General features: G+C 66.4%; 54 protein-coding genes (2 of these 54 cut by a window edge). 22 read left to right on the top strand and 32 right to left on the bottom strand.

Annotation, left to right across the window (positions count from 1 at the left end; genetic code table 11):
• Both LC490_RS23210 and LC490_RS23205 read left to right on the top strand, forming a co-directional pair.
• Nucleotides 1-159, top strand: partial view of an Lrp/AsnC family transcriptional regulator gene (locus tag LC490_RS23210; protein ID WP_223621767.1) — the end only. The gene continues 318 nt to the left of window position 1, outside the view; only the last 159 of its 477 coding nucleotides appear in the window; the start codon falls outside the window, past its left edge; it ends in the stop codon at nt 157-159.
• Between the two features lie 126 nt (nt 160-285).
• A complete protein-coding gene (locus tag LC490_RS23205) occupies nt 286-1,335 on the top strand; it encodes a pyridoxal-phosphate dependent enzyme (protein WP_223621766.1) in 1,050 nt (349 codons plus the stop codon).
• 20 nt (nt 1,336-1,355) lie between these two features.
• Here LC490_RS23205 and LC490_RS23200 read toward each other — a convergent pair whose 3' ends face one another.
• A complete protein-coding gene (locus LC490_RS23200) occupies nt 1,356-2,246 on the bottom strand; it encodes a LysR substrate-binding domain-containing protein (RefSeq protein WP_031372004.1) in 891 nt (296 codons plus the stop codon).
• A gap of 120 nt (nt 2,247-2,366) precedes the next feature.
• Between LC490_RS23200 and LC490_RS23195 the strand changes: the two genes are divergently transcribed.
• Nucleotides 2,367-3,071, top strand: a complete 705-nt coding sequence (locus LC490_RS23195) for a glutathione S-transferase family protein (RefSeq protein ID WP_223621765.1) — start codon at nt 2,367-2,369, stop codon at nt 3,069-3,071.
• A 373-nt stretch (nt 3,072-3,444) separates the two neighbouring features.
• Here the strand turns inward: LC490_RS23195 and LC490_RS23190 are convergent, their stop codons facing one another.
• Entirely contained in the window at nt 3,445-4,593 is a 1,149-nt protein-coding gene (locus tag LC490_RS23190) for an acyl-CoA desaturase (RefSeq protein ID WP_031372006.1), read from the bottom strand.
• A 7-nt stretch (nt 4,594-4,600) separates the two neighbouring features.
• Nucleotides 4,601-5,707 carry a ferredoxin reductase gene (locus tag LC490_RS23185; RefSeq protein WP_031372007.1) on the bottom strand — a complete coding sequence of 369 codons (1,107 nt, stop codon included), beginning with the start codon at nt 5,705-5,707 and terminating at the stop codon, nt 4,601-4,603.
• Nucleotides 5,708-5,828: 121 nt separating this feature from the next.
• Between LC490_RS23185 and fabR the strand changes: the two genes are divergently transcribed.
• Entirely contained in the window at nt 5,829-6,473 is a 645-nt protein-coding gene (gene fabR, locus LC490_RS23180) for an HTH-type transcriptional repressor FabR (RefSeq protein WP_223621789.1), read from the top strand.
• Nucleotides 6,474-6,577: 104 nt separating this feature from the next.
• On the opposite strand, the gene LC490_RS23175 is transcribed toward fabR, so the two are convergent.
• Entirely contained in the window at nt 6,578-7,063 is a 486-nt protein-coding gene (locus LC490_RS23175; RefSeq protein WP_031372009.1) for a hypothetical protein, read from the bottom strand.
• A gap of 258 nt (nt 7,064-7,321) precedes the next feature.
• Between LC490_RS23175 and LC490_RS23170 the strand changes: the two genes are divergently transcribed.
• Genes LC490_RS23170 through LC490_RS23160 form a run of 3 tightly spaced genes read left to right on the top strand, consistent with a single transcriptional unit; the run spans nt 7,322 to nt 8,837 of the window.
• Nucleotides 7,322-8,011 (top strand): glutathione S-transferase family protein, encoded by a 690-nt coding sequence (locus tag LC490_RS23170; RefSeq protein ID WP_223621764.1) that lies wholly within the window; start codon nt 7,322-7,324, stop codon nt 8,009-8,011.
• Nucleotides 8,008-8,367, top strand: a complete 360-nt coding sequence (locus tag LC490_RS23165) for a metalloregulator ArsR/SmtB family transcription factor (RefSeq protein WP_223621763.1) — start codon at nt 8,008-8,010, stop codon at nt 8,365-8,367. The genes LC490_RS23170 and LC490_RS23165 overlap by 4 nt, the downstream gene beginning before the upstream one ends.
• Complete coding sequence (locus LC490_RS23160) at nt 8,364-8,837, top strand: SRPBCC family protein (RefSeq protein ID WP_223621762.1); 474 nt, start codon at nt 8,364-8,366, stop codon at nt 8,835-8,837. Before LC490_RS23165 ends, LC490_RS23160 begins: the two co-directional genes overlap by 4 nt.
• Nucleotides 8,838-8,841: 4 nt before the next feature.
• Here LC490_RS23160 and LC490_RS23155 read toward each other — a convergent pair whose 3' ends face one another.
• Complete coding sequence (locus LC490_RS23155; protein WP_223621761.1) at nt 8,842-9,828, bottom strand: cyclase family protein; 987 nt, start codon at nt 9,826-9,828, stop codon at nt 8,842-8,844.
• A gap of 160 nt (nt 9,829-9,988) precedes the next feature.
• Nucleotides 9,989-10,894: a LysR family transcriptional regulator gene (locus LC490_RS23150; protein ID WP_343223039.1), complete on the bottom strand. Its 906-nt coding sequence runs from the start codon at nt 10,892-10,894 to the stop codon at nt 9,989-9,991.
• Between LC490_RS23150 and LC490_RS23145 the strand changes: the two genes are divergently transcribed.
• Nucleotides 10,875-11,162 carry a hypothetical protein gene (locus LC490_RS23145; RefSeq protein ID WP_223621759.1) on the top strand — a complete coding sequence of 96 codons (288 nt, stop codon included), beginning with the start codon at nt 10,875-10,877 and terminating at the stop codon, nt 11,160-11,162. The genes LC490_RS23150 and LC490_RS23145 overlap by 20 nt on opposite strands.
• On the opposite strand, the gene LC490_RS23140 is transcribed toward LC490_RS23145, so the two are convergent.
• Entirely contained in the window at nt 11,135-12,247 is a 1,113-nt protein-coding gene (locus tag LC490_RS23140; protein ID WP_223621758.1) for a RelA/SpoT domain-containing protein, read from the bottom strand. The two genes, LC490_RS23145 and LC490_RS23140, sit on opposite strands and share 28 nt — an antisense overlap.
• 382 nt (nt 12,248-12,629) lie before the next feature.
• Here LC490_RS23140 and LC490_RS23135 point away from each other — a divergent pair, with 382 nt between their 5' ends.
• On the top strand, nt 12,630-13,436 hold the full coding sequence (locus LC490_RS23135) for a hypothetical protein (protein ID WP_223621757.1): 807 nt from the start codon (nt 12,630-12,632) through the stop codon (nt 13,434-13,436).
• Nucleotides 13,437-13,691: 255 nt separating this feature from the next.
• On the opposite strand, the gene LC490_RS23130 is transcribed toward LC490_RS23135, so the two are convergent.
• From LC490_RS23130 to LC490_RS23105, 6 genes are all read right to left on the bottom strand, one after another.
• Complete coding sequence (locus LC490_RS23130; protein WP_031372015.1) at nt 13,692-14,690, bottom strand: hypothetical protein; 999 nt, start codon at nt 14,688-14,690, stop codon at nt 13,692-13,694.
• 341 nt (nt 14,691-15,031) lie between these two features.
• The gene (locus LC490_RS23125) at nt 15,032-16,567 is read right to left on the bottom strand and encodes an XVIPCD domain-containing protein (RefSeq protein ID WP_223621756.1); all 1,536 of its coding nucleotides are present in this window, start codon (nt 16,565-16,567) and stop codon (nt 15,032-15,034) included.
• Entirely contained in the window at nt 16,557-17,177 is a 621-nt protein-coding gene (locus LC490_RS23120; protein ID WP_223621755.1) for a lysozyme inhibitor LprI family protein, read from the bottom strand. Before LC490_RS23120 ends, LC490_RS23125 begins: the two co-directional genes overlap by 11 nt.
• 226 nt (nt 17,178-17,403) lie before the next feature.
• On the bottom strand, nt 17,404-17,844 hold the full coding sequence (locus LC490_RS23115; RefSeq protein ID WP_152566220.1) for a hypothetical protein: 441 nt from the start codon (nt 17,842-17,844) through the stop codon (nt 17,404-17,406).
• Nucleotides 17,845-17,898: 54 nt separating this feature from the next.
• Nucleotides 17,899-19,596 carry a M28 family metallopeptidase gene (locus LC490_RS23110; RefSeq protein WP_223621754.1) on the bottom strand — a complete coding sequence of 566 codons (1,698 nt, stop codon included), beginning with the start codon at nt 19,594-19,596 and terminating at the stop codon, nt 17,899-17,901.
• A 374-nt stretch (nt 19,597-19,970) separates the two neighbouring features.
• Nucleotides 19,971-20,813 carry a LysR family transcriptional regulator gene (locus tag LC490_RS23105; protein WP_223621753.1) on the bottom strand — a complete coding sequence of 281 codons (843 nt, stop codon included), beginning with the start codon at nt 20,811-20,813 and terminating at the stop codon, nt 19,971-19,973.
• A 334-nt stretch (nt 20,814-21,147) separates the two neighbouring features.
• Here LC490_RS23105 and LC490_RS23100 point away from each other — a divergent pair, with 334 nt between their 5' ends.
• Nucleotides 21,148-22,707, top strand: coding sequence for an MFS transporter (locus LC490_RS23100; protein ID WP_031372021.1), 1,560 nt, complete (start codon nt 21,148-21,150; stop codon nt 22,705-22,707).
• 22 nt (nt 22,708-22,729) lie between these two features.
• On the opposite strand, the gene LC490_RS23095 is transcribed toward LC490_RS23100, so the two are convergent.
• Complete coding sequence (locus tag LC490_RS23095) at nt 22,730-23,647, bottom strand: hypothetical protein (RefSeq protein ID WP_223621752.1); 918 nt, start codon at nt 23,645-23,647, stop codon at nt 22,730-22,732.
• Nucleotides 23,648-24,018: 371 nt separating this feature from the next.
• Between LC490_RS23095 and bla the strand changes: the two genes are divergently transcribed.
• Nucleotides 24,019-24,915, top strand: coding sequence for a class A beta-lactamase (gene bla / locus LC490_RS23090; RefSeq protein WP_223621751.1), 897 nt, complete (start codon nt 24,019-24,021; stop codon nt 24,913-24,915).
• A gap of 73 nt (nt 24,916-24,988) precedes the next feature.
• Here bla and LC490_RS23085 read toward each other — a convergent pair whose 3' ends face one another.
• The 5 genes from LC490_RS23085 to LC490_RS23065 form a co-directional block, all read right to left on the bottom strand.
• Entirely contained in the window at nt 24,989-25,855 is an 867-nt protein-coding gene (locus LC490_RS23085) for an alpha/beta hydrolase (protein WP_223621750.1), read from the bottom strand.
• Nucleotides 25,856-25,857: 2 nt separating this feature from the next.
• Nucleotides 25,858-26,013 (bottom strand): hypothetical protein, encoded by a 156-nt coding sequence (locus LC490_RS23080; protein ID WP_162835523.1) that lies wholly within the window; start codon nt 26,011-26,013, stop codon nt 25,858-25,860.
• Nucleotides 26,014-26,121: 108 nt separating this feature from the next.
• Entirely contained in the window at nt 26,122-26,952 is an 831-nt protein-coding gene (locus tag LC490_RS23075; RefSeq protein ID WP_223621749.1) for an AraC family transcriptional regulator, read from the bottom strand.
• Between the two features lie 105 nt (nt 26,953-27,057).
• The gene (locus LC490_RS23070) at nt 27,058-28,200 is read right to left on the bottom strand and encodes a M23 family metallopeptidase (RefSeq protein WP_223621748.1); all 1,143 of its coding nucleotides are present in this window, start codon (nt 28,198-28,200) and stop codon (nt 27,058-27,060) included.
• A gap of 670 nt (nt 28,201-28,870) precedes the next feature.
• Nucleotides 28,871-30,028, bottom strand: coding sequence for a hypothetical protein (locus LC490_RS23065; RefSeq protein WP_223621747.1), 1,158 nt, complete (start codon nt 30,026-30,028; stop codon nt 28,871-28,873).
• Between the two features lie 389 nt (nt 30,029-30,417).
• Here LC490_RS23065 and LC490_RS23060 point away from each other — a divergent pair, with 389 nt between their 5' ends.
• Together LC490_RS23060 and glsA are read left to right on the top strand one after the other, a co-directional pair.
• A complete protein-coding gene (locus tag LC490_RS23060) occupies nt 30,418-32,412 on the top strand; it encodes a sulfatase-like hydrolase/transferase (protein WP_223621746.1) in 1,995 nt (664 codons plus the stop codon).
• Between the two features lie 370 nt (nt 32,413-32,782).
• The gene (gene glsA / locus LC490_RS23055; RefSeq protein WP_223621745.1) at nt 32,783-33,838 is read left to right on the top strand and encodes a glutaminase A; all 1,056 of its coding nucleotides are present in this window, start codon (nt 32,783-32,785) and stop codon (nt 33,836-33,838) included.
• Nucleotides 33,839-33,994: 156 nt separating this feature from the next.
• Here the strand turns inward: glsA and LC490_RS23050 are convergent, their stop codons facing one another.
• Entirely contained in the window at nt 33,995-34,588 is a 594-nt protein-coding gene (locus LC490_RS23050) for a hypothetical protein (RefSeq protein ID WP_223621744.1), read from the bottom strand.
• A gap of 347 nt (nt 34,589-34,935) precedes the next feature.
• Between LC490_RS23050 and LC490_RS23045 the strand changes: the two genes are divergently transcribed.
• Nucleotides 34,936-35,439 carry a hypothetical protein gene (locus LC490_RS23045; RefSeq protein ID WP_031372031.1) on the top strand — a complete coding sequence of 168 codons (504 nt, stop codon included), beginning with the start codon at nt 34,936-34,938 and terminating at the stop codon, nt 35,437-35,439.
• A 193-nt stretch (nt 35,440-35,632) separates the two neighbouring features.
• Here the strand turns inward: LC490_RS23045 and LC490_RS23040 are convergent, their stop codons facing one another.
• The 4 genes from LC490_RS23040 to LC490_RS23025 form a co-directional block, all read right to left on the bottom strand.
• Nucleotides 35,633-36,445, bottom strand: a complete 813-nt coding sequence (locus LC490_RS23040; protein ID WP_223621743.1) for a hypothetical protein — start codon at nt 36,443-36,445, stop codon at nt 35,633-35,635.
• 255 nt (nt 36,446-36,700) lie between these two features.
• Nucleotides 36,701-37,513: a hypothetical protein gene (locus tag LC490_RS23035; RefSeq protein ID WP_031372033.1), complete on the bottom strand. Its 813-nt coding sequence runs from the start codon at nt 37,511-37,513 to the stop codon at nt 36,701-36,703.
• Between the two features lie 239 nt (nt 37,514-37,752).
• Entirely contained in the window at nt 37,753-38,376 is a 624-nt protein-coding gene (locus tag LC490_RS23030) for a hypothetical protein (protein WP_223621742.1), read from the bottom strand.
• Nucleotides 38,377-38,420: 44 nt separating this feature from the next.
• The gene (locus LC490_RS23025; RefSeq protein WP_031372035.1) at nt 38,421-39,209 is read right to left on the bottom strand and encodes a thioredoxin family protein; all 789 of its coding nucleotides are present in this window, start codon (nt 39,207-39,209) and stop codon (nt 38,421-38,423) included.
• Between the two features lie 43 nt (nt 39,210-39,252).
• Between LC490_RS23025 and LC490_RS23020 the strand changes: the two genes are divergently transcribed.
• Nucleotides 39,253-39,399, top strand: coding sequence for a hypothetical protein (locus LC490_RS23020; protein ID WP_223621741.1), 147 nt, complete (start codon nt 39,253-39,255; stop codon nt 39,397-39,399).
• Between the two features lie 95 nt (nt 39,400-39,494).
• Here the strand turns inward: LC490_RS23020 and LC490_RS23015 are convergent, their stop codons facing one another.
• From LC490_RS23015 to LC490_RS22980, 8 genes are all read right to left on the bottom strand, one after another.
• Nucleotides 39,495-40,175: a PQQ-binding-like beta-propeller repeat protein gene (locus LC490_RS23015; protein ID WP_051884953.1), complete on the bottom strand. Its 681-nt coding sequence runs from the start codon at nt 40,173-40,175 to the stop codon at nt 39,495-39,497.
• Nucleotides 40,176-40,221: 46 nt separating this feature from the next.
• Nucleotides 40,222-41,442, bottom strand: a complete 1,221-nt coding sequence (locus LC490_RS23010) for a helix-turn-helix domain-containing protein (protein ID WP_223621740.1) — start codon at nt 41,440-41,442, stop codon at nt 40,222-40,224.
• 151 nt (nt 41,443-41,593) lie between these two features.
• On the bottom strand, nt 41,594-41,782 hold the full coding sequence (locus tag LC490_RS23005; protein WP_223621739.1) for a hypothetical protein: 189 nt from the start codon (nt 41,780-41,782) through the stop codon (nt 41,594-41,596).
• 6 nt (nt 41,783-41,788) lie between these two features.
• On the bottom strand, nt 41,789-42,700 hold the full coding sequence (locus tag LC490_RS23000) for a hypothetical protein (protein WP_223621738.1): 912 nt from the start codon (nt 42,698-42,700) through the stop codon (nt 41,789-41,791).
• 511 nt (nt 42,701-43,211) lie between these two features.
• On the bottom strand, nt 43,212-44,471 hold the full coding sequence (locus tag LC490_RS22995; protein ID WP_223621737.1) for a delta-60 repeat domain-containing protein: 1,260 nt from the start codon (nt 44,469-44,471) through the stop codon (nt 43,212-43,214).
• A gap of 588 nt (nt 44,472-45,059) precedes the next feature.
• Nucleotides 45,060-45,851, bottom strand: coding sequence for an NrdJb (locus LC490_RS22990; RefSeq protein ID WP_223621736.1), 792 nt, complete (start codon nt 45,849-45,851; stop codon nt 45,060-45,062).
• Between the two features lie 155 nt (nt 45,852-46,006).
• Nucleotides 46,007-46,558 (bottom strand): hypothetical protein, encoded by a 552-nt coding sequence (locus LC490_RS22985; RefSeq protein WP_223621735.1) that lies wholly within the window; start codon nt 46,556-46,558, stop codon nt 46,007-46,009.
• Nucleotides 46,559-46,828: 270 nt separating this feature from the next.
• On the bottom strand, nt 46,829-48,982 hold the full coding sequence (locus LC490_RS22980; RefSeq protein ID WP_223621734.1) for an adenosylcobalamin-dependent ribonucleoside-diphosphate reductase: 2,154 nt from the start codon (nt 48,980-48,982) through the stop codon (nt 46,829-46,831).
• Nucleotides 48,983-49,817: 835 nt separating this feature from the next.
• Between LC490_RS22980 and LC490_RS22975 the strand changes: the two genes are divergently transcribed.
• From LC490_RS22975 to LC490_RS22945, 7 genes are all read left to right on the top strand, one after another.
• Nucleotides 49,818-51,254 carry a Do family serine endopeptidase gene (locus tag LC490_RS22975; protein ID WP_031372043.1) on the top strand — a complete coding sequence of 479 codons (1,437 nt, stop codon included), beginning with the start codon at nt 49,818-49,820 and terminating at the stop codon, nt 51,252-51,254.
• 165 nt (nt 51,255-51,419) lie between these two features.
• Entirely contained in the window at nt 51,420-51,782 is a 363-nt protein-coding gene (locus tag LC490_RS22970) for a hypothetical protein (RefSeq protein WP_031372044.1), read from the top strand.
• 2 nt (nt 51,783-51,784) lie between these two features.
• Nucleotides 51,785-52,330, top strand: coding sequence for a phage holin family protein (locus LC490_RS22965; RefSeq protein ID WP_223621733.1), 546 nt, complete (start codon nt 51,785-51,787; stop codon nt 52,328-52,330).
• Nucleotides 52,327-52,785 carry a hypothetical protein gene (locus LC490_RS22960; RefSeq protein WP_051884957.1) on the top strand — a complete coding sequence of 153 codons (459 nt, stop codon included), beginning with the start codon at nt 52,327-52,329 and terminating at the stop codon, nt 52,783-52,785. The genes LC490_RS22965 and LC490_RS22960 overlap by 4 nt, the downstream gene beginning before the upstream one ends.
• A gap of 134 nt (nt 52,786-52,919) precedes the next feature.
• Nucleotides 52,920-53,945, top strand: coding sequence for an AI-2E family transporter (locus LC490_RS22955; RefSeq protein WP_223621788.1), 1,026 nt, complete (start codon nt 52,920-52,922; stop codon nt 53,943-53,945).
• Between the two features lie 191 nt (nt 53,946-54,136).
• Nucleotides 54,137-54,853: an HAD-IA family hydrolase gene (locus tag LC490_RS22950; protein ID WP_223621732.1), complete on the top strand. Its 717-nt coding sequence runs from the start codon at nt 54,137-54,139 to the stop codon at nt 54,851-54,853.
• Nucleotides 54,850-56,189: the 5' portion of a leucyl aminopeptidase family protein gene (locus LC490_RS22945; RefSeq protein ID WP_223621731.1), read on the top strand. Its footprint extends 46 nt past the window's final position; 1,340 of the gene's 1,386 nt are visible here — the first part of the coding sequence; its start codon is at nt 54,850-54,852; the stop codon falls past the right edge of the window. The genes LC490_RS22950 and LC490_RS22945 overlap by 4 nt, the downstream gene beginning before the upstream one ends.

The following is a 56,189-nucleotide window of genomic DNA, read 5'->3' as shown; positions in this document are numbered from 1 at the left end:
GTGCTGGTGGTGACCGCACCCGACACCGAAAGCTACGACGCACTGATGATCCGCATGGTCGGCGAGAACCCCAACATCAAGCGTTTCACCACCAATGTCGCCTTGAGCCTGGTCAAGCGCGGCCTGACGATTCCGGTCGCGCTCGACGACAAGGAATGAAGGCGCGCCCCGGCTGAGCGCCGGCGCGCCCGTTTTCGCCGCGCACCGATGCGCATGCGCGGTTTAGCCGCAAACATCGCCCCGATTCGCGGCGCACCCTCGCGCGGCCGCCGCCACACTGGCGCCATGACCACCCCCTGGATGATCGACCCGGCGCAACTGTGGCCGGACTACCGCCCGACCCGCTTGCTGGAACTGCCGGCGCTCGCGCGCCGCTGCGGCGTCGCCCATGTTTTCGCCAAGGCCGAGAACGAACGCCCGCTCGGCAACTTCAAGTCGCTCGGCGGCATGACCGCCGGCCTGCGCGCGCTCGCCCGCGCCACCGGCGCCGAATCGCTGGATGTCTTGCAACGGCACTGCCGGCAGGGCCCCGCGCCGATGAAATTGATATGCGCGAGCGACGGCAATCATGGCCTCGCCGTCGCCGCGGCCGCGCAACGCGTCGGCGCCCGCGCCAGGATCTATCTGCCCATCGCAGTGGACGAACGCCGCGCCGCGCGCATCGAAGCGCTCGGCGGCGACGTCGTCCGCGTAGACGGCAGCTATGACGATGCCGTGCTCGTCGCGGCAACCGCAGCCGGGCGTGGCGAAGGCGTGTTGATCGCCGACACCAGTGGCGATGCCGACGACACCGTCGTCGCCGATGTCATGCACGGTTACGGCCTGCTGACGCGCGAGCTCGCCGGGCAGTGGCCCGACCACGCCGGCGGGCCGCCGAGCCACGCCTTCGTCCAGGCCGGCGTCGGCGGCTTGGCCGCGGCGATGGCCGACGGCCTGCGCTCGCAGTTGTGCGCGCCGGCCCGCATCGTGGTCGTCGAACCCGGCTCGGCCGCGTGCGTGACGCGTGCATTGGAAGCCGGCGAGCCGGTGACTGTCGATGGCGATCTGCACACCTCCGCCGAGATGCTGTCGTGCGGGCTCGCCTCCGCGCCGGCATTGGCGGTGTTGCTGCGTCACGGTGCACGCGGTTTGAGCGTCGACGAATCGATGTTGCGCGATGCCATCGCTGCCCTGCGCGAGGCCGGCGGCCCGGACAGCACCGCATCCGGTGCCGCGGGACTCGCCGGCCTGTTGCGCGCCTCGGCCGATCCCACGCTGCGCGCGGCGCATGCGCTCGATGGCGACAGCCGGGTGTTGTTGGTGATCAGCGAAGGCGACGCCGCGCTTCGCGACTGACGCCGGCGATACCGGATCGATCAAACTTTCAGGCAATCGATCAGGAACTCGACCGTCGCCCGCACCCCGGGCAGTTGCCCGCGCCGGTGCGGCATCACCAAGGTCGTGGCGACGCGCCCGGCAATCCACTCCGGCAGCACCCGCACCAGCCGACCGCTGTCGAGCTCGGCACGGCACATCCGCTCCGGCAAACAGGTGATGCCGAGCCCGGCCACCGCCGCGGTCGACAGCACCCGGCTCTCGTTCGCGGTCATCCGCGCGATCGGCGCGACCTGGACACTGTCGCCGTCGTCATTCGACAGATTCCACATCGTGGCCGACGACTGCCCGGTCAACAGCGCATCGTGGGCAACCAATTCCTGCGGCGTCGCAGGCCAACCGCACTCGGCCAGATACGACGGCGCGGCGACCAACACGATCGATTCGACCAGGGCCTGGCGCTGGATCAGGCCCGAGTCCGGCAAGGGCGCGAAGTGGCTGCGCACGGCGATGTCGTAACCCTCTTGCACCAGGTCGACGAAACGATCGGTGACGTCGAGCTGCACGTGCAGGCGCGGATAGGCGCGCGCAAGCGCGGGCAAATGCGGCGCCAGATAGTCCTGCGCGGTCGGCACGCCGGCGGTGATGCGCACCTTGCCGCTGGGCTCGGCGACGCGGCTGCGCACGACTTCTTGCGCCGCTTCGGTCTCGATCAAGGCCGCATGCGCATGCTCGTGAAACGCGCGGCCGGTTTCGGTGAGGGTGAAGCTGCGCGAAGTGCGATGGATCAGGCGCACGCCGAGTTCGTCTTCGAGCGCGGCGACGCGCTTGCTGACCGTCGACTTGGGCACGCCGAGCCGGCGCGAGGCCGCGGCGAAACCGCCGTGCTCGACCGCGGCGGCGAACAGGACCAGATCGTTGAGATTCAGCATGCGGGCAAAGTACACATACAGAGACTTTGCGTCCACTTTTGACCGACTACACAGCCAAAGTCCACACCAATACAGTGAACTCACCCCGCAAGTCGGGCCTACCCCTCACTGGAGAAACTCATGTCCCCGATCCTTTATTACGGCGTTCCGTCCGGCTGCTCGTTCGGCTCCATCGTCGCCCTCGAATGGTCCGGCCTGCCTTATCGCCTGGTCCGGGTCGAAATGCCCGAGATGATCCACACCGACGCCTACCGCGCGATCAACCCGGTCGGCGAGACGCCCTCGCTGATGAGCGCGAACGGCGACGTGGTCGTCGAGAGCATGGCGATCCTCAACCACATCGGCGCCCGCGCCGTCGCCAGCGGCATCGCCTTCGAGCAGGGCAGCCGCGAGTTCGACGAGCTCAACCGCATGCTCGCCTTCCTCAACACCACTTTCTTCAATGCCTTCAGCTCGCTGTGGCATGTGCTGGAACACGAAGTGGACCCGGCCACCAAGGCCGCGCTGACCGAGTACGGCCGCGCCAAGGTCGAGCGCGCGCATGCCGAACTGGAAAAGATGCTGGGCGACAAGCCCTGGCTGCTCGGCGAGCAGCGCACCCTGGCGGACGCCTACTTCATCGGCATCGCGCGCTGGACCAAGTACCACGCCGTCGTCGACCGCCGCAATTACCCGAACCTGCAGCGCCTGTACGACAAGCTCGAAGCCGACCCGGCGGTGATCTTCGCCCATGCCATCGAAGACCAACGCCCGGCAACGAGCAGCGGCGGTTTCGAGGGCGAGATCGGCCTGGAAGCGGCGGCCGGGTTGAAGCGCGCGGCTTGATGGGGATTGATTGGCGGCAACGGCGGCAGAGTCGTTGCCGCTGTTTCGGAGTGCAGAGCAAATCCCCCCTGCCCCCCTTTTTCAAAGGGGGGGCGACCTCGGTGGGTCGAATCGCTCTGGAACTTAGACTTCGCTGGGTTGGCCCGCTCTGGAAGTTAGATGGCGGAAGCTCGCGCCTTGCTGTCCAGCGCTGGTTTCTTCCAGCGATAGCTGCACCCCACTCACCGCGCTAATGCCGTAGCCCCCTTTTAGAAGGGGCGGCGACCGCACAGCGGGCGCGGGGGATTTGCTGTTGCTGTTGCTGTTGCTGTCGTTGCGGTTCCCGCGGCCATAGCCGCAGCAAACAAACCCGCGTCGACCGACAGCCGCGGCCTCAAGCCTGCGCTTCGGCCCGCACCAGCGCCCTGCGGCCGCGCGGGCGGCTCGGCCAGGCGTGGCGCAGGATGCGCCAGACCACTTCGCCGAACTGACGCGGCAAGGAGCCGGTGTCGTAATGCTGGCCGTAGCGGCCGCAGATATCGCGCACTTCCACCGCGATCGCGGCGTAACGCCAGGCCGGGATGTCGGGGTAGAAATGGTGTTCGATCTGATGGCTGAGGTTGCCGGTCATCAGGTCCATCCACTTGCCGCCGCTGAGGTTCGACGAGCCGCGCAGCTGGCGCAGATACCAATGGCCGCGCGATTCGTTGCGCACCGATTCCTTCGGGAACACTTCCGCGTCGTGGGTGAAATGCCCGCAGAAGATCACCGTATAGGTCCACAGGTTGCGCATCACGTTGGCGACCACGTTGCCGAGCAGCACCGGCAGGAAGAACGGACCGGCCAGCAGCGGAAACAACACGTAGTCCTTGAGCATCTGCTTGCCGATCTTGCGGCCGACCGGCACGAACTTGCGCCACATCGCCTTGTGCTTGGTCTTGCCGGTCAGCCAGCGGCCCAGGCGCAGATCCTGTATCGCCACGCCCCACTCGAACAGCAGCGCGAACACCACGGCGATGAACGGCTGGACGAGATAGAACGGCCGCCAGCGTTGCTCGGGGAACAGACGCAACAGGCCGTAGCCGATGTCGTCGTCCATGCCGCGCACGTTAGTCCAAGTGTGGTGCTGGTAGTTGTGGGTCCTGCGCCAGTTGTCGCCGGTGGCGACGATGTCCCACTCGTAGGTCTTGCCGTCCAGGTGCGGGTCGCGCATCCAGTCGTACTGGCCGTGCATGACGTTGTGGCCGACTTCCATGTTTTCGAGGATTTTCGACAGGCCCAGCAGCAAGGTGCCGAGGATCCACGCCGGCACCATCATCCAGGTCACGAATGCGCCGCCGAGTGCCAGGCCCAGGGCGCCGACATACAGGAACAACCGACCGAACAACCCGGTGTAGCGCACCGATGCGACGACACGGCGGATGTAGGCGGCGTCGACGCCGCCGATCTGGGCGACGGTGCGCGCGCGCAGCGCGTCGAGCTCTTCGCCGAAGCGGTCGAGTTCCTGCGGGGTCAACACGCGATTGCGGAAAGTACGGGTCATGGACGGATCACAGATCGAGGACGAGGTCGCTGCCGGCGCTGTTCACGCACAGGCGCAGCGCGGAAACCGGTTCGTCCTGGACGTCGCCGGTGTGCAGATGACGGGTGCTGCCTGAGCTCTTGCCGCAGGAGCAGGTGTTGCACAGGCCCATGCGGCAGCCGGATGCGAGCTTGAGGCCTTCGGCTTCGAGCGCGGTCAGCAGCGATTGGCCGCGCGGCAGTTGCAGGGTGCGGCCGCTGCGCGCCAGGGTGACTTCGACGGTGCCGCTTTCGTCGAGCGTGCGCGGCGGCGGGGTGAAGGCTTCGGCCGCGAACGAGCGCGCCTGGGTCTGCGACAGCGCGCGTGCACTGTCGACGAAACCGCCGGGGCCGCAGGCATAGACCTGGCGCGAGACCAGATCGGGTACTAATCCGGACAACAAGGCTGCATCGATGCGGCCCGCGGCTTCGTCCGCATGCAGCGGTTCCTGGCGGGTCAGCAGAAAGCGCACGCGGAAGCCGGGGTGCTCGGCGGCGATCGCGCGCAGCTCATCGACGAAGCACAGCTCTTCGCGACGGCGCGCCCAATACAGCAGGGTCAGTTCGGCCGGCATGCCCTTCGCCGCCAGCTCGCGCACCATCGACATCAAGGGGGTGATGCCGCTGCCGGCGGCCAGGAACAACCATGCGCCGTCGGCGCGCTCGGGCAAGGTCATCTCGCCGAAGGCCGCGCCGATTTCGAGGACGTCGCCGACCTGCGCGTGCTCGTGCAGGTAACGGCTGAGTTTGCCGCCTTCGATCGCCTTGACCGTGATCGCGATGCGGCCGTCGGCGCGATGCGCCTGCGCCGCGCTGTAGCTGCGAGACACCAGGGCGCCGTCGATGCGCGCACCGATCATCAAATGTTGGCCGGGCCGGCAGCCGGCCCAGTGCCGGTTCGGCACCAGCAACAGGGTCACCGCGTCGGCCGAAGCAGCCTCGCGGGCGACGATGCGCGCCAGCGGACGCTCCCAGCTCCAGGTCGGATGGAAGCGAGAGGCCCAGAAATCAAAGACTTGCGGCGCCACCAGCGGCGCAATCAGGCGCTTGAGGCGACTGTGCGGGCGGGCGCGGGAGGGACGAAGAGCAGCGTTCATGGCGGCACTATACACATATGAGCACAGATGTGTGCACAACCGTATATTAATTCCGTGCCGGGAGTATCATGTTCGCCATCGTCCTGGTGCCAGCCCCGTGAGCCAACGCCTCCATTCAGACATAGATGTCGATTCGCACCCGGGCCGCAAGGCGACGATTTCGCGCGAGGACCTGATCGCCGCCGCGCTCAAACTCATCGGGCCGCACCGCAGCGTGTCGAGCCTGAGCCTGCGCGAGGTCGCCCGCGAGGCCGGCATCGCGCCGAACAGCTTCTACCGCCAGTTCCGCGACACCGACGAACTCGCCGTGGCCCTGATCGACCTGGCCGGCCAGTCGTTGCGCAAGATCGTCGGCGAGGCGCGCCACCGCGCCGCGACCCGGCGCAGCATCGTGCGCAGTTCCATCGAGGCTTTCATGGAACAGTTACGCGCCGACGACAAATTGCTGCATGTGTTGTTGCGCGAGGGCACGGTCGGCTCGGACGCCTTCAAGCGCGCGGTCGACCGCGAGCTGTCGTTCTTCGAGGAAGAACTGCGCGTCGACCTGATCCGCCTGGCCGCGATCGACAAGATCACCCTGCACGAACCGGCCCTGGTCGCACGCTCGATCACCCGCCTGGTGTTCGCCATGGGCGCCACCGCGATGGACATGCCGCGCGAGAAAGACCACGAACTCATCGAACAGATGAGCACGATGGTGCGGATCATCCTGGCGGGATCGCGGGCGATGGCGGCGGTGGGGAAAGCGGCGAACGCTGAAAATTAGCGCTCTACGCAACGGCTTCGAGCCGACGCTTTGTTGATTCGAACGTTGTCGGCAGCGAGGCCTGGGCACACTGCGAGTGCGTGGTCGTCGATTTCGATACGGCGCTACTGCGGACCAGTTGCATCCTTCGGATCGCACGCGCCCGGGATGCCTACCGACTCGAACGCAGGCAACTTCAATCTGGACGCAAGCGCGTCGTACTCGGCAGCTGACAACGGCCCGGCTACGCTTGGCGTCGGATAGACGCCGCTCGCGAACTCCTGTTTGCGTACGACGAAATAACGTTCGCCCGCATCTTGCGCACTTGGCTGCTGTCTCGCTCCGATGAATTGCGGACTGTCGGCGATCGCCGAGACGCAGGCGTCGACGACCGGAACCGACGTGTTGGGATGAACCCGATACGACAGCTTGCTGTTCGAAGGCTCGTCGATCCACAACACCGCATACGCACCGGACTCCCACTCCAGGCGTGAATCGAATGCGCCGCAGCCGGCAACGACGAGCGCCGCAGCGCAAAGCGTCGCGATACGACCTGCTGCGATCACGCACGCCTTCGACGGCTTGGAACCGCCTTCTGCCATGAGATCCATCGGTGGGTCCTTCCATTCGCTGATGGGCAATTGTCGGCCGGCCCTAAGGAGTCTTCGTGAGGTCAAAGCCGCCCAACACTAAGCCACCCCGGAAACAATTCTTGCCAAGGCGTGATATCCGCGCTAATACTTAGCCAATAGAGAAACTATAGCCCGCCCGCTTCTAACCCCTCTCCCGCTTGCGGGAGAGGGCTGGGGTGAGGGCCGACGCACGCCAGTCGCCCAAGCTCGTCACGATCAAGCGCCCAGGAAACCGTCATGTCCCTGACCCTGTACCAGCATCCCCTCGCCTCGTTCTGCCACAAGGTGCTGATCGCCTTGTACGAAAACGGCACGGCCTTCGAGAGTCATCTGGTCGACCTCGGCAACCCCGAGGCCAAGGCCGATTTCTGCGAGCTGTGGCCGGTCGGCAAGATGCCGGTGCTGCGCGACGTGGCGCGCGACCGCACGGTGCCGGAAACCACGGTCATCATCGAATACCTGGATCAGCACTACCCCGGCGCGCGGCCGCTGCTGCCGCCCGGCCAGGACGAACGCCTCGACGTGCGGCTGTGGGACCGCTTCTTCGATCTGTACGTGCAGGTGCCGGTGCAGAAGATCGTCGTCGACCGCATCCGTCCGCAAGCTGCGCGCGATCCCTACGGTGTCGCCGAAGCCCAGGCCACGCTGGCGAACGCGTACGACATGCTCGAACAACGCATGCGCGAGCGGACGTGGGCCTGCGGCGAGGAGTTCAGCCTGGCCGATTGCGCGGCATCGCCGGCCTTGTTCTATGCCGGCATCGTCGCGCCGTTTCCGCCGGACCGCACCCACCTCGCCGCGTATTTCGAGCGACTGATGGCGCGGCCGTCGGTCCAGCGCACCATCGCCGAGGCGCGCCCCTACTTTCCTATGTTTCCGTTCGTCGATGCGATGCCTGCACGCTTCCTGCAAGGCGATGCGCCATGAATCCCAGGCCCGCCGTCGACCCGGCGCGGCTCGACCGCATGTTCCATGCCCTCGCCGACGCCAGCCGGCGCGGCATGGTCGACCGCCTCAGCGAAGGCCCGGCTTCGGTGTCGGAACTCGCGCGCCCGCTGGCGATGGCGCTGCCGTCGGTGGTCAAGCACTTGGCGGTGCTCGAATCCGGCGGCATCGTGGTGTCGGAAAAAGTCGGGCGCGTGCGCACCTATCGCATCGCACCCGATGCGCTGGCCGACGTCGAAGCCTGGGTCGCCGCCCGCAAGGCGCAGTTGAACCGTCAGTTCGACGCCCTCGCCCGCTATTTGCTCGAAGACGAATCCGGCTCCGGAGATTTGCGATGAACCCACGCTCGACCATCCACACCCAGTTCGTCATCGAACGCGAGTTCCCGGCGCCGCCGGCACGCACCTTCCGCGCCTGGTCCGACCCGCAAGCCAAACGCCGCTGGTTCGTCTGCCACGACGACATGGCCAACACCGGCTACGAACTCGACTTCCGCCCGGGCGGCAACGAACTCAACCGCGTCGTCACGCCCGCCGGCATCGTGCACCTGTTCCAGGCCCGGTTCTTCGATATCGTGCCCGAGCAACGCATCGTCTATGCCTACGACATGCACATCGGCGAACGCCACTTGTCGATCTCGCTGGCGACGGTCGAGTTCGAAGCCGGCGGCGCCGGCACGCGCATGCGCTTCACCGAACAAGTGGTGTTCCTCGACGGCTACCAGGACCGCGAGGAACGCATCCGCGGCACCGGACTCGGGCTCGACCGGCTCGCGCTGTTGCTGCACGAGCCGGCCGTCGCGCACTGAACCCTCAGCGCAGCGGCAAGGCGATCGGCCGCAGCGGCGCGGCATCGCCGCCGCGGATCTTCAGCGGCCCGCCGATGAAGGCGAACTCGTAGACCTTATCGCGCGACAGTTCCTCCAGCGCGACCAGCTCCATGATCGGCACGCCGTGCTGGGCCAACATATAGGTATGCACCGGGATGTAGTCGCCGGCGACCTCCGAGGGGAAAGTCTCCAGGCTCAGGTTGTCGGCGCCGACGATCATCGCCCCGCCGTCCTCGACCAGGAACTTGGCCGCATCCAGGCCCAGTCCGGGCGGGTTGGCCATGTAGCCGCTCGCGTCGCCGAAGCGCTGCATGCGCCCGGTGCGGATCAACACGATGTCGCCGCGCTGCAGGCGGACCTTCTGCTTGGCCAGCGCGTTCTTCAGGTCCTGGCGTGTGATGCGGTAGTTCTCCGGCAGCATCGGCAGCCCCTGCGCCGCGGCCACGTCGAGCAGCACGCCGCGCGCGATCAGGGGCGGGAATTTCTCGATACCGGTCTTCTTCCAGCCGCGATCGCCCAGATGCTCGTCGGCGCTGAAACCGTTCCAGATCTTGCCGTCCAGGCCGAAGTGGTTGAGCGCGTCGATGTGGGTGCCGCTGTGGCTGTACATCGAGAACGCCGCGCCGGTGTAACTGACCCTGTGGTTCATCTCGCGGCCCACGGCCATCGGGTCGTCGACCACGGTGCCGCGCGGGGTGTGGGTCATCCAGAACTGATAGTGCGGGTCGCCCGCGGCCTGCCAGCTCGGCATGCCGATGTAGTAGTCGGTGGCCAGGTCATAGGCCTTGCGGCCGTCGACGCGCGACAGGATCGCCGCGCGCGACTCGGGCGTGATCAGGTTGAGCCGACCGATCTCGTCGGCCGGCCCCCACTGGCTGATGCCGACGCCTTCGGCGGCGTGGGCGGACAGAGCGGCGATCGCACCGAGGGCCAACAGGCCCAGGCGCGGCAATAGGCTACGCAGTTTCATTTCGACTCCTGAGGCGCGCCGGCGCTGTGGCCGACGCATGAAGGGAAGCACCGACGGACCGGCGCTCGGCGAGCGCGGCAAGGTACGGAACAGGCCCCAGGATGCGCAAGCCGCGGCGAAGGAAACAGCGCTGCGGCGTTGCGACAGTTTTCGCTGCGGGTCAGGAATGCGCGGCGAGCGCAGCCGGCAGGCGTTCGGCCAGGAAGTCGACGAAGGCGCGCACCTTCGGTTGCAAATGGCGCGAAGTCGGGTACACGGCGAACACCTGGCGCGGCGCGAACCGGTACTCGGGCAAAACCTCGACCAAGGCGCCGCTGGCCAACGCCGGCGCCGCCAGGAACGACGGCAAGGCGCCTATGCCGAGGCCTGCGACCAGCAGATCGCGCAACACCAGGCTGTTGCCGACCGTCGCCCGCGCCGGCCATTGCACCGACACCGGCCCCTGCGGCCCTTGCAACGGCCATAAGCCCGGCGGCTCGGCCAGGCTGTAATGCAACAGCGAATGCCGCTGCAGTTCGTCGGGCGACGTCAGCGGCGGATGCTGAGCCAGATAGGACGGCGCCGCGCACAGCATCTGGCGGACCGAACCGAGTTGGCGCGCGATCAGCGATGAATCCTGCAGCTGTGCGCGCAGCCGGATCGACACGTCGAAGCCTTCGCCGACCGCGTCCAGCAATCGGTCCTCCAGGGTCAGGTCCAGGCTCAACTCGGGGTAACGCAGCAGGAACTCCGCCACCAGGGGCGACAGCGTGCTCAAGGCGAACGACACCGGCGCGTTGACCCGCAGGCGCCCGCCGACCTGCTGCGATTGCTGGCGCACCGAGGCCTCGAGCGCGTCGAGCTCGTCGAGCAGCCGCACGCATTCGCGGAAATAAGCCTGGCCGGTCTCGGTCAGACTCATGCGCCGCGTGGTGCGCTGGATCAACACCGCGCCCAGATGCGCTTCGAGCGTACGCAACTGCTTGCTGAGCCCGGCCGGCGAAACGCCGAGATCTTCGGCCGCCTTGGCCAGACCGCCGAGCTCGACGATGCGACGGAACGAACGCATGAGGGTGAAGGCATCCATGGGGGGCGGCGGCATCGAGAGCGAAAGACTCGCCATTGTCCGCCTGCTTCGCGCTTCGACAAGCCGCTCCGATGGAACGATGGACGCGCTGATCCGACCCTATCGTGTCAGCTCGATCATCGCGATCGACACCTCGGACCTGAAACAGCGCTCGACTTTCGAGCACGAACTCGATCGGCACGCGGTGCTGGGCCAACATGTTCGAATACAGCAACGAGCAATCAGCTATGCAACTTGCAATCAAGGTCTTGCGGCTTGCAGAGCATAAACGTCGGCTATGAAGCGGGTAGCGTCCAGGAAATAGTTGGGATACGTCTTTCGAAGCTGGTCAATATTCCCACCTGCGACTAGAACGGCATCGATAGGCTCCCCTTTGGCAGCCCGCCGCTCCGCGTTTGCATATTCGATTGTGGCTTGGTCCAACTGGTCCATCGAGAACGGCTGGACTGTAAGTCGCCTTCGATCCGTGTCCAAGATCACAAGATGATAGTCCGCCGTAGAGCGACCTAATCGCTGAATGTGATTTGCCGCTACTGCAAAGGCGCGAAGTCGTACTAGAGCATTCATTGGCTGATCCGCGGCAATGAGACGTGCGCGGATATCTTTCGCGGAGAGCCCTACGTATTCAGTCGGCGGGGCGCATCCTTCATTAATTGCAAAGGCAGCGCTCGCTAATTTGAAGAACTCGCCCCACTCCGGGCTCGCGCGCCCCGCCTTGATTGCCTGGTTGGCGAAGATGTCGACCGTTTCAACGGCCGTCGCCCACGAGTGCTGCAGTCGCGTTCGCATTTGCAGCTCGACGAACAAGCCGTCATACGGGCTGACATAATTCTTCTCGTAACGATATACCAAGTGGATACTGCGGTACCCGTCTTCCTTTGGAATCTCAACGTAATCGTGCGCGCTACGAAGTTGATGACTGAAACGCGCCCGCAGGTAAGAGCGATGTAAGTTCCGCAATCCAGCAATGCCAGGCACAACTGCACGCAACCCGGCAATGTCCTGCATGCGCTCCAAGTTCATCGTAGCAAAACGCTTCAACTTGGCCTCAATCGAAGGCAAACGTTTTAGCCGCTGCCCGACAAGCGAACCTCGAGAACTACTCCCGAGATTCGACAATTTTTGACGCAAAGTTGCTTGAAAGGTGTTGAGTGGATAGGCGTGCGCGGCACGCCAGTTCGTAATCACGGGCATCTCCCGTGCCAACTCAACTTCGTCGGGCGGATCACGTCGCAACGCCTCGCCGGCGCGCCGAACCTGCCCACGCGTGTACTCAGGTTGTACGAAAGCCATCCCCCCTCCCAGTGGATTCGTTGAGCAATCCAAGCGCATGACGCGGGCATAATCAGTCATCTCCCGCCGAGCCTGCAAACTAAAGCATCATCCTTTAACCTGCGCATCTGTTGAGCTCACCGACAGAACACCTGCTCAATCGCTGGATACTAGCTAGGCTAATCGTGTCGCGTTTGCACTTCGACACCCCATCTCCGAACATCGGATCGAGCAAAGAACCAGCCTTCCGCCCTGTAGTGCCGAATTACTGGAATGCCTATCCCGCTAGTGCTGACAGCCCTGCACACAGATAGTCAATTGCCGAAGCCATCGCGCATGATTGATCGCGGCGAAGGCGTTGTTGTCAGTGTCCCCTCATGGCCTACCGTTACGTTTAACTTTTGGGAGCCCATGACCATAGCAATCGGGACCAGGGCATGTTTCTAACGAAGCCGAGTTCACCATGAATAAATTCTGGAATGAGCGCACAACGACGATAGCTGGATTGACCGTAGGAATTTTGGGGCTCGTTCTGACAATGGCATTTTGGTGGGCAGATCGCGAGTCTCACGACATATCAATTACAGTAGTATCGAAAGCCGCATTACACACTGAGCTCCCAGACAAAATACCGAACACCATAGAAATTACCTTAAATGGAAATAAAATTGACCACCCATACCTTTCGGTCATAACTATGAAAAATGCCGGAACCAAACCCATCATCGCGAAAGACTTCGAAACAAATATAACAATCCAAGCAGGGCAGGCTCGCATCTTACAGGCACTTGTGACCGAATCAGCCCCCGGAGACCTAAAGCCTGTAATTAGCGTTCGTGACAACAAGATTGAAATTTCGCCATTACTTTTGAATTCGGATGACAGCCTCACATTTTCTGTTATTACGGATTCGGTCACCCCATTCTTCTCCGCGAATGCTCGTATCGCTGGAATTCAAAGAATTAAGGTTACAGATACTTCGGGTGCCCGAGAGTCGCGCAGAGTGGTCATGTCGATCATCTCAGGAATTTGTCTAGCATGTCTTTATGCGGCACTTTCGCTATGCGCTTTCCCTAGCGCCGAGAGACAGTTGAATCTTTGGGCGACTCTGCTCGGTGCGCTTGCGTGCGCAATGGGTGCGGTAATACTACTGTCCATACCTGCGGTCGATGCACTTGGCGAAAAATGGGGGCGCATTGCACTATTTATATGCTTGGCTCCGATGATGCTGATGGGCTTCTTAATGACCAATCGAAGGAGCCGAAGCTGAGGTCGTTGGTAGCCCTTGAATGCGACGTTGAGTTTGAGCCCCTAATTGGCGATTAGGCAGCAAGTATTCCTCAGCGACGTTGGACGAGTGGGCCTCCAAGATCACCTTCGTACGCCCGAGTAACGGTTTGCGCTCTAAGCCGACGAATGAAGGACAAGAGAGCATGCAAGCTCCACCGCACTGACCGCCGAAACCGCGCCGCAACCGCCGCCGCTCTACAGGGGAGACCGGCGACGGCCGCGGTGCGGCCCGAACTCACTCGACCTTGACCAGACCGCGCCAAGTGTTGCGGCCGCCGTGCATCACGTCGTCGCCGCTGCCGAACCACCAGCCGTTCCAGTTGAGGATGTCCTCGTCGTCCTGATGGACCCAGCCGCGCGCCAGCGCGTACTTGCTCGGCATCGACTGCGGGCCGAACACGCCATAGGCGAAGCCGAGTTTCGGGAAGCTCGACATGTGGCCGAGCCAGGACGAGGCGCCGCCGTCGAAGTGGCAATAGCTGGTGAACCAGGTGTTGTAGACGCGGAAGTTCGGGAAGATCACGCCCGAGGAGCTGTTGGCGTTGCGCCAGATCTCGTTCTCCTGCACGCGGGTGTAGCGGCGCGCACCCGAGGGGCAGAACACGCCCATGTTGAGCACCGCGTAATCGTGCTGGTTGCCGGTACTCGGCAAGGGCCGGAACGACAGCGCGCGCACGGTGTCGACCTTGCAGAAGCGCCAGGTGGTGTTGCCGCCCGAAGACGTTGCGCCGATCCAGCCGCCGCGGCCATTGGCGTTGCGGCGGTCTTCGTCGTCCATGTGGATCTGCGACCAGGAATAGCCGCTCGGGCAGTAGTTGCTCTGCGGAATCACGCCGACGCTGAACAAGCGCGGCTCCAGCCAGCTCCACCAGCGCAGCAGGCCCTTGGCGGCGGTCTTGGACGAGGCGTAAGGCACGAAGAATTCTTCGCCCTCTTTCTCTTCGATCACGCAGGCGCCGTCGAAGCCGAGCACCGCGCAATAGCTCAGCGCCACGCCCTCGCCTTCGGCTTCCATGAATTTCTCGACATCGACCTGGCCGCTGTCGGGATAGCGCCGATCCAGGTCTTCGAGGATCGAAGCGAATTTCTTCACCTGCGGCGGCGTCGGATCGGTGGCTGCAGCCAGCTCCCATTCTTCCTTGGGGCTTTCCTGTTCGGACTCTTCGGCCCAGGACGACAACGGCAGGCCCACGACCAGGGCGCACAGCGCAGTGACCAGCACTTTCTTGTTCATGACATTCCTTTGAGTTGATGGCGCATGGCGAGCAAAGCCGGCAACGGCGCCCGATCGAAACGCAAAGGGACGACACGCCCGAGTCGACGGCCCGACGGTCGGCTTGCGCCGGCAGCGGCGCACGACGCACGCCGTTCGAACCCGAGACCACCGAATCGGCGCGCAACCGCGCCGGCCCGACCACGCTAGGCAGTCGGCGACGAGGTTTCGAGGAAGAATGTGGGAACGAATCGGGCGCCGGCGGGAACGCTTCCGATGCAACGTGCGCTACGGCGAATCTGAAGCGCGATGGATGTCGCGCTCGTTCATCGGCTGCGATGCAAAACGGCAGAAAGCAGCGGCTACACCTTCATCGCGGGCGGGCGCTGATATTCGGCTTGCTGCTGCGCCAAGCTTTGATCCTCACCGCGCTGGACCTGCAAGGCCTCGAGCTTCGACAACGAGTCCTGCACTGGCGTCATTGCCGCCTGCTGTCCGGTTACCTGCGCCCGCAGATGCGCCGGGTCGTTCAACGCGCCAGCGACCGCGAACACGTGCCGGCCCGAGCCATCGGGCGCGGGATGCCCGACCACGACGTGATCCGGCTTGCCGATGCCGCCCTGCCGGCACTCGACCGCAAGGCAGGCGGCGATGCGGTCGAGGTCCTGGGCCGGCGGCACCGGGCCGTGCTGGGCGAACGCATCCGGCAAACGATCGCGAATGGATCGGATGACGGGGCTGTCGACCGGTGCCTGCGGTAGTGCATCCGGCCTGGCACCGCCGGCATCCGCGCCAGCGCCGCGTCCTGCGGGGCCGAAAGGCAACATCCCAGGTTCCATGTGATCCAAGCTGTCCGGCGCGCGCCGCTCCGGCTGGGGATGGGTCACCTGCCAACCGTCTTGCGTCAGCGAATAGTCCACGCCTTGAGTGGTGTTCATCGTCAGGACGCCGTCGCGGTCGACCCGGACGCTGGCCATTTCCATTCGCGCCTGCTCGTTCGCGCCAGCGATCGCGACCGCCGTGGCCGGCGCCCCTTCCTCGAACTGGGCGAAGATCCGACCGCCGCTGGCAGGGTCTCGCATCATCGCATCGAGCAACTGCGAGTCCGTCCTGGAGTTGAAGTCCTGAGTCAGGCCGACGTCGCCCTGGCTGTGAACTTGCTCGCGCCAAGCCCGACTGAGAGGGCCGTCGCCCAGCTCCAACGAGTTCATCAAGCGCACCGCCGACAGCGCCGCATCCCGCCCACTCACGACACTTTCGCGATTGGCCGGCGCCCGGGCGCTATGGTCTGCGATCCAGTCGCTCAGCCCCTGCGAAGTCGTTTCGTTCTGCCGCAAGTGCGAAATCAGCTCGCGTCCCCGCACTTCGCCCTGATTGAATCGCTTGGCAGCCATCGTCACGATTTCCGCCACCTGACCCGGATCGGTCCGATTGAGCTGCTGAAGCCACGAAATCTGCGAAAGAGGCTGCCCGACGCTCTCCCACTTGTACGCAATCTGCTCGCGGTCCAACCCGTTGACGAATTCACGTCCCGGGTCGGAACGCAGGTATTCGTTCAACCGGCTTTGCTCGTCGCGGCTCAGGGCGTTTCCAGTTTGCCCCGGTGCTTGCAAGCGTGTGCTCAGCGAAGCGATTTCGGCCGGTGTGAACGCATCGTCGCCGCGTGCCCATTGCTGATAGCCGGCCAGCAGTTCCGGGACCTTTTCCCGTCGCCCGGGTTGGCCGAAGTCCCACTGCATAAGACCGACAGACCAACCCGAAGCCGCGCTGCTATGGCTCAGACGATAGGCCGGTAGCGTATTGACCTCGCTGCCGCGGCCTATGGCGTTGTACGCGATGGCTTCAAAAGTGGTGCGATCCAACGGGTTATAGACATACCGGCTCGGTTCATCGCTCATGGTCTCCATCCTCCAGAGGCTTCAATCCTTGAATCAGCGTGTTCATTTCCTTGATCCGCGCCTGGGTCAGACGCGCTCTGCAGGCTTCGGCCAGATCGCCGATGTCCTTGCGTGTGGTGCCGGCGTAGAACTGCTCGGCGGTGCAATGGCTGTCGCGATACGTGCGCCACGCCGTGTTGGATTCGGTGAAGCTCTGCTTCATATCGGCCAGATAAGCCCGGTCCCACATCTTCAGACCGCCATAGGTCTTATCGGCCAGGGCATAGGCGTCGGCCTCCAGCTTGGCCAGTTCCCCACGCAGGGCATACATCTCTTTGTAGGGAGCGCAGCGTAGGTCGCCGGTGGCGCACTGCCGGTAGTCCTCCGACAGAGCGAAACATTCCTCGCGCGCGTCTGTGTCACCGATCGCCAGGCAGTCGTCGCCCGGCTGGTAACGCTGGGGTTTCGGCGCAGTTGGGCTGTTCGGTGCCCCGCTCTGCTGTGTCACCGTGGGTGGGGCCGCCGCGGCGCAACCAAGCAGCAGGAACGCCACAGCCCCCGCTATTGCGGAGACCGCGCTTGCCGGCCACCGGCGATTCCGATGCCCCTTGTCGAAAGATTGGATCGGCATACGTGTCCTTTCGCTAGGCACCGCCGTCCTCACGCGAACCACGCTGGGACGACTGGTACAGATCCCGTGACCGGTTGTGCCAGTGAAACATCGGTTGGCAACGAGAAACACCTTTATCGCGACTGGCGAGGCTTGGCAATCAGAAAAATCTGACCCCGGCACGACACGTTAATCGAGCATTGATTCAGTTCGGCACCTGCCAGCAACCAGCTCCTGCCTTCACCGCTCAGGCCTTGGCCCGCAACGTGCTGGCCGGCAGCCTGGCCTCCAGGCGGGCGATCGTGCGCTCATACGCCTCCACCAACGGGCGCCAGGCTTCGTCGGGCTCGGACCACCATGCGACCTCGGTGCCGCACCAACCATCGCCGAAGGCAATGCCGTAACGAACACCATCGAGGCCGAACCGGGCGGATGGAAGGAACATCGGCAGGGACAGGGCCGTGAATCCCGCCAGCAGTGCATTGGCCTCGGCCGGGTCGATCCTGGCTTCGACCCCGTAGATGTCCGGATCGGCGGCATCGAGCACCAGCCCGCGAAACCCCAGCCCGCACAAGAGCAAACGAAAGTTGCGCTTGTTTCGCGATGCGAAGCTCGACCGAGCCTGACGAGCGAACGAGTCGCGCGAGACTTCGCAAACAAAAACGGCCGCGGGGAGCGTCGGCTCCACCGCGACCGTTTCGTCGTCGGCATTGTGCGATCAGTGCCGACTATTGCCGGAGCATTACTTCGCCGGACGCTGATCCGCCGTCTCGTCGCGCTGACCGCGGAACTCGGAATCCTCGCTCCAGTTCGGCCAGCGACGGGAGTTGGCGAGGTCGTTGCCGAGGGTGTAGAGGATCTGCAGGTCGCGGGCGATGCCGCCGAAGGTCCAGCTGGCCTCCCACTCGTCGGCCGGCTGGTGGTAGCGGTCGCGGGTGTAGGTCTCTTCGGCCGCCTTGCCGGCGGCGGTGCCGCCCTCGACCTTGTCTTCGCCCGAGCCGAACGAGATCGCCGGGACGCCGCGCTTGGCGAAGGGGAAGTGATCGGAACGGAAGAAGTGTCCGGCCTCGGGCTTCGGGTCGGTGACGTAGTTGAGATTCCAGCGCTGGCCGGTGGCGATCAACTCGTCGAGCAGCTCCTGCTTGGCGCTGCCGGAGGTGGTGAAGTCGCGCGAGACGCCGCCCGGATCGAAGGCGTCCATGTTGATCACGGCGACGGTCTTGGCCAGCGGGTACAGCGGCTTGGAGGAGTAGTACTCCGAACCGAGCAGACCCTTCTCTTCGGCGGTCACGGCGAGGAACACCACCGAACGCTGCGGGCGCTTGCCCTTGGCGAAGGCGCGGCCGAGTTCGATCAGCGAGGCGATGCCGGTGGCGTTGTCGACGGCGCCGTTGTAGATCGTGTCGCCCTTGGCGTCGGGCGCGCCGACGCCGAGGTGATCCCAGTGCGCACTGTAGATGACGGTCTCGTCGGACTTCTTGCTGCCGTCGACGCGGCCGACGATGTTCTGCGAGGTGATGACTTCGCTCTTCACCGCGTAGTTGGCCGACAGGGTCACGCCCTTCAGCACGACCGGCTTGAAGTCGCGCGTCTGCGCCTGCTTCTTGAGTTTGTCGAAGTCGAGGCCGGCGCTCTTGAACAGGCTCACGGCGAGGTCGCGCTGGATCCAGCCTTCCATGGTCGGGTGAGCGCTGCCGGGCTCGTCGCGGACCACGTCGAACATGGTGTTGGTGTTGGAGTTCTTGACCGTGGCCCAGCCGTAGGATGCCGGCGCGGTCTCGTGCACGATCAGCAGGCCGACGGCGCCGCGGCGCGCGGCTTCCTCGAACTTATAGGTCCAGCGACCGTAGTAGGTCATGGCCTTGCCGCCGAACTCGCCTTCGCCCGTCTCGAAATCCGGGTCGTTGATCAACACGACCGCGATCTTGCCCTTGAGGTCGACGTTTTTGAAATCGTCCCAGTTCCGCTCGGGCGCGGTGACGCCATAGCCGGCGAACACCAGCGGCGCGTTCTTGATCGCCACGGCCTTGGAGCCGTCGAGCGCGGCGCGCACGGCGATCTCGTTGCCCTGGGTCAGGGCGCGGGCCTTCTTCTTCACCGTGACCGACAGCTTCGGCGTGCCCTCGATGTCCGAGCGCAGCAGCGGCACGGCCTGGGTCCACAAGCGCTTGTTGCCCTGCGGGTCGCCGCCGGGCTGCACGCCGGCCGCCTTGAGCTGGGCGACCACGTAGTCGATGGTCTTGGTCTCGCCGGCGGTGGCCGGGCCGCGGCCTTCGAACTCGTCGGAGGACAGCACCTTCACCTCTTCCGACAGGCGCTTGGCGTCGAAGGTCGGCGCTTTCGGCGGCTTGGGGGCTTTGGCGGGCTTGGCGGCGATGGCCGGCAGCGAAAGGACGGCGGCGCAGAGCACCGCCAGCGGTGTGGCGATTGGCAACTTCATGGAGGGGCCCTCGGATGGTCCGGCCGATACTAGCCAGGAGGGCGTGATGGGTCCATCGGCCATTGGGCATCTTGCGGCCTGGATCGGACAGGCCGCCGTCCGACGGGTAGGAGCGGCGCGAACCGCGACCGTGGGCGACCAAGCGCGAAGCGGGCCATGATTCGCGTCGCACCGGCAGCGCTCGAATCGGCGTGGGAATCGGCTTGGCGTGGGTCGCGGCTTACGCCGCTCCTACAGGGGCCGCACCGGCATTTTGCAGGAACGGCGTAAGCCGCGACCGCGCAGCGTGACGACGCTACGAAGGCCGGGATTCACTCGATACTCGCAATGCAGCCCCCGCCCTCGAGCGATCGCGATCGCGATCGCAGCCTCGCCTACGGCAGCGCCAACACCAACTTCCCGAACTCGGCCACCGCCGGCGTGCAGCCGCCCGGGCGGCGCAGCAGGACGAACTGGGCCAGCGGCAGCGGCGGCAGGCCGTATTCGCCGTCGACGATGCGCATGCCGGGCACGACGTCGTCTTCCACCATCACGGTGATCCCCAGGCCCGCCGAGATCGCCGCGTTCAAGCCTTGCTGGCTCGGCGATGTGAACATGACATGCCACTCGACCGCGGTGCCGTCGAGCGCGGAAACGCCGACCTGCCGATTGATGCACGGCGAAGGGAAGAATGCGAACGGCAGCGAGCGGCCGGCGGCGATGTCGAAGCTGTCGGATGCGACCCAGACGAAACGCGTGCGCCGCAGCACCGTGTCGGCGTCGTCGCCGGGCAAGGCGATGACCACGGCGAGATCGAGTTCGTCGGCATCGACCATCTGCCGCAGGTCCATGCTCATGCTCACGCTGACGTCCATGCGCACGTTCGGGAATGCGCGGGTGAACTGGCACAGCAGGTTGGGCAGGCGGTCGCCGATGAAGTTTTCCGGCACGCCGAAACGCACCGCACCGGTGATCGGCGAAGGCTGGAAGCGCCGCGACAGGGCATCGAGCGATTGCAGAATCTGTTCGGCGTGACGCAGGAAGTCTTCGCCGTCTTCGGTCAGGGTCAATCGACGGGTGGTGCGATGGAGCAGTGCGCGGCCGACGTGCTCCTCCAGGCGCCGGATCTGATGGCTGACCGCGGATTGAGTCAGATGCAGGCGTTCGGCGGCGCGGGTGAAACCGCCGGCATCGTTGACCGCGATGAAGGTGCGCAGCAAGGTCGGATCGAAGTCCATGGCCGCCAGGGCTCGGCCGATTCATGACGGCCTTTAATTGATTCTACAAAATTAAATCATTTCCCTCATGAGTCCGGCTCGACCAGAATGAGCGCCATCGCATCCGGCGAGGCGGTCGCGGCGGCCGGCCCGCTGTAACGCTTTCGATTCCCGCGAACGCGTTGGCTCGCCGCGAAGCCGTCGCTCGCCGCACCGCTCCACCCCACCGCCCCCATCACGCGACGCCGCGCGGCATCGCGGCGCGTCCGCTCGCGCCGACGTTTCGGCGCTGCGCTTCGCCTTCGATCGGTCTATCCCCATCCACCTTCGAGCGCGCCGCAATGAGTCTGCCGTCATGAGCCTGTCCCGATCCGCCAAGAACCGCCTCGCCCTCGCAGCGGTCAGCCTGGCCGCACTGATGTTCGGCCTGGAAATCTCCAGCGTGCCGGTGATCCTGCCGACGCTGGAACGCCAACTGCACGGCGATCTGCGCGACATGCAGTGGGTGATGAACGCCTACACCCTCGCCTGCACCACCGTGTTGATGGCGGCGGGCACCTTGGCCGATCGCTACGGGCGGCGGCGCGTGTTCGTGATCAGCGTGATCGCGTTCGGCCTGACCTCGCTGCTGTGCGGCCTCGCCGAGAGCATGCCGGTGTTGATCGGCGGACGCTTTCTGCAGGGCCTGGCCGGCGGCGCGATGCTGACCAGCCAGTTCGCGATCCTCTCGCACCAGTTCCGCGACGGCCGCGAGCGCAGCCGCGCGTTCGCGGTGTTCGGCATCGTATTCGGGTTCGGCCTGGGTTTCGGCCCCATCATCGGCGGCGCGATCGTCGCGCTGTCGAACTGGCACTGGGTGTTCCTGGTGCACGCGCCGCTGGCGCTGCTGACCTGGTCGATGATCGCAGCAGGCGCGGAGGAATCGCGCGAGGCGCAGTCGCACCGGTTGGACATCGGCGGCTTGTCGACCTTGTCGTTGGCCGTGTTGGGACTGACTTACTACATCACCCAGGCGCCGGAGTCGGGCTATGCCGATCCGATCCTGTTGGGCGTGCTCGCGTTCGCCGCATCGAGCCTGATCGCGTTCGCGTGGGTGGAAAAGCGCCATCCGCACCCGATGTTCGATTTCGGCGTGTTCCGCATCCGCGAGTTTTCCGGGGCGATCATGGGCTCGATCGGCATGAACTTCAGCTTCTGGCCGTTCATGATTTATCTGCCGATCTACTTCCAGAGCGCACTGGGCTACGACACGGTGACTGCCGGCCTGGCCTTGCTGGCGTACACGCTGCCGACCTTGGCGATGCCGCCGCTGGCCGAGCGCTGGTCGGCGCGTTATCGGCCGGCCTGGATCATTCCGCTGGGGCTGTTGGCGATCGGCCTGGGCTTCATCGCGATGCGCTACGGCAGCGCGGTGGACGGGGCGAGCTGGATGACCATGCTGCCGGGCGCGCTGTTGGCCGGCTGCGGCCTGGGCCTGACCAATACGCCGGTCAGCAACACCACCACCGCCTCGGTGCCGGCGTCGCGCACCGGCATGGCCTCGGGCATCGACATGAGCGCGCGCCTGATCACCTTGGCGATCAACATCGCCCTGATGGGCTTGATCCTGGTCGCCGGCATCGCCGCGCATCTGCGCTCGGTATACGGCCCGATGCTGGGTGCGGCGCTCGACGGCGCGCAGCTGCGGGCCCTGGCCGGACGCGTGGCGGCCGGCGATGTCGGCGCGCTGGGCGGCCTGGCACTGTCGGGCGATGCGCAGACGGTGGCGCGCGAGGCCCTGGTTCACGGCTTCGGTTGGGTGCTGTGGTATGGCGGCATCGGCGTGTGCGTGCTCGCCGCACTGAGCCTGATCATTTTCGCGCCCATGCGCAGGGCCGGCGCGCAAGCGGCGCAGGCCCCGGCCTGCGGCGGCTAGCCGGCGAAGCGCGGCCGCTGCATCAATAGAACGCGATGCCAGGCCGCAGCGCGAACTGGAAGATCAGCAACTGTGCGATCACCAGCGACAGCACACCCGCGATCGAGGACGCGGGCTCGGCCTGTCCTATGCGCCGTGGCTGGGCGCACCAGGCATAGGCCTGCAACCAGAACACGCCGATCACGAACTCGGCGACCGGCACGATCGCGACCTGGTCGAGGCTGCCGGGCACTCGCATCGCCACGATCAGCGGCAAGGCAAGCAGCGCCGGCAAGGTGGCCATGCGGAACATGAAGCCGCAGCGCCGCCCCGGCGTGGCGACCTCGGCCGGATCGCGCGCCAGCGCCAGCAAAGGCGCGGCGAAGCGGATCGCGATGGCGGCGATGACGACCAGCGCGATCAGGCCGGCGACCAGCTTGGTGGTATCGGCCCATTGCAGATAGCCGAAGGCCATGCCGACGTCGTTCTGCGGCAGGACCGCGCCGACCACCACCTGCGGCAGGGACTGGAAAAACCCATGGAAGGCCATCCAGATCGCGAACAGCCGCGCGGTCTCGGTGCGCGGAGGGCGCAGCTTGAGCCAGGCCACGAAGCCCAATGCGGTCAACAAGATCGCCAAGGCACCGGTGCCCTGGAACAGGTGGGCGAGCGGGTTGTCGCCGGTCCAGTTGTGATTGTTGTGGTACAGCGTCGCCCGCAATCCCGGGGTCAAGGCCTTGGGCACGACCAGGAACAATTCCTGGATGAAGAAGATCAGACTGAAACTCAACGCGTACAACAGGCTGGAATGAAGCGTGCGCTGCCAGCGCCATGGACCGCTCGCTGCCGCTGCGGACGCGACCGAACGGCTGCGCCACACACCGATCGCCCCGAACAGGATCGGAGCGGCGACGATGACGGTCAGCGAGGCGATGAGGATCAGTTGGGCGTAAGGATTCATGCGGCAGACTCCGGTACCAGTCGCTGTAGATGCGCGGGATATGCGATCGGTTGCAGATGAACAGGCCTAAGGCATCGAACGCGGGCCCTGGCGATCCAAGCATCACTCGCTGAAGCGCGCTCTGTAGCCCTTGGGGCGACGTCCTGCCCACCCCGCACATCGCCGGGGTAGCAGCGGCACGAGCCGCGACCGCCATGCATCGACCTCGCAGCGCAATATTCGCAATTCCGTCACAGGCCATCGGCGAAATCGTTCGATGCCGCCTCGCTCCCTGCCGCCGCCGCAAGAAAATCTTGTACCAGCCCTTAGAAAACTTCGTTTGTCGGCACCGATCAGGCTTCCAATAATCGGTGACCCACAGGAGACCCCCTATGCATCGACGCGACTTCCTGCAGTGCGCCAGCGGCCTGCTGCTGACCGCCGGCCTCGGCCCCCATCTGAACGCATTCGCCAAGACTGCGGCCACGGCGCCGACCAGCCATTGGAGCGCGCAGTTGCGCGTACTCGAAAAGAACAGCGGCGGGCGCCTCGGCGTCGGCATGCTCGACACCGGCAGCGGCCAGTATTTCGATTGGCGCGGCCGCGAACGCTTCCCAATGTGCAGCACCTTCAAGTTCCTGCTGGCCGCGGCGGTGCTGCGCGAGGTCGAACGCGGCAAGTTCGATCTGGAAAAGAAAATGCCCATCGCCAAGAGCGACCTGATCGCCTACTCGCCGGTGACCGAGCCGCTGGCCGGTTCCAGCGCCAGCGTCGCCCAGCTGTGCGAGGCGACCATGACGCTGAGCGACAACACCGCAGCGAATCTGCTGTTGCCCTTGGTCGGCGGCCCCGCCGGCTTGACCGCGTTCCTGCGCAGCATCGGCGACCCGACCACACGCCTGGACCGTAAGGAGCCGGAGCTCAACAGCGCCATCCCGGGCGACCCGCGCGACACCACCTCGCCGCTGGCGATGGTCGCGACCATGCGCAAGCTGTTGCTGCAGGACGGATTGAAGCCAGCTTCGCGGCAACAGCTCACCGCCTGGCTGGTCGCCAACCGCACCGGCGACAAGCGCCTGCGCGCCGGGGTGCCGAAGGGTTCGCGCGTCGGCGACAAGACCGGCACCGCCGACACCACCAGCAACGATCTGGCGATCATTTGGCTGCCGGAACGCGCGCCGATCCTGCTCACCTGTTATCTGACCGGCTCCACGCTCGACGGCCCCGGACGCGATGCGATCCACGCCGCGGTCGCTCGCCTGGTATTCAGCCCGGTCGAGCCGAGATAAACCCGTCGGCGCGACCCGATCGCCCGCCGCCGCGCCGTTCGGCGCGATGGTGGGCGATCAAATGCAGAGTCGGTCAGGCGCTGGCCTGCCAATGCGCGCGCAGTTCTTCGTTGAACTCCGCCCAACGCTCTTCCGGAAAGAAGATCCGCGCGCCGTCGAACTCCACGCGCTTGCGGGTGCCGGGAATCGCATCGGCCAACCACTGCGACCATTTCGTCGGGAAGAACACGTCGTCGTTGCCCCAGGCGATTAAGGTCGGCGCCTGCAGACGCTTGAGCTGGCTCTCGATGGCGAGGGTGTGCGCATTATCGAATGCGGCGAGGAAACGCTGCAGATCGCGGGTACGCTGTTCGCTGCGCACCAGGGGCCGCAGATAGGTTTCGATGCTCTCGTCCGACAAGGACTGCGGGTCCTCATAGGCCAGGCCCAGGGCCTGCGGCGAACGGTACACGCTCTTGTCGTCCAACATGGCGTTGAGCGTATCGCCGAGCCCGCCGCCGGCTGCCATCGCCAGGAACGGCTTGAACGCTTCCGGCGGCCAGTTGTCGTGGGTATCGCAATTGGTCAGGGCGAAGCTGCGCACGCGCTGCGGATGCAGGGCGGCGAAGATCTGCGCAATACCGCCGCCGCTGTCGTTGCCGACCAAGTCGACCCGATCGATGCCCAGGGCGTCGAGGAATTCGGCGAGCATCCGCGCATTGGCGGTGACCGACACGTCCTGGCCGGGCGCGATCTCGGTATCGCCGTGCGCCAACAGGTCGACGGCGATGCAGCGTCGCCGGTCGGACAAATGCGCGAGCTGGTGCCGCCACAGGTGGCCGTTGAGCAACACGCCGTGGACGAACAGCGCGACCGGGCCGGCGCCTTGCTCGCGGTAAGCGATGCGGCCCGATGGGGTCTGCACGCTGGCCTGGGTGGGGGAGGAAACGTTGCCGTCCATGATCAACCTTGATTCGGCGCAGCGGCGGAGCCGTAGGCTTCTTTGAGCTTGCGTGCGCAATCGTCGCAGCAGACTTCCACCGCCTTGCCGCCGATCTTGACCTGGTAGGAATTCTCGTCGAGCGGGCAATCGCAGGCCGCGCAGGTTTTTTCCGTCATGACAGCTTCTCCGAATCGCCCGAACGCCGGGCAGGTTCAGTAGGCCACGGGTGCCGGAAGGCCGCTGTCGGAATCTTTAGCGATTTGCCGCACCCGCTTGCCGAGCCCTTAGCGCTGCAGGGCCGATTGGCGGAATTCGGTCGGACTGCGGCCGTAGGCCTGCTGGAACGCCGCGCTGAAATGGCTGTGGCTGGAGAAACCCAGTTCCAGGCTCAGCTGGGTCAAGTCGTCGTATTGCGCCAGCAGGTCCAGCGCGCGCGCCAGGCGCAGGCGCAGTTGGTAGCGATACAGCGGCAAACCTTCGACCTGCTTGAACACCTGGGTCAGGTACACCGGCGACACCCCGACCTCGGCGGCGATCTCATCCAACGCCCAGCGCCGCGACAGATCGCTGGCGAGGACCAGCTTGGTGCGATCGACCAGGCGCTGCCGGCCGAGACTGGCGCCGGCCGCGTGCGAAGTGCGCGGCCCGAGCGAGCGCTGGACCAGGGTCAGGGCCAGGCTTTCGGCCTCCAGCGACTCGGCGATGCTCTCGCGCAGGCTGTGGCGCAGCATCGCGACCAGCGCCTGCGCGCGCGGATCGATGCGCAAACGCGGCTGCCGGAACGCCAGCGCCGCGCCTGCGCGCAACAAGGCCGGCGGCGCCAGCTCGCGCAGCATCACCTCGTCGACCCGCACCGCCAGGCTGGCGTCGCCGCCGGGCACCGGATGGACGATGCGGCCGTCCTCGCCGGCATTGAAGAACAAGACCTGCCCGGCCTCGGCCACCGCCGCATCCTCGCCGACCTGGCGCACGTACAGGCCGCGGTAGGGAAACATCAGGTGGGTGGCGCCCACGCAATCCTCGGCATGCGCATGCTCGTCGGTGCCGGGGCAGCACAAGTCCCAGACCGCGACGGTCGGCGTCTTCAGCAAGGGCGCTACGGTGAATTCGGACATGCCTGCGTCGTGATCCCGCCGGGAATCGATCCTCGCGCCCAACTTTTGGCTTCGTGGCGCGGATCGAGGCCGGTCAGGATAACGCCCGCAGCGGGCGAACAGGCTTCAGCGCGGGAATTCGATCACCGTGTTCGAGCCCGGCTGCTCGCCCTTGCGCTCGGCGACGAAACCTTCGGCAAGCGGTTGCCAGGGCTCCTTGCCGAGCCGGTCGAGGCGCTCGTAGCGTCCGAGCACGCGGAAGCCGCTCAGGCCGTAGGGCAGGCCTTCCGACGACAAGGGCGTGATGCCGTCGGCGACGTGGAAGTGCAGATGCGGCCCGGTCGCATCGCCGGTGAAGCCGAGCGCGGCGATGGTCTGGCCGCGGCGCACGCTATCGCCCACGCGCACTTTGAGGCTGCCCGGCTTCAGGTGTTCGTAAGCGACGTGGCGGCCGTCGGCCAGCGCCAGCACGACGTAGTTGCCGGGCGCTTCGTCGAAATCGTGTTTGGGGTTGGCGGAAACGCGTGCGGCCTCGACGGCGGCGTCGCGCACCGCCGCGACTCGCGCATCGGCCACCGCGAGCACCTCGGCGCCGTAACCCAGGTTGCTCGTCACCAGATCGGGGTCGCCGATGATGGTCTTCCCGGAGGGGTCGACCTTCACCCAGTCGACCGCATGCCGGCCCGGCAGCCGCGCGCGCCCGTCCATCGTGTAGAACACGCGCCGATGGCCGCGCGGCCAATCCGGCGAATGGATCGCGACCCAGGGGCCGCCGCGCAGGGGCGGCCCGAGCAATACCGGCGCAGGCTGGCCGACCTCGACAAGCGCGCCTTCGACCGAGTTCGCCGTCGCCGCGGCGAGCCTGCGGAAGCCCAGCGCATGCCGCAGCTTGCGCGGCGCGCGCGTGCCGACGTCGAGTTCGAGATAGATCACCCCGCGCTCGCCCGGCCGCAAGGCCGCCAGGCTGGCGCCGGGGCGACCGATGACGCGGGAACGGTCGCTGAGATCCTTGCCGGCGAAACGCTGGATCACCGCGCCGCTGGCATCGTCGATCACGCGCAGCTCGTCCACCGCCAGTTCCGCTTCGTTGAAGCTGGTCAGGTGCAGTTCGTAATACAGCCGTTGCCGCCCTTCCTGGGTCACCGGTGTCGGCGCCTGCGGAACGGCCAGATCGAAGGAATCGACCAGGGCCGCATTCGCGGCGCGCGTGGTTGCCGGCAACGCCAGCAGGGAAGACAGCGCAAGGCAAAGGGCGAGCGGTCGCAACATCGCAGGGAGTCCTGTCGAAAGCATGGGCGGTAGCGCTCGCACAGGCGGTAGCCGGTCGACGCGAGCGCAATGATCGAAGTCGCGACGCAGACGGCTGCTGCGCATCCGTCGTGTCGCGCGACCGGCATCATCCCATGCCGGATCGGCCCGCATGGGCATGACTCTCGACCTAGATTTGTACGCGTTGTGTTCGCGAGGAGGCGTGCCCTACCAGAGAACGCGCTTCGTCATCGGTCGCATTCGCCTCGCCGGCATCGCTTGCACAGCACGCCGTGGTTCGCGGTCGCGGCTTGCGCCGCTCCTACCCTAAAAGCATTTGCCGTTGCCGTTGCCGTGCCGTAAAGCTTGGCGTAGCGCCGAGCTCGCGAGAACGCCTAGAGACCCGGAGGGCGGCGCACAGGACGTGCGCCGTTTTCCGATAAGACAAGGATGTCCTATCGAAAAATCCCGGCGACCGCTGCAAACTCGCAGGGGAGCTTCGTCGAGGAAAGCCCTTTTCTTTGGTTAGCTTTGACCGAAGGGAATCCAGACGGACTTTTGGGCTTAGCAAAAGAAAGTAACCCGGCCGCTTTAGCGGACGGAAGCTCTAGATTTTGCTGTACAGCTCTGCGGTAAGAAGCACCGTAGCGGGAAGTGCCACAGTCGCGGCTCACGCCGCTCCTGCCCTGGCTCAGCGAGCAGCCGCAGGCAGGTCGAGCTTGTAGACCTCCGGCCCGATCGCAAACACGCTGGTGCCCTTCGCGTCGCGCACGATGCGGAACTTGTTGCTGGTGGCGCCGAAGCGGCCGGGCGTCCAGGTCTTGCCGCCGTCGCGGGTCTCGAAGCCGTTCGGCGTGGCGCCGACCCAGCCATGCAGTTCGTCGACGAAGCCGACACCGAATTCCCGGACCTTGTGATCGGCGACCAACGGCAGCTCGCTCCAGGTCTCGCCGCCGTCGACGGTCTTGGCCACGTAGCGTTGCACCACCGCGGTGTCGGGGTCGTAGTTCTGCACGGTGACGTAACCGACCTGCTCCGACGGGAACGACATCTTCCAGGTGATCTCGTACGGGCGCCGGCTCTCGTACACCGCGTGCCAGCTGCGTCCGCCATCGCGGGTCTTGAGAATGCGCGCATGCGACTGGGCGACATCGGAATGGCTGGCGCCTGCGATGAAGCCGACTTGTTCGTTGACGAACTTGACGTCGAGGATCATCGCCGTGTGCGCGCTCATGTCCACCGAGGTCCAGGTGCGCCCGAGATCGCGCGAGGTCGCCAGGAACGCCGGCCCGCCGACACGGCCGCCGGCGCGCAGGGTCGTGCGCCGGTCGAGCACGCCGGCGTTGATGTATTCGCTGTGCAGGACGTCGATCGCGCAGATGCCGACCGGCGCCGGGCCGTCGATGCGTTCGACCGGTGCCCAGCTCGCGCCGCCGTCGGTGGTGCGGTACAGCGGCAAGGGATCGGTCGCGCCCGGGAACGAATCCGGACCGATGTTGCCGAGAATGCCGACGTCGGCGTCGACGAAACCGAGCGCGCGCACGAAGGTGCCGGGCTGCTCCCACTGTTGGGTCCAGGTCTCGCCGCCATCGCGGGTCCGGTAAACCAGGCCCTTACCGTTGCCGTACCAGCCGGTCGAACGATCGACGAAATAAATGTCGTCCTGCTTGCGCGCGAACGCTTCGGTGTTCAAACGCCGCCAGGCCGGGGCAGTGTCCGGCGCGGCTGCCTTGGGTTGCGTTGCCGTGACCGCCGGCACGACGTCGGCCTGGACCGTGTTCTGGCAGAGGGTCAATAACAACGCAGCCGCCAGCGCCGTACGCAGGCGGGCGATTTCGATTCCGGACATCGCAAAGATCCTGTTCGCTGAGTGGACGCACGCCCCCCCGGCGCGGCGTCGGACGCCAAGTCTATCGATCGTCCTGCGCGAGTCGAGCCTGGCGACGACCGTGTCGATGCGGCCGAGGGCCGCGCATGATCGTCCGCCGCCGCGTCCGAAGCTGTAGGGAAACTGTGCGGGTGGCCCGCACAGGCCGTGTCGTATCTCGGCATGGAACCTGCCGGCCAAGGCGGCAGTGTTGTGACCGTCGCCACACTCTCCACGGCGATAAAGCGCGCGATGGCCGCCGTGGACCGTGAGCCACGTCTGTTGCTTATGTCGCCGCCGCAGCGCGCGACCGCTCGAATCGACCCGACCCGGGCGTCCCTCCCGCCATCCGCAAGCGCCACGAGGACGCCATGCCCCAATCGCCTACCCCGCCTACCCCGCCCGGCCCGCCGAACCTGCTCGTCATTCTGGTCGACCAGTTGCGTTTCCCGCGTTTCGCTTATGGCCCCGATGGCGGCTTCGCGCCGGGCTTGAAGGAGATCGTGGGCTTCCAGGGCGAACCCGAAGCCGACAACGCCTATCGCGATTTCTTTCCCGGGCTGTGGTCGCTGCGCCAGCACTCGGTGGTGTTGCGCCGCCACACCATCGCGTCCTCGGCCTGCATTCCCAGCCGCACCGCGCTGATGACCGGACATTACGGCGCGCGCACCGGCGTGACCCAGACCGACGGTTTGTTCAAGAACGGCGATGCCGCCGCGTTTCCCTGGCTCGCCGCCGACGGCATTCCGACGCTCGGCCACTGGTTCCGCGGCGCCGGCTACAAGACCCATTACTTCGGCAAGTGGCACGTCAGTAATCCGCCCGGCCACAGCCTGCAGGAGTACGGATTCGACGACTGGGAGTTGTCCTGGCCGGAGCCGCACGGTTCCAGCATCAACAACCTCGGCGCCTACCGCGACATCGGCTTCTGCGACCTGGTCTGCGGCTTCCTGCGCGGCCAGGGACTGGGTCTGCCGTACAACCGCAGACTCGCGCAACACGATCAAAGCCATCCGCTATCGCCCGATCCGAGCACCGATCCGAAGCCCTGGCTCGCCGTCGCTTCGTTCGCCAATCCGCACGACATCGCCACCTATCCGGGTTTGCCGCGCGGGCTCGATCCGAACGCGCCGCCGCTCGGCCCGCTGCCGGTGCCGGCGCAAGGCACGCGCAGCAACCCGCCGACCGCCGGCAGCCTGCAGTTCGAGCTCAACCCGCAGGGCTTTCCGCAGGACAATGCCAACGTGCCGCCGAGCATGGACGAGGCGCTGCTCAACAAGCCGAGCTGCCAGTTCGACTACGCCTACAAGATGGGGCTGGCCCTCGCCGCCAAGAGCGGGCTCGCCGCGCAGGACCAGGCCGGCCTCGACGCGGTCAACGCCGCACTCGCCGCGGGCATTCCGTTCCAGCTCACCCGCGACCCCGAACAGGCCGCGTTGCGCTTCGTTCAGTACTACGCTTGGCTGCAACACCTGGTCGACGGACACATCAAGCGGGTACTCGATGCGCTCGACGAATCCGGACAGCGCGAGAACACCATCGTCGTGTTCCTGGCCGACCATGGCGAGTACGGCGCCGCGCACGGCTACATGATCGAGAAATGGCACACGGCCTATCAGGAAGCCCTGCACGTACCGGTGGTGATCCACTCGCCGCGGGTCAATGCGCAAGCCGACATGCGCCAGATCGATGCGCTGACCAGCCACGTCGACATCGTGCCGACCCTGCTCGGCCTGGCTGACGTGGGCGAGGAAGAAGTCGCGAAGATCCGCGAAACCCTGCGCGAGACGCGCCCGGTGCCGCCGTTCCCCGGGGTCGACCTGAGCGCGGTGATCCACGGCCGCGAAACCGTGCCGAAGGAGCCCGACGGCCGTCCGCGCGAAGGCATCCTGTTCGCCACCGACGACGAGATCACCGAACGCCTGCGCGGCCATCTCGACCCGCATCAGCTGCATTCCGACCGCGAGTTCAAGACCTTCCTCGAGATGGTCGAGGTGGTGCGCGACGGCAGCAGCCCGCTGCCCTACAACGGCCCGGTGCCGCAGCTGGCCCCAGGGCCGGTGCGCCAGCCCAACCATGTGCGCTGCGTGCGCTCGGGCGAGTGGAAGCTGGCGCGCTATTGGGACCCGAGCGGCGGCGAAGCCGATCAATGGGAGCTTTACGATCTCGAACACGACGGCTGCGAGCTGACCAATCTGCTGGTCACCGATGCCCGCTTCCCGACGCCGATCCCGGCGCTGCCGTCGCCGTACACCGATGCGCAGATCGTCGACACCGCCGAGCGCCTGTACCGGCTGATGCAACGCTACGAAAAGGAAATGCTGTCCACGCCCGAGCAGGACACCGTGGCTGCAGCGGTCGCCTGAGCGCGCGCGCCAGCCTGGCCATCATCGCCCCGACCCGGCGAACCGGGTCGGGAACTTACCCCGATCACTCCAATCCGGCGAACCGGATCGGGAACTTGCCCTGATCGCTCCAACCGGGCGAACCGGGTCGGTAGCCGGCCCTGATCACTCCGCCGCGGTGGCCCCGGGCCGGAGCAGCGCCACGACAAGTTCGCTGCGGCCGCCTGCCCGCGCGCACGATGGCCCATCGGTTCGTCTACCCTGTGCCCAGCCCGCGCGGCCCCGGCTCGTGCCCGCAAGCGCGAGGCGCGCCCTCCCGCACTGCCTACGTGCCGACCGAGCCGCCGGCTCCGTGTCGCCGCGTTCCGATCGCTCAGCCCAAGGAAGCCGCATGACCGCTTACGTTCGCCCCGCACCGCGCGCCCGTCGTACCCGCACCGCGCTCGTCTGCGCGCTGGCCTTGCTGATCGGGCCGTGGTCGGCACAGGCGGCGACCGATATTCCGTCGCAGGCGCGGATCAAGGCCGCGGTCGATAAGGCCTATGCCGCGGCCAAGGACAACACCGCGGGCAAGAACGCCGACTACATCCCGGCCCTGGCCGAAGTACCCTCGGGCCTGTTCGGCATCGCGGTGGTCACGGTGCAGGGCAAGGTCTACACGATCGGCGACGCCGGCGTCGAATTCGCCATCGAATCGGTCTCCAAGCCCTTCGCTGCCTCCTGGGTGATCGAGAAGAAAGGCGAGCAGTGGCTCGAAGACAAGATCGGCGTCAACCAGACCGGCATGCCGTTCAACTCCATCCTGGCGCTGGAAGCGCACGCCCAGACCAAGCCGGCGATGAACCCCTTGGTCAACGCCGGCGCGATCGCCATCGACAGTTGGATCGAACCGGCTGAACCGGTGGCGCGCTGGGCGACGATCTCGCAGCTGATGAACGACTACGCCGGCCGCACGCTCAGCCTCAACCAAGTCGTCTATGAATCCGAAGCCGGCAGCAACGAACACAACCGCGCGATCGCGCGCCTGCTGAAAGGCTACGGCACGCTCGACGGCGATCCGGAAGTCGCGCTCGACCTCTACACCCGCCAGTGCTCGATCAACGTCACCGCCAAGGACCTGGCGGTGATGGGCGCGACCCTGGCCAACGGCGGCAGCAACCCGGTCACCGGCAAGCGCATCGTCGGCTCCGACACCGCCGAGCGGACGCTCGCGGTGATGTCGACCACCGGTCTGTACGAAACCACCGGCGCCTGGACCTGGAACGTCGGCCTGCCGGCCAAGTCCGGCGTCGGCGGCGGCATCGTCGCGGTCGCGCCCGGCAAGTTCGCCATCGCCACCTTCGCCCCGCCGCTCGACGAAGCCGGCAACTCGGTCAAAGGCCAACAGGCGATCGAATCCATCGTGCGCGAACTGATCGGCGCCGGCGTGTTCGAAACCGGGCATTGATCGGACGGCCGTCGAGCATTCGGCCGACGCGCCGAGCGTCGACGACGCGCAGGGCGCCGCAGGCCCCTCGGCAAAACGAAGGGCTCCCGCGGGAGCCCTTCGTTCGTTCGATTCATCGATAGCCGATCATCATGATCGGAAGGGTCGCGGCGGGATTTACTTCTCCGTCGCCGCCGCCAGTTCCTCGAACACGCTCTTGCCGACCGAGGCCGACAGATGGTTTAGGCCCATGACGATGTTGGACGAGGTGTCGGAGACTTCGAACTCCTTGCCTGCATGGCGCACGCGCAGGCCGAGCCGATCGCGGCCGGCCATGATCCCGAACATCACCCGCACGCCGGGCGGGCGCTGGCGGATATCGATGATCGCGACGTCGGCCACGTCGGTCTCCGATACGTTCAGCCAACGCTCGTTCGCTTGTTCGACGTAGGCCTGCTCGATCAGCGGAGGCACCTTGTCGTTGTGCTCGCATTCGCCGCAGTCCCAGCGGATGTTCAACTTCGGCACAGTGCGGCGCGACGCCAAAGCGTTGCTGGCGTCGGCAGCCGCGGTCGCGTGGGCCCTCGCGGCTTCGGCGGCTTCGGCCGCTGCCTCGGCGGCGGCCACAGCTGCCGATCGACTCTCCGTCTCGGCACCCTGCTGCGCCATCGCAAACGGCGACGCCGTCGCGGCGACGAACCACACCAAGGAAAACAGAACGTCCTTGCTCATACAGTCCCTCGTTCGAAGATTCGGCCCGGGGTCGGCCATGTCGCGGCGGACTCACGCCTGTATTCGGCGTCCGATGCCCCCGCATCCCCGCGCGGATCATAGCAGCCGCTCCCAGGCCGGCAGAGATGCCGGACCCGCTCTCGGATGACTGCCCCGGCAGAGATGCCGGACCTGCTCTCGGATGACCGCCCCGGCGGAGATGCCGGACCCACTCTCGGACGACTGCCCCGGATTCGCGAACGCATGCCATAAACATGCCGCTCGTCGATCGATTAGGCTCGCATCGTCGCCGCCTCGCTTCCCGCCGGAGGCGCCGCCGCCCGCCTTCGGCCTGCGTTCACTGACGGAGGCGCAAACCAGATGTCTGCTTCGATGGATGCCACGCCGTGACCAGAAAACTCGCCTGCCTGTGCCTGCTCGCGCTGCTGCTCGGCGGATGCCGCACCGGTCCGAATGAACGCACACCCGAGAAGACCCTGCCGATCGAAGCGCCGCTGCCGCCGAGCGTCACGCCCGGCGAGTTTCTGATCGAGGCCGACAAGCTCGACACCTGGAACGCGCTCGGCCAGATCGCGGTACGCACGCACGGCGTCGAGTACGAAGGCCGGGCGCAGATCATGGATCTCTACAGCCTGCGTTATCGCGGGGTCGCGTTCATGGCGCTGACCAAGTCGGTGCTGTTGTCGGACACGATCAAGCGCACCACCACCCGGGTCACCGCGACCACGCTGGACGGCAAGCCGATCGACAGCAAGCCGGTAACGGAGTTTCTCTCCCTGCTGCAACGCGAGCTGCCGGCGGAGATCGAAAGCGTGCGCGCCAAACAGGCAGCGCAGAAGAAGGCCAAGGCTAAAGGCAAGGCGAAGGCGAAGAAGAAAAAGAAGAAGTGAAACAGGCGCGGGCCAAGCCCGGCCGGATCTGACCCAGGGGCGCGCATTCCAGTCGCGCCTTGATGCCCCGCGCGGTGCGCGGCTCGTTTCCGCTATCGTTGTTGCGGAGCCTTTTCAACACAACGCACCGCCCGAGTCGTTACCGCCACGCAGGGGCTGCAGCGGCGCTGTCTACGCGGACGACCGTGCTCGCTCAGGCCTGGTGGATCTCGATCTCGCCATCGAAGCCGTTCGCTTGCGCGGGCGGGACGTTGCCCGGGAGCGCGCCGAGCACGGCACCACCGGCGACCTTGCCCGGCGGCAGCGCCGCCTTGCCGTTCATCGCGCTCGGCAGTGACGGCACCACGAAACCCGCCGGAAAGGCCGCGACCGCGCTCATCGGGTAAGTACCGAGATTCGCTGCGGCCGTCGCGGTCGATACGTTGACCGGTTTCAAAATTCTCACCGCGCGCCAGAGGATGCGAATGAATTGGGGCGCGTAGGAATACAGGTTCTGCGTGTTGGTCGTAGCCGCATCCGAGAACGGATTCGCCGAGCTCTGCACGCAGCAATAGAGGCAGTACCAGGCGTCGCGCTGGCCGCCGACTTCGTAGTGATAACTCGCAGCAAGAAAGGCGTCCATATAGGCTTCGACGCTCGCCTTATTCGAGTGCGCCAGCGCAGTCAGCGGCACGAGGTTCTGCCAACTATTGCCGGCACCGCCCCAGCGCCCGTTGAGCATGTGCGCGCGGATCCAAGTGTTGAGGTTGTCCTGGGTAAACGTCAGCGGCGGCCCGCCGGCCAGCAACTGGTCCCAGGGCGCTCCGCCCGCGGTCGGCACGTTGTTGCCCTGCTGCCCGGGCATGATCAGATCGGGGCCGAGCACGGCCGTGGCCGACGTGGCACCGAAATTCGCGGCTTGGCGGACCGCGACCGGCCCGGTCCGATATTGCGTCGCGACTAAGATGGGCTGGTTGGTGCTCCAACGCGGGTTGTTGGGCGCACCGGTGTAGACGATCCTGCTCATAAGGGCTTCCTGTCGGTCATGGCCCCGGGCATCGGAACCGGATACGCAACCGACACGTTACTCCCACGTTGGGCGACTGTCCGCAGCGCAGATCGCTTCAAGCCCTCGCAGATGGACGCAAGGCCATCGCGTGGCGACGGCCCGCCCGAATATGCACCGCATCGGACGCGATGTCCTGATTCGGCTGCGCTTTGCGTTCACGAGATCGCCTTCGCAGGAAAGCGGAGTGGCCGCCGCCCTCGCACGCCGACCGACTCAGTTCTGGTGGACTTCGATGCCGCCGTCGAAACCGTTCCCTTGCGCGGCGGGGAAGTTGCCCGGCACCGCGCCAAGCACCGCGCCGCCGGCGGCATTGCCGGGAGGCAGCGTCGCCGTGCCGTTCATCGCGTTCGGCAGCGGCGGCACCGCGAAACCCGCCGGGAAAGCCGCCACAGCATTCATCGGATAAGCACCGATGTTCGCCGCGGCCGTCGCGGTCGATACGTTGACCGGTTTCAGAATCCTCACCGCGCGCCAAAGGATGCGGATGAACTCGGGCGCATAGGAATACAGGTTCTGGTTGTTGGTCGTGGTCGCATCCGAGAACGGATTCACCGAGCTTTGCACGCAGTAGTAGAGGCCGTACCAGGCGTCGCGTTGACCGCCGGTCTCGTAGGCGTAACTCGCGGCGAGGAAGGCGTCCATATAGGCCTCGACCGTCGCGTGGTTGGCGTTCGCCCCGGTCGTGAGCGGCACCAGGTTCTGCCAGGTATTGCCCGGGCCGCCCCAACGCCCGTTGATCATGTGCCCGCGGATCCAAGTGTTGACGTTGTCCTGGGTGAAGGTCAGCGGCGGCCCGCCGGCCAATAACTGATCCCACGGCGCACCGCCGGCGGTCGGCACGTTGTTGCCCTGCTGCCCCGGCATGATCAGATCGGGTCCGAGGATCGCGGCCACCGCCGATGCGCCGAAGTTGGCGATCTGGCGGACCGCTACCGGTCCGGCCTGGTACTGCGCGCCGAGAAAAATCGGCTGGTTGGTGCTCCAGCGCGGATAGTTCGGCGCACCGGTGTAGATGATTCTGCTCATGATGGCTACCTGTCGGGTCGTGGAATCGGCGATCGAAACCGGATGCCGCACAGGGCACATCGCTCTCACGGTGCGCAGCGGTCCGAAGCGGCCGCCGTCGCACCGTCCCATCGTTGTGGGATTGGAATACGGAGTCGCGCGACGGCACGGGCTCGCTCGGTAGAAACGCAGAGGCCGTCGCGTTGTGAAATCAGCGCTGCGCAGCAGTTGCCGGGAAAGCTGCAGCGCGTATGCCCGAATCAGCGCAACACGATCAACAGCACGCCGGTGATGGCCAGGACTGCGGACCAGGCCCGGCTGGCCGCCGCTCCGCTCAGACGATGGGCCTGCGCGGCGATGCCGCGCGACACCGCAGCGGCGATGACGCCGGTGGTGGCCAGGGTCGCGGCCATGTGCACCGCGACGGCGGCGAGCGCAAGAATCATCGAACCCGAGGCGGTGATCTCACGCGCCGGACTGCCGGACAAACACATCGGCACCAAGGCCGGCACCAGCATCAAGCCGCTGCCGTGCATGGTCGCCATCAGGAACGACCAGAGCGCGATGCCGGCGCCACCAACACGCACGTCGCGCGGCGCGCGCTGTCGGGCGCCGCGCAGCCACCGGTACGAGGCCACGCACAGCAGCAGGGCGCCGGCGACGCCCTGGACTTGCGCACGTTCCATCTTCAGCCCCTGCGCGAACGCACAGGCCACGATCGCGATCGACAGCGCGTGGCCGATCGCGATCGGCAACAGCGCGCGCCATACCTGGGTCCTGTCGCGCACGCCGCAAGCGGCGGCGAACATCCAACCGGTCGCCGGGCTCAACCCGTGCAGGGCGCCGAGCCCGGCGACCACCATCCACGGCCACAGACTCGCCATGACGCCTTCCTCGAAACCAGATCGGCGGGCTCAGTCCGGCGGGTTCAGTCGTGCGTCCGGCAGCACGAACCGGGCGCGGCCGTCGGCGTTGCCGCGGATGCAGGCTCGTAGCGGTCGTGGTGCCGCACCCATTCCATCGGATAGCTCAACGCCTCTTCGTTGCGGCCCTTGGGCGTGAGATCGATCAGCGGATAGGCGCCCATCATCACCTCCACGCCGCGCCCGAACCGCGAGTAGGTATGGAAGACCTCGCCCGCCTCGTCCTTGTAGAACACGCTGACGCCGGGCGCTTCCACGTGCGGGAACGCTTGCACGGTGTAGTTGTAGGGCACCTCGCCGCTTGCGACTTCCTCGGCGGTGAAGCTGACGCCGAAGTCATGATTGAAATCGTTGCCGTGCGACGACACCCAGGAAAACTTCCAGCCCATGCGCTGACGGAAGCGTTCGATATCGGCCAGCGGCGCGCGCGAGACGACCACCAGGCTGACGTCGCGTTGCGCCAGGTGCGGGTTGGCGCCGTCGTTATGGTCGGCCATGTAGGAACAGCTCTTGCAGCCCTGCTCCCAACCCGGCGCGAACATGAAGTGCTGCACCAACAACTGACGACGGCCGTCGAACAGTTCGGCGAGGCTGCGCGGGCCTTGCAAGGTGTCGAAGACATAGTCCTTGTCGACGCGCACCCAGGGCAGCGCGCGTCGCGCGCCGGCGATCTCGTCGCCGAGGCGCGTCAGTTCTTTCTCGCGCGCCAGCAACTTCATGCGTTCGGCCGTCCAGCGATCCCTGGATACGACGGGGTGATGGAGGGCATTCAATTCGGCAGTGACGGTGTTCATGGCGTGCTCCCAGGCTCGATGAGCCGAATGATGTTGAAATGGCGTGGATTTCGATCAACGCACCGCTCACCCCGCGAGGCGTGGCGATTGCGTCGGGTACTCGATCGTCGAGGCGAACGCATCCATCGGCACAGGCGTGTTCGGCCTGTGCGCTGAGTTCGTCGGCAAGCTTCGCTTCGGCGTCGGCTGAAGAGCTCGGACGCTGCCCCGTGCTCGAGACAGGCCAAGCGAGCGATGTCGCTTCGCTGTCCGCCGCCTGCCGCGACGGCGGACGAGCGCCTGCGATCAGGCCGCGGCGCGTCCCGGACGTCGCACGGCGCGGACTTTTCCGCTGCCTCCGCCGCCGCAATAGAACAGGTCTGCGCCATCGGACTCGAGCCCGCTGACGTTGACGCCCGGCGGCAGCTCCAGGCACTCCAGCACCGTGCCGTCGGCGGGGTCGATGCGGCGAAGCTCGCTGTCGTCGCCTTCCCAGGTGGCATGCCACAGCTCGCCGTCGACCCAGGTCACGCCGGTGACGAAGCGATTGGACTCGATCGAACGAATCACCGCACCGGTTTGCGGGTCGACCTGGTGGATCTTGCGATCGCGGTACTGGCCCACCCACAGACTGCCTTCGGCCCAGGTGAGCCCCGAATCGCCGCCGTTGCCCGGCGCCGGAATCGAGGCGACGACCTTGCCGGTGGCGGGCTCGATCTTGTCGATGCGGGCCTCGGCGATCTGGTACAGGTAGGTGCCATCGAAGGCCGTGCCTGCATCGCAGGCGACGTCGAGCGAGTCCATGGGCTCGCCGCTGGCCGGGTCGAAAGCGACCAACTTGGCCCCGGTCGCGGCCCATACCCGGCGGCCGTCGTAGGTCACGCCGCCTACCCGCTCGGTGCCGCCGAACGGCCCGTACTCGCGCACGACCTGCGCTGCACGCGTGGTGGCCGGGCGGCTGCCGGGTTTGTTTGCGTTGCTGCTCATCGCTGGCTCCTCGTGGCGCAAGTCGGGTCGGCGCCTGGAAACGACTCTATTCAATCGGCAGCGCGGCCGGGAGTAACAAGATCGTCGTGAATCCGGCCAGGGGCGGCGCCAACCAACGTTGCGCCCGCGCGCGGCCGATCGAACGCACCCGTCCGGCGGCTTCGAGCTCGGCCAGCGCACGCTGGACGGTGCGCTGACTGGCGCCCAGCGCCAGCGACAGGGCCGAAGTCGACCAGGCCGCGCCATCGGAAAGCAGCGCCACCAGCGAGGCCTGCTCGCCGTCGATCGGCGGCGCCAGCACGACGACGGCGCGCCCCTCGTGCGGCTTGAGGACGAAGCCGCGCGCGCTCGCCTCGATCTGCGCGAAGCGGCCGATCAGCGAACGCAAGCGGCCGATCTCGACACGCAGTCGCGCGCGATGGGTCTCGTCGGGACGGCGCGTGCGGAATGCACGCTCGATCAGGACTTCCCGCTCGACATCGCCCGGCCAGGCCTCAGCGAGCGCGAGCGCCAAGGCGAACAACACCGGCCGCCGCGTCAGCGCTTGCCACGACCCGCCGGCACGAATTCCGCGACGGCAAGCGTCGACCACCAGCGCATCCGAGTCCATCAGCGCGGCCACTTCGTCGAGGCGCAGCGCCTGCTCGCCATCGACGGAAAGCCGGCGAGCGGCGGGACGGTCGAGCGCCCGCCGCGCCTCGGCCACCTCGGCCGACAACGCCGGCACGCCGGCGCGAGCTGCGGCCGCCTGCGCGCGATCGAGCGCCGCGCGCGCGACCTCGGTATGCAACGAACGCAGCGACAACTCGGCGGAAGTCAGCTCGGCCATCGCCGCAAGCGACGCCGGCAAAGGCTGCGCATCGAGCTTCGCCAACGCAGCCGCGGCCTCATCGAGCCGGCCGAGCAACAACAAACGGCGCGCCGCGATCAACCACGCCTGCAGCGCATTGGCGCGATCGGCCCGCGCCTCCAAGGTCGCTGCCGCGGCGGTCAAGGCCCGCGGCGAACCGCCGAGATCGCGCATCGCCAGCGCCACCTCGGCCTCGGCCACCACGCAACGCGCCCGCGCCAATTCCTCGTGACTGCCGAAACCGCGCACCGCACGCCGCAACAGCTCGCGGGCGCGCGGATGATCCCCGAGCTGAGCCATGGCGATACCGCGCAAGGCCAAGGCCGGCGGATCGTCGCGCAGCGCGACCCGCTTGAGCGCACCTAGCGCATCGCCGGCGGCGAGTGCGCGTGCGGAGGCGGCGATCAGGGAATCCATGGGGACAGGCTACCTCGCGGCAGTCTCCGGCGTTTGTGACTGTTTCGGTGCGGGGAGCCGGCAGTTCGAAATTGGCCCTATGACCGCGTCAGCAGCGGACTGCACCATGAATCTCCCACTGGTGCGCGGCCACGGCATCGACACTGATCCGTCAGACGCTACTGGCAAGCTTCGGCAACAGGAAAAACCCGACCGCCACGGCCCCGAGCAGGAAAACGCCGACGTGGTAGTTGACGATGGCGAGCGACGAAACCCAGTACAGCTTGGACTCGCGCGACTTGGCGAGAAGCATCGAGCCACGGATAGCGCGATCCCGCCAGGCGGCTGCGACCTCGCCCATCAATGGCTACCGCGCCTGCGCAGGGTACCCGGGTGGAGGCCATCGCAGACGGCGGAGCCCTGATGGCACGCCGGGGTCGTCGGCATCGGTCGTCAGCCAGAGCCTGCCTTGTTCATCGAAAGCGATTCCCTCCACCTTGAAGCCGCCGTCCAACTGGCCCGTCCACGCCACCTTGCCGCTCGGCTCGCAGGCCACCAACACGGCCCCGGCGCATCGACCGTCGTCGTAGGCATTCGAGGTATTTTCCGCCACGGCGCTGAGCAACCAGCCGCCGTCCTTGAGAGGAGTCGCATCGGTAATGCCGATAGGTACCTCGCCTATCCGGCCCAGATCGAGTTCGGTGAAACGCACCGGCGGCACCTCTGCCGTGTCCTCATCGGCCAGTAGAAAATCGATCGTCAGGGCCAGGTCGAGGCGGAAGCATCCGTTCACCGGCGTGCTCCGGTTCGCCCGGCTGAACAAGCACAAGTCGTCGCCCTGCACGAGCCCGGCCTCGATGTTCAACTCTCCGACATGACGGCGCAGCACCTCGTGCAGTCGCGCCAAGGAGACCGCTCGCGCGGCGCCCGCAAGGCCGCCGTTCGCGGCGAGGCCGACGACATAAGCGAAGTCGCGTTGCGCACGCGAACCGGAGCCCCAGGCAACCAACATCGGCGCACGACCCTTGTCCCCCGGCACATGGAAGAGCGCCTCCAGGTCTCTCTTATGGCGCTTCCGCTCCGCGGGATCCGTCGGCAGCGGCGCGTCCAGCAGCGGCAACATCCGCAACGCTCCGGCCTCTACATCGGCGCTTCGCAACGCGACCAGGTGATGCTCGTCGTCGGCGACGATGTAGAACCAATCGCCCACAATCGCCAGGCCGCTGGCCGAGCTGATATGCGGCTGTCCCCGGGGATGCGAGGCCGGGTCGATTTCCAAGGAGCGAACTAGCGTCGAGAGGATCATTGCTGGAGGGAATACGAGATTTCGCATTATGTCCACTCAGGGTCGTGGGCGGCCCTGGTTGGCCAATGCCCCGCTGCGTAACGGCCATAATACGTCGCTGGACCGACGTACCCGCTTCTCTCACCCCGGAAATGAGGCGGCTAGCAAGACAGGCACCGTCGGTTGTGCGGTACGCCTTAGCCACGCTCCAGCCTATGGGGATCTGAGCAATCCGGAATCGACTTCGGTTGGCGAATGATGCCTTCGACATAGCGGGAAAAACCGGGGCTTGCGAAGCTGCTCTCGGCCGCAAGCCGTGTGCCGGAAAAGGAAATGGGGCTCCACAGAGCCCTATCTGGTTACCAACAACGGCCGTACACCCAACTAGCGCCTTCGGGGGCGCACACACAGATATAGGTTTTCCCGGGAAGACCCCTCTCCCCGCACCGGGCGAGAGGGACCGTTCCTCATGCTGCCGTCGAAGCTGGCAATCTCGAGCGGCCGCTTATTGATAACGCGCAACGACGAAGTTCGCTGGCGAGTTGCCATAGCCCGCTACTACGATTTTGCCGTCGCCTTGCAGGGCGAGCCCTTGAACAGCGGCATTCGCGCTGCCGACGCTGGTGGCGACGGGCCCGAAGCTGGTGTCCTGGTTGCCGTACTGGTCGTAACGATTCAAGGTCAACTGGCGGTAGCTGCCCGCCTTGGAGTAGCCGCCGACAATGATTCCCCCGTTGGCGTCGATGGCGACATCGCTGCCGATCGCATCGCCGCTGCCGATAGCGGTAAGGACCTTGCCGGTGCCGGATCCAAAGTAGCTGTCCAGCGCGCCGGTGCTCGTGTAACGAACGGCAGCAAATCGGTAGTAGCCGGCGCTCGTGCTTTTCGCGTAACCAGCAGCGACGATGTTGCCATCGCTTTGAATCGCCAGCGAAGTGGCGATGGCGGAGTTGCCGGTGGAAGTGCCGTCCACATTGGTCAGGACTTTACCGCCGGTGCCGAACGTAGTGTCCAGCGCGCCATTCGTGGTGTACCGCGTCAACGCGAAGACGGTGCCGCCGCTCGACGCGTAGCCGGCCAACACGGGTTTGCCATCCGCCTGGACGACCAGGCTGTTGGCGAAGGCCGAGCCGGTACCCACCGTCGAGGTGACGGTGCCGGAGCCGCTGCCGAAGCTGTAATCCAAGGTCCCGCCGCTGGTAAGACGCGCCAGCGCAAAGCCGGAACCGGCATAGCCCGCAACCCAGATCGAGCTGCCCTGTACGGCAACGGCGTTGGCTTCCGAAGCGCCCGCGTAGAAATTGACGGTCGCCTTGCCCGAGCTGCCGAAAGTGGTGTCCAGCGAACCGTCCGTGTTGTAGCGATAAACGGTGAAGTTGCGGGTGGAGGTGAAGTTCGGGCACGAGGTGCCTGCGACGACGATCTTGCCGTCCGCCTGCAGGGCGAGTGCGCGCGCCTGTCCCGAGCAACTGCCCGATGGCGTGGTGGTGACCTTGCCGGTGCCGTTGAAGCTCGTATCCAGCGCGCCACTGGTCGTATAACGCGCGAGTGCGAACTCGCCGAGGGCGGTCTGGCCGGCGGTGACGATCCGTCCGTCCGGCTGGATGACCACCCGGGCGGCAGCGCCGTAGTTGCCGAATGCCGCGGAGGTGATGCCTGCCGAACCGAACGTCGGGTCCAGCGAGGCGGCCTGTGCGGGTGTTGCAAGTGCGCTGATGGCGCTGATGGCGATGCCAAACGATATCTTCATCGTGTCGCTGATCACTGCTGACTCTCCTTGTTGACTGCGATTGAATCCATTCTTGGCTCGACTCATACACCGCCGCCTGCCGTACAGCGGCGGTGTGACGAGTGCGCAAGATATTGCAGGCGGCTGCGAGGCGGCGCTGCTTGCCAAAGGTATCCGTGTTTGATTACGGCTATCGCGCAAGTAGCCGTGCAGCGCGGTGTGGATTGATCTCTCGCATTGACGGTCCGTCCCCGTAGTCGCACTGCCCTTTTACTGCCCCTGTTTCCCGGTTCAGAACATGCTTATGTATGCGATGCCGAACTGGCTCCAGGCTCTGCGCGACATTCACTGGATACCCCGTTGCTAAGTGTGCCCCAGGCAAGTCTCCGTCGTTGAGACGTTCCGGAGACAGCGACCACCCAACGCTTGGGTGCACTGAACCCAATCTTTCGTAGCCACCGCGGTCCGCTTTAGGCAGAAGCAGTTCGTCAAAAAAGAGTGGGGCTCCGGAGAGCCCCACAGGTACTGGCAACTTCTAGGCAACCGTATTAGCGACTTCTGGGTCCCCACAGCGGCTTAAGGCTCGCGCATATCAGATGCACTTCGTCGCGAGCCAGGCCACCCTCACCCGCACTTCGAATACCCACAGTTCAAGCACGTCGCACACCCGTCCATCAGGACCAGGGCCTTCGTGCTGCACTTGTGGCACAGGGTCGCGGTCGGCGGGAAGGAGGCGCCTTCGCCGGTCACGGCGACGTCTTCGCTGCGCGACTCGACGGCCGCGGATGCGGCGGCCGGGATTACGTCAGAGTTTTTTTTTGAGCCGCGCTGCTCGTAGGCGGCGCGCTTTTCGGCGATGAGGGCGCGCTGGGCGTCGCTCATTTCCGGGTCGTGGATCATGCCGATCGACTTGAGGTGGTCCTCGACGATGGCGCCCATCTCGGCGACCAGAGACGGCATGTAGACGCCGCCGGCCTTGAAATAACCGCCGCGGGGGTCGAACACGGCCTTCATTTCGTCGACCAGGAAGGTCACGTCGCCGCCCTTGCGGAACACGGCGGACATGATGCGGGTCAGCGCGACGATCCACTGGAAGTGGTCCATGTTCTTCGAGTTGATGAAGATCTCGAAGGGACGGCGCGACTCGTGCTCGGTGCCGGCGTTGAGGACGATGTCGTTGATGGTGACGTACAAGGCGTGCTCGAACAGCGGCGATTTGATCTTGTAGGTGGAGCCGATCAGGATCTCGGGGCGCTCGATGCGCTCGTGCATCTGGATGACGTCGGCGACCGGCAGTTCGTCGGCCTTGGCGGCCGCGGCGGCGCTGGCTGCGGAGGCCTTCGCGGCTTCCTTGGTCTTGTCTTCCAGGCTGACGACGCTGTAGCCCTTGATTTTCTTTTCGATCTTGACGGCCATGGGCCCGACTCCTGGTGCTTCGTGCTTGTTCTTGTGTGGTGGCGCTGAACGGGTGACGCGGATACCTCAGGGGACCGGACGGTTCCGGCCGGCGGCCGTCGCCCCGACCCTCTCCCGCGACGCGGGAGAGGGCGGAAACGCGAGGCGCCTATCGATCAACGCTTCTTCGCGGCTTTCTTGGCGGCCTTCTTCGCCGGTGCCTTCTTGGTCGCTTTCTTGGCGGCCTTCTTCACGGCACCCTTCTTGGCGGCGGCTTTCTTGGCGGGCGCCTTCTTGGCCGCTGCCTTCTTCGCCGGAGCCTTCTTGGCGGTCGCCTTCTTGACGGCCTTGGCCGCCTTCTTCGCTACCTTCTTGACCGCCTTGGTCGCCTTCTTCGCGGCCTTCTTCACGGCTTTCTTGGCCGTGGCTTTCTTGGTCGCTTTCTTGGCGGCCTTCTTCGCAGCCTTCTTGGCCGGCTTCTTGCCGGTGGCCTTGGCCTTCAGCGCGGTCGCTTCCTTCTTGGCCTTGGCGCTGGCGGTCGCGAGCTTCTTCTTGGCCGTACCGACGGCCTTCTTGGCGGCCTTGCGGGCCTTGGTCGCGGTCTTCTTGACCGAAGCCACGGCTTCCTCGGCGCGGTTGGCGATGGCGCTGCCGATGTTGGACGCCGTTTCTTTGACGTTCTCGGCGGCCTGGGTCAGGGTCGCCGTCACTCCATTACCGTTGCTCATGGTGCCCTCCTCGTGGGCGTTTTTTCTAATGGGCGGTACGTACGCGGTACGTGTAATCGGGGTCTTGCCGGAGCGATGCTATACCTGCTGCGCGGGCGTAGACAGGGGTCGGTCTTCAGCGCCCGAGGCCGTCGCGGCGAAACCTGGCGGATGAACGCGGAATCGGCCTGAATTCCGCGTCCGGCGTAACGGCCGCCGTGCCCGTACTGCGTGATCGTACTGACTTGCCGCGCGCGCCCGGCGGACCGGGCGGGCGCTCAAGTGCGCCGATCAGAACTTGCCGTAATAGCCTTCCTTGAGCGCGTCGAACAGGTTCGCGGCGGTGTGCATCTCGCCGTCGTACTCGATCTGCTCGTTGCCCTTGACCTCCAGCACGCTGCCGTCTTCAAGCTCGAAGCGGTAGGTGGTGTTTTCCAGGTCGGCTTCCTTGACCAGCACGCCCTGGAAGGCGGCAGGGTTGAAGCGGAAGGTGGTGCAGCCCTTGAGGCCCTGCTCGTGGGCGTAGAGGTAGATGTCCTTGAAGTCCTCGTACGGGTAGTCCGTGGGGACGTTCGCGGTCTTGGAAATCGAGCTGTCGACCCACTTCTGCGCGGCCGCCTGGACGTCGACGTGCTCCTTCGGGGTGATGTCGTCGGCGGAAATGAAGTAGTCGGGCAGCTTGGCCTCGGCTTCCTCGCTGAACGGCATCGCCTTGGCGTTGATCAGCTCGCGGTAGGCCAGCAGCTCGAAGGAATAGACGTCGACCTTTTCCTTGGACTTCTTGCCTTCGCGGATGACGTTGCGGCTGTAGTGGTGGGCGAACGAGGGCTCGATGCCGTTGGAGGCGTTGTTGGCCAGCGACAGGGAAATGGTGCCGGTCGGGGCGATCGAGCTGTGGTGGGTGAAGCGGGCGCCGATGTCGGCCAGTTCCTCGACCAGCTCCGGGGCCACGCCGGCCACCCGCTGCATGTAGCGCGAGTACTTGGCGTGCAGGACCTTGCCCGGGATCTCCTGGCCGATCTTCCAGCCGTCGGCCTTCATCTCCGGGCGCTTGCGCAGCATCTCGGCGGTGACGGCGAAGCGCTCTTCCATGATCGGGGCCGGGCCCTTCTCCTTGGACAGGGCCAGGCCCATTTCCCAACCGGCCACGGCCATTTCGCGGGCGATGCGGTCGGTGAACTCGCAGGACTCGGCCGAACCGTACTTCATGCGCAGCATGGTCACAGTGCTGCCCAGGCCGAGGAAGCCCATGCCGTGGCGGCGCTTGCGCATGATCTCGGCGCGCTGCTGTTCCAGCGGCAGGCCGTTGACCTCGACCACGTTGTCGAGCATGCGGGTGAACACGCGCACGACTTCCTTGTATTCCTCCCAATCGAACTCGGCCCGATCGGTGAAGGCGTTGCGGACGAACTTGGTCAGGTTGACCGAGCCCAGCAGACAGGCGCCGTACGGCGGCAACGGTTGCTCGCCGCAGGGGTTGGTCGCGCGGATGGTCTCGCACCACCAGTTGTTGTTCATCTCGTTGACGCGGTCGATCAGGATGAACCCGGGCTCGGCGTAGTCGTACGTCGAGACCATGATCATGTCCCACAGGTGGCGCGCGCGGATGTGGCCGTAGATCTTGCACGCGACCAGGCCGTCCTCGCGGACCACGTAGTTGCGGGTGGTCGGCCAGTCGCGCCAGACGACCTGGTTCGGGTCTTCCAGGTCGACGTCGCCCTGTTCCTTGATGTTGACCGGGAACACCAGCGGCCAGTCGGCATCGGTCTTGACCGCCTCCATGAAGCCGTCGGTGATCAGCAGCGACAGGTTGAACTGGCGCAGGCGGCCGTCTTCGCGCTTGGCGCGGATGAAGTCCTTCACGTCCGGGTGGCTGACGTCGAAGGTGCCCATCTGCGCACCGCGGCGGCCGCCGGCCGAGGACACGGTGAAACACATCTTGTCGTAGATATCCATGAAGGACATCGGACCGGAGGTGTAGGCGCCGGCGCCGGCGACGAAGGCGCCGCGCGGACGCAGGGTGCTGAATTCGTAGCCGATGCCGCAGCCCGCCTTGAGGGTCAGGCCGGCTTCGTGGACCTTCTCGAGGATGCCGTCCATCGAGTCTTCGATGGTGCCCGAGACGGTGCAGTTGATCGTCGAGGTGGCGGGCTTGTGCTCCAGCGCGCCGGCGTTGGAGGTGATGCGGCCGGCCGGGATGGCGCCGCGGCGCAGCGCCCAGACAAAACGCTCGTACCAGTACTGTTGCTTCTCGGCGCTGGGCTCGGCGTCGGCCAGGGCGCGCGCGACGCGCTGGTAGGTGGCGTCGATATCGCTATCGACCGCTTCGCCGCTCTTGGTCTTGAGGCGGTATTTCTTGTCCCAGATATCCTGGGACGCGGGTTGCAGGGCGATGTCTTTATCTGCCACCGCGTTCTTGACCGCCTCGAGGCGCACCGTGCTCATGCCTGTTTCGTCTCCTGAATCTTGACGGCGGGCCGTTCGGTTGCGCCCGCCATCGGTGGTTTCTTTTTGTACGTGGTAACCGGGGTTTATCTAAAGCCGGTGTCTGTCTGAGGTGGTGCGTGTTGCGGGTGGAACGGGTCTTCGTCGAGACCTGGGTCGAATCGGTAACCGGGGCGTTGCGTTCGCTCTACTGCCGTCAGCTGATCCATGTATCTATCGAGTCGCGCGTGTACAGCGTGTTGCGGGATGTCGCGGTTATTGCCGCCTGGCGCCGGCAGGCCGGAACCGGGTCTCGGAGCCGCCGCCAGCCCCCGCCGACGGCGACGCACGCGTTCGCGTTGATTACGCGCCACGTGCGGTATTTGGCTGGTCTTTGCGGTTCGCGCCTGTTCCCGTCATGCGCCCGCTCGCTATCAAGGCTACGCACCGACCGACCCAAGCTGAACCCCTATGCTTGGGCTCCTTCCACGAAGCCGACCACTAGATGTTGTGGCGTCGCAGAGACTTCAAGCTACGCCCGGTGTTTCTGGAAGTCAACGGCTTTTTGATGGCTATCACGCTTTGTCGGTGTTGGCGCGGTCACGCATTCCAATTTCGGCGCGACCCGGCGCGGCGTCCGCGCGGACGCCGTGGCGACACGATACGCGCGGGTACTTCATCGGCTATTTATTCGCATTCTCCGACACTGGCCGCGACACTGAACGAGATCGCGCCGACGCGGTCCAAGCTCCTGCCGGCGCCCCCCTGCCGGCGCGCGGGCTTGATCGCCCGCGGCAGCGTCACGATCTGGGTTCTGCCCTCTTTCCCTTCCACCGTTGACCGGAACAGCGACTCGATGCGCCCCTTGCCGACCCTGCTGACCCTTGCCCTCGCCGCCGCCTTCGGCGGCTTCGCCGCCACCGCGATCCGCGAGGGGCTGCAAACGCCGGCCCAGGCGTCGCCGGCCGCCGCGGCCCTGCCGCTGCCGACCGCGGGCGCGTTGCCGGCCTCGGTCGGCGGCCAGCCGGTGCCGTCGCTGGCGCCGATGCTGCAGCGGGTCACCCCGGCGGTGGTCAGCGTGCACACCAAACAGACCGTGCGCATCCGCAACCCCTTCGCCAACGACCCGTTCTTCCGCCGCATGTTCCCGAACATCCCACAGGAGCGGATCAACGAATCGCTGGGCTCGGGCGTGATCATCGACGCCAAGAACGGCTACGTGCTGACCAACCACCACGTCATCGAAGGCGCCGACGAGGTCTCGGTGACCTTGGCCGACGGCCGCACCATCAAGGCCGACTTCGTCGGTTCCGACCCCGACACCGACATCGCCCTGATGCGGGTGCCGGCGCAGAACCTCAGCGCGATCAGCCTGGCCGACTCGGACGCGCTGCGGGTCGGCGATTTCGTGGTCGCGGTCGGCAACCCCTTCGGCATCGGCCAGACCGTGACCTCGGGCATCGTCTCGGCGGTCGGCCGCAGCGGCCTGCGCGGCCTGGGCTACCAGAACTTCATCCAGACCGACGCCTCGATCAACCCGGGCAATTCGGGCGGCGCGCTGGTCAACCTCAACGGCGAACTGATCGGCATCAACACCGCCAGCTTCAACCCGCAGGGCAGCATGGCCGGCAACATCGGCCTGGGCTTCGCGATCCCGGCCAACCTGGCGCGCAACATCAAGGACCAGCTGATCGCCAACAACGGCGTCGTGCGCCGCGGCAGCCTCGGCCTGGAATCGCAAGACGTGACCCCGCAGCTCGCCGCCGGCCTCAAGCTCGGCGAACCGCGCGGCGCTCTGGTCTCGCGCGTGTTCGCCGGCAGCGCCGCGGCCGCGGCGGGCCTCAAGCCCGGCGACGTGATCCTGACCGCCAACGGCCAGCGCGTCGACGGCCGCGACGCCTTGCGCAATTTCGAAGGCCTGCAGGCGATCGGCAGCAAGATCGCCTTGGAAGTGCTGCGCGACGGCCAGCCGCTGCAGCTCACCGCAAGCCTGCGCGAACAGGCCAAGGCGCTCGCCGGCGCCGAACTCGATCCGCGCCTGGGCGGCGCGACCTTCGCCGAGCTGCCCGAACGCCTGCGCCAGTCCGGTTTCTCCGGGGTGGTGGTCGAAAGCGTGGCCCGCGGCAGCCGCGCCGAAAAGAACGATCTGCGCAAGGATGACGTCATCGTGGCCGCCACCAGCGGTCAGTTCGACGATCTTCCGGGTTTCCGCGCGAGCTTCACGCGGGCTCCGGCACAGTTGGTATTGCGAATCGTGCGCGGCAATCGTCGCGGCGATCTGCAGATGCAGTAACGTCGCGGGGCATCCTGCGCCGTTGCCATCGGCATGAATGCGCGTCGCACCGCGGCGCGATCCGATCAATGCCGCCGAGGGCCGGGACCGCCCGGCACGTCGACGGCCCGCTCGAACCCTGGACTCGTTCAGCGGTTCATCCATGCAGCACGGAGGAACACCACGATGACCCCCACTTCGACCGACGCCATCAAGACCAACCTCGGCCAGGCCGGCACCCACCTCAAGCAGGCGGCCAGCGACGCAGGCGAAGCCATCCGCAGCGCCGCCGGCGTCGCGGGCGAGGAGCTCAAGCTCGGCAAGGCCAATGTGAAGTCCGACCTCGCCGACAGCGCGCTGGCCGGCATCGCCGCCGCCGAACATGCCGGCGGCGCCGCGCGCGAGCAGGTCGATGCACTCATGGACAAGGGCCGCGACCTGATCGAAAGCGCCGCCGAACTCGTGCGCGAACGGCCGCTGGCTTCGTTCGGCGTCGCCTTCGCGGCCGGCTTCATCATCGCCAAGCTCGCCCGCGGCAGCGACAAGTAAGCGTGAGCGACCCCAGCCGCAGCGGTCCGGACTCCGCTTCGGGCGGCGACGACAGCCCCGACGCTGCCGGGCGGGGCCGGGGGCCGTCGATCGAGGACTCGTACCGCGAGATCCGCGACGCCGGCCGCGAAGGCCTGTCGGCGGCGATCGACACCGGCCGCGCCCTGCGCGGTCTGTTGATCGCCGACTTCGCCCTCGCCCGCAGCGCGCTCGGCCGCGCCCTGCTCTGGGTCAGCGTGGCGATCGTGTTCGGCGCCTCGTCCTGGCTGCTGTTGATGGCGGCGCTGATCGCGCTGCTGCAGGGCGTGCTGGGCTGGTCGTGGTTGGCCTCGATGTTGGCCGCGGCCGGTTTGAGCCTGGTGGTGACCGCAGTCGGGGTCTGGCAGGCGCTGCATTACTTCGAGTTCACCCGCCTGCACGCCACCCGGCGCCAATTGCGGCGCCTGGGGATGGGCGACCTCGACGACGAGGAACTGCAGGCGCATCTGGCCGCCGACGCCGGTCACGCGGCCAGCTATCACGGCAAGGACGACGGGAAGGCGCCATGAGCCGGTTCGAACGACTGCAACGACGCGTGCACAAACGCGAACACCTGCTCGAAGGCCGCTACGAGCAGGCGCTCGAACGCAAGGCCTTGCTCAAGGCGCGTTGGCACGAGGCCTGGACGCCCGGGCGGATCGTCGTCGCCGGCCTGGTCAGCGGCTTTTTGATGGGGCGCGCCGAGCCGGCCAAGATCGCGGCCAAGAGCAGCAACCTGATGCAGATCGTCACCATGCTGTCGGGCCTGTTCGCCGGCAGCAGCGCACAGAGCGCGGCCGACCAGGCAGCCAGGGCCGCCGGTGAGGCCGGGCATGCCGCCGGCCAGGCCGGACACGCCGCCGACAACGCCGAGGCCGTCGCCGAAGCCAGCGGCGCGGTCGCGCCCGGGCTGACGACAGTGGCGCCGCCGCGGACGACGGCGCACAGTGCGCGCAACGACCGCACCGAATCGATCGAGCCTTGAGCACCTCCGCACCGCAACCGCCTGCCGCGCCCATCGAGCCGGATTCGGCCGAACCTCCGCCGGGCGATAGCGCGCCCGAGCCCGAACCCGCCGCAGCGGCGACACCCGCCGCAGCGACGCGCCCGAAGGCGCCGGTGCCGCTGTACGTACTCGCCGTGCTCGCGGTCGGCTTCACCCTGTGGGCCGCCCAGGAACTGATCCTGCCGATCCTGTTGGCGGCCTTCTTCGCCCTGGTCGGCAACCCGATCCTGCGCCTGCTGCAGAAGCTCTATCTGCCGCGCGTGATCGGCGCGGTGGCGGTGATCGTCGGCGGACTGGCGATTTCCGGCGTGCTCGCCCTGCAACTGGTCGAGCCGGCCAGCGAGTGGGTGCGCCAGGTGCCGCGCGAGATGAAACAGCTGGCGCCGAAACTGCGCGAGATGACCAAGCCGATGCAGGAGGCCAATCGCGCCGCGCAGAACATCGCGCGCGCCGCCGGCGGCGAAAGCACCAGCAAGCCGGTGCAGGTGATCAAGACCGAACTCAACGATCCCTACCGCGCGCTCACCTCGACGCCGAAATACATCGCCCAGGTATTGGCGGTGGTGCTGCTGACCTTCTTCTTCATGGTTTATGGCGAGTCCCTGCAACGCAACGCGATCGCGCTGCTGCCGGGGCCGCAGCAGAAAAGACTGACCATCGACATCCTGCATTCGATCGAGCACGAGATCTCGCGCTACGTGCTCACCATCACCCTGATCAACAGCGGTCTCGGCCTGGCCCTGGCCGGCGCGCTGTACGCGCTCGGGGTGCCGCTGCAGGAGTCGCTGCTGTGGGGCACGATGGCGGCGATCCTCAACTTCGCCCCCTTCGTCGGCCCGCTGATCGGCATGCTGATCATGCTGATGACCGGCCTGGTGGCGTTCGACGAATTGCTGCCGTCACTCTTGCCGGCCGGCGTCTATCTGCTGCTGCACGCGATCGAGTCGCAGGCGGTCACCCCGATCGTGCTCGGCCGCAGCATGCGCCTGTCGCCGCTGGTGCTGATCCTGGCGCTGATGTTCTTCGGCTGGCTGTGGGGCATCATCGGCCTGCTGCTCGCCGTGCCGATGCTGGTCTGCGTGAAACTGGTGCTGGCGCGGATCGAAGGCATGGAAGGCTGGTCGAAGCTGCTGGAGTGACGCGACGGCGATCCGCGCGCCGCTCCGCCAGGGCCGGCCTTGGCGAACGTTCCTGAATACCGCAGCACGACGGCAGCCGCCCGTCCGCGGCCTCGTGCAGCACATTATCCCGCCCCGATCCGCCCGCCCCTGTCGGCGTTTCCTGCGCGGCATCGCCCAAACCCCGGACCGCGGCGCGCTAAAATGCCGCCATGAGCTTTCCCGTACGCGCCATCACCCTCGACCTCGACGACACCATCTGGCCGATCGCCCCGGTCATGATCCGGGCCGAAAGCGTCCTCGACGCCTGGCTGCGCCAGCACGCGCCGCGCGCCGCCGAGCGTTTCCCGATCGAAGCCATGCGCGAGCTGCGCGACCGCATCGCCGCCGAGCGCCCCGACTTGGCCCACGATTTCACCCAGCAGCGTCGCCTGACCCTGGAGCACATGCTGCGCGAGACCGGCGAGGACCTCGCCCTGGTCGCGCCGGCCTTCGACGTGTTCTTCGCCGCGCGCTGCGAGGTCGAGCACTACGCCGACAGCGAGGAAGCACTCGCGCGCCTGGCCGCGCGCGTGCCGCTGGCCGCGTTGAGCAACGGCAACGCCGACCTGGAACGCATCGGCCTGATGCCGCTGTTCCGCTTCCAGCTCGGCGCGCGCGAGCACGGCCGCGCCAAGCCCGACGCCAGCATCTTCCACGCCGCCTGCACCCGCCTCGAAGTCGAGCCGGCGCAGGTGCTGCATGTCGGCGACGACATCGAGATGGACATCGTCGGCGGCGCCCGCGCCGGCTTGCGCACCTGCTGGATCAACCGCGAAGGCCGGCAATGGCCGCACGCCGAACTGCGCCCCGATCTCGAATTCACCACCCTTGCCGCCCTGGCCGACTGGCTGGACACGGCGCATCGCACGGATACCGCTGCCGCATGACTTTGCCCCTGGGTTTCACCGACGACGCCAGCGACGCTCTGCCGCTGGTCCTGGTCAGCCGCGCCTCGCTCAAGACCTGGCGCGAAACGCTGGCCGATTCGGCCGTGGCCTGGCTCGACGCGCAAGGCTTCGACGGCACGCCCGGCAGCGCCGTGGTGGTTCCGGGCGGCGACGGCTGCATCGCCGCCGGCGTGCTCGGGGTCGGCGATCCGCTCGATCCGTATTCCTACGGCCACGCGCCATTCGCGCTGCCGGCACGCACCTGGCGCATCGAAGGCCAGCACGACGCCGCCACCCTGGACGCACTGCGCCTGGGTTGGGGCATCGGCAGCTATCGCTTCAGCCGCTACAAGGCGCCGCCGCGCGCGCCGGCGCAGCTGCTGGTCGACGCGCCCCCGGAAGGCGGCGACGAGGTCTTCGACCTGGTCGCCGCGAGCTGGCGCGTGCGCGACCTGATCAACACCCCGACCGAGCACATGGGCCCGGCCGAGCTGGAAGCGATCGCGCGCGAGATCGCCGCGCGCCACGGCGCCGACATCGAGGTCGTAACCGGCGACGAGCTGATCGCGCAGAACTTCCCGGCGATCCACGCGGTCGGCCGCGCCTCGCACCGCGCGCCGCGGCTGATCGCGCTGCGCTGGGGTAACCCGGCGCATCCGCACATCGCCCTGGTCGGCAAGGGCGTGTGCTTCGACACCGGCGGCCTCGACCTCAAGCCCGCCGAAGGCATGCGCTGGATGAAGAAGGACATGGGCGGCGCGGCGCACGCGATCGCCCTGGCCGAGTTGATCATGGCGCGCAAGCTGCCGCTGCGGATCACCCTGCTGGTGCCGGCGGTCGAGAACGCGGTCGGCCCGGACGCGTTCCGCCCCGGCGAAGTCATCGCTACGCGCCAGGGCGTCAGCGTCGAGATCGACAACACCGACGCCGAAGGCCGGGTGATTCTCTGCGACGCCCTCACCTATGCCGGCGAGCAAGCGCCGGAGCTGCTGCTGGATTTCGCCACCCTGACCGGCGCGGCGCGCATCGCGCTCGGCCCGGACCTGCCGGCGCTGTTCGCCAATCGCGACGAACTCGCGGCCGAATGGCTCGATGCCGGCATCCAGCAGCGCGACCCGCTGTGGCGCATGCCGTTGTGGCGCCCCTACCTGCGTTACTTGACCAGCCACATCGCCGACCTCGCCAACGGCGGCCCGTCGAAGATGGCCGGCTCGGTGACGGCCGCGTTGTACCTCGAGCGTTTCGTCCCGGCCGAGCTGCCGTGGGCGCATCTGGACGTTTACAGCTGGAACGACGCCGACCGCCCCGGTCGCCCGGCCGGCGGCGAGGCCCAGGG

The organism is Lysobacter sp. ESA13C (genome assembly GCF_019970005.1).
In the GTDB taxonomy this organism is placed as follows: domain Bacteria; phylum Pseudomonadota; class Gammaproteobacteria; order Xanthomonadales; family Xanthomonadaceae; genus Lysobacter; species Lysobacter antibioticus_B.
The sequence above is the reverse complement of the archived record's forward strand: the minus strand, read 5'-3'. Positions and strand labels throughout refer to the sequence as shown.

Coding starts and splice junctions, on each gene's coding strand:
- LC490_RS23205 (WP_223621766.1), top strand. CDS start 286: ATGACCACCCCCTGGATGATCGACCCGGCGCAACTGTGGCCGGACTAC.
- LC490_RS23200 (WP_031372004.1), bottom strand. CDS start 2,246: ATGCTGAATCTCAACGATCTGGTCCTGTTCGCCGCCGCGGTCGAGCAC.
- LC490_RS23195 (WP_223621765.1), top strand. CDS start 2,367: ATGTCCCCGATCCTTTATTACGGCGTTCCGTCCGGCTGCTCGTTCGGC.
- LC490_RS23190 (WP_031372006.1), bottom strand. CDS start 4,593: ATGACCCGTACTTTCCGCAATCGCGTGTTGACCCCGCAGGAACTCGAC.
- LC490_RS23185 (WP_031372007.1), bottom strand. CDS start 5,707: ATGAACGCTGCTCTTCGTCCCTCCCGCGCCCGCCCGCACAGTCGCCTC.
- LC490_RS23175 (WP_031372009.1), bottom strand. CDS start 7,063: ATGGATCTCATGGCAGAAGGCGGTTCCAAGCCGTCGAAGGCGTGCGTG.
- LC490_RS23170 (WP_223621764.1), top strand. CDS start 7,322: ATGTCCCTGACCCTGTACCAGCATCCCCTCGCCTCGTTCTGCCACAAG.
- LC490_RS23165 (WP_223621763.1), top strand. CDS start 8,008: ATGAATCCCAGGCCCGCCGTCGACCCGGCGCGGCTCGACCGCATGTTC.
- LC490_RS23160 (WP_223621762.1), top strand. CDS start 8,364: ATGAACCCACGCTCGACCATCCACACCCAGTTCGTCATCGAACGCGAG.
- LC490_RS23155 (WP_223621761.1), bottom strand. CDS start 9,828: ATGAAACTGCGTAGCCTATTGCCGCGCCTGGGCCTGTTGGCCCTCGGT.
- LC490_RS23145 (WP_223621759.1), top strand. CDS start 10,875: ATGAGGGTGAAGGCATCCATGGGGGGCGGCGGCATCGAGAGCGAAAGA.
- LC490_RS23150 (WP_343223039.1), bottom strand. CDS start 10,894: ATGGATGCCTTCACCCTCATGCGTTCGTTCCGTCGCATCGTCGAGCTC.
- LC490_RS23140 (WP_223621758.1), bottom strand. CDS start 12,247: ATGACTGATTATGCCCGCGTCATGCGCTTGGATTGCTCAACGAATCCA.
- LC490_RS23135 (WP_223621757.1), top strand. CDS start 12,630: ATGAATAAATTCTGGAATGAGCGCACAACGACGATAGCTGGATTGACC.
- LC490_RS23130 (WP_031372015.1), bottom strand. CDS start 14,690: ATGAACAAGAAAGTGCTGGTCACTGCGCTGTGCGCCCTGGTCGTGGGC.
- LC490_RS23125 (WP_223621756.1), bottom strand. CDS start 16,567: ATGAGCGATGAACCGAGCCGGTATGTCTATAACCCGTTGGATCGCACC.
- LC490_RS23120 (WP_223621755.1), bottom strand. CDS start 17,177: ATGCCGATCCAATCTTTCGACAAGGGGCATCGGAATCGCCGGTGGCCG.
- LC490_RS23110 (WP_223621754.1), bottom strand. CDS start 19,596: ATGAAGTTGCCAATCGCCACACCGCTGGCGGTGCTCTGCGCCGCCGTC.
- LC490_RS23105 (WP_223621753.1), bottom strand. CDS start 20,813: ATGGACTTCGATCCGACCTTGCTGCGCACCTTCATCGCGGTCAACGAT.
- LC490_RS23100 (WP_031372021.1), top strand. CDS start 21,148: ATGAGCCTGTCCCGATCCGCCAAGAACCGCCTCGCCCTCGCAGCGGTC.
- LC490_RS23095 (WP_223621752.1), bottom strand. CDS start 23,647: ATGAATCCTTACGCCCAACTGATCCTCATCGCCTCGCTGACCGTCATC.
- bla (WP_223621751.1), top strand. CDS start 24,019: ATGCATCGACGCGACTTCCTGCAGTGCGCCAGCGGCCTGCTGCTGACC.
- LC490_RS23085 (WP_223621750.1), bottom strand. CDS start 25,855: ATGGACGGCAACGTTTCCTCCCCCACCCAGGCCAGCGTGCAGACCCCA.
- LC490_RS23080 (WP_162835523.1), bottom strand. CDS start 26,013: ATGACGGAAAAAACCTGCGCGGCCTGCGATTGCCCGCTCGACGAGAAT.
- LC490_RS23075 (WP_223621749.1), bottom strand. CDS start 26,952: ATGTCCGAATTCACCGTAGCGCCCTTGCTGAAGACGCCGACCGTCGCG.
- LC490_RS23070 (WP_223621748.1), bottom strand. CDS start 28,200: ATGTTGCGACCGCTCGCCCTTTGCCTTGCGCTGTCTTCCCTGCTGGCG.
- LC490_RS23065 (WP_223621747.1), bottom strand. CDS start 30,028: ATGTCCGGAATCGAAATCGCCCGCCTGCGTACGGCGCTGGCGGCTGCG.
- LC490_RS23060 (WP_223621746.1), top strand. CDS start 30,418: ATGCCCCAATCGCCTACCCCGCCTACCCCGCCCGGCCCGCCGAACCTG.
- glsA (WP_223621745.1), top strand. CDS start 32,783: ATGACCGCTTACGTTCGCCCCGCACCGCGCGCCCGTCGTACCCGCACC.
- LC490_RS23050 (WP_223621744.1), bottom strand. CDS start 34,588: ATGGCCGACCCCGGGCCGAATCTTCGAACGAGGGACTGTATGAGCAAG.
- LC490_RS23040 (WP_223621743.1), bottom strand. CDS start 36,445: ATGAGCAGGATCGTCTACACCGGTGCGCCCAACAACCCGCGTTGGAGC.
- LC490_RS23035 (WP_031372033.1), bottom strand. CDS start 37,513: ATGAGCAGAATCATCTACACCGGTGCGCCGAACTATCCGCGCTGGAGC.
- LC490_RS23030 (WP_223621742.1), bottom strand. CDS start 38,376: ATGGCGAGTCTGTGGCCGTGGATGGTGGTCGCCGGGCTCGGCGCCCTG.
- LC490_RS23025 (WP_031372035.1), bottom strand. CDS start 39,209: ATGAACACCGTCACTGCCGAATTGAATGCCCTCCATCACCCCGTCGTA.
- LC490_RS23015 (WP_051884953.1), bottom strand. CDS start 40,175: ATGAGCAGCAACGCAAACAAACCCGGCAGCCGCCCGGCCACCACGCGT.
- LC490_RS23010 (WP_223621740.1), bottom strand. CDS start 41,442: ATGGATTCCCTGATCGCCGCCTCCGCACGCGCACTCGCCGCCGGCGAT.
- LC490_RS23005 (WP_223621739.1), bottom strand. CDS start 41,782: ATGGGCGAGGTCGCAGCCGCCTGGCGGGATCGCGCTATCCGTGGCTCG.
- LC490_RS22990 (WP_223621736.1), bottom strand. CDS start 45,851: ATGGCCGTCAAGATCGAAAAGAAAATCAAGGGCTACAGCGTCGTCAGC.
- LC490_RS22985 (WP_223621735.1), bottom strand. CDS start 46,558: ATGAGCAACGGTAATGGAGTGACGGCGACCCTGACCCAGGCCGCCGAG.
- LC490_RS22980 (WP_223621734.1), bottom strand. CDS start 48,982: ATGAGCACGGTGCGCCTCGAGGCGGTCAAGAACGCGGTGGCAGATAAA.
- LC490_RS22975 (WP_031372043.1), top strand. CDS start 49,818: ATGCGCCCCTTGCCGACCCTGCTGACCCTTGCCCTCGCCGCCGCCTTC.
- LC490_RS22970 (WP_031372044.1), top strand. CDS start 51,420: ATGACCCCCACTTCGACCGACGCCATCAAGACCAACCTCGGCCAGGCC.
- LC490_RS22960 (WP_051884957.1), top strand. CDS start 52,327: ATGAGCCGGTTCGAACGACTGCAACGACGCGTGCACAAACGCGAACAC.
- LC490_RS22950 (WP_223621732.1), top strand. CDS start 54,137: ATGAGCTTTCCCGTACGCGCCATCACCCTCGACCTCGACGACACCATC.